The organism is Oceanobacillus jordanicus (assembly GCF_022095695.1).
In the GTDB taxonomy this organism is placed as follows: domain Bacteria; phylum Bacillota; class Bacilli; order Bacillales; family Amphibacillaceae; genus Oceanobacillus_B; species Oceanobacillus_B jordanicus.
Window position 1 is genome coordinate 115,344 of the sequence record NZ_JAIFZM010000004.1, and the last position, 57,671, is coordinate 173,014.

The 57,671-nt window shown below is 38.5% G+C and carries 63 protein-coding genes (2 of these 63 cut by a window edge); 55 read left to right on the forward strand and 8 right to left on the reverse strand.

Going from position 1 to position 57,671, the window contains the following annotated elements:
* The 8 genes from bcd to K3T81_RS06385 all read left to right on the forward strand — a co-directional run.
* Positions 1 to 375, forward strand: partial view of a branched-chain amino acid dehydrogenase gene (bcd, locus tag K3T81_RS06350; protein WP_106896889.1) — the 3' portion only. 720 nt of this gene lie to the left of the window's left edge; the window shows 375 of its 1,095 coding nt (coding positions 721-1,095); its start codon lies beyond the left edge, outside the window; its stop codon occupies positions 373 to 375.
* Positions 376 to 386: 11 nt separating this feature from the next.
* Entirely contained in the window at positions 387 to 1,520 is a 1,134-nt protein-coding gene (buk, locus tag K3T81_RS06355; protein WP_106898520.1) for a butyrate kinase, read from the forward strand.
* Positions 1,504 to 2,925 (forward strand): dihydrolipoyl dehydrogenase, encoded by a 1,422-nt coding sequence (gene lpdA, locus K3T81_RS06360; protein WP_238018918.1) that lies wholly within the window; start codon positions 1,504 to 1,506, stop codon positions 2,923 to 2,925. Before buk ends, lpdA begins: the two co-directional genes overlap by 17 nt.
* A 12-nt stretch (positions 2,926 to 2,937) precedes the next feature.
* Positions 2,938 to 3,951, forward strand: a complete 1,014-nt coding sequence (locus K3T81_RS06365) for a thiamine pyrophosphate-dependent dehydrogenase E1 component subunit alpha (protein WP_106896887.1) — start codon at positions 2,938 to 2,940, stop codon at positions 3,949 to 3,951.
* 15 nt (positions 3,952 to 3,966) lie between these two features.
* A complete protein-coding gene (locus K3T81_RS06370) occupies positions 3,967 to 4,950 on the forward strand; it encodes an alpha-ketoacid dehydrogenase subunit beta (RefSeq protein WP_106896886.1) in 984 nt (327 codons plus the stop codon).
* A 20-nt stretch (positions 4,951 to 4,970) separates the two neighbouring features.
* On the forward strand, positions 4,971 to 6,245 hold the full coding sequence (locus K3T81_RS06375; RefSeq protein WP_238018920.1) for a dihydrolipoamide acetyltransferase family protein: 1,275 nt from the start codon (positions 4,971 to 4,973) through the stop codon (positions 6,243 to 6,245).
* A 113-nt stretch (positions 6,246 to 6,358) separates the two neighbouring features.
* Positions 6,359 to 6,790 carry a BrxA/BrxB family bacilliredoxin gene (locus K3T81_RS06380; protein ID WP_036572699.1) on the forward strand — a complete coding sequence of 144 codons (432 nt, stop codon included), beginning with the start codon at positions 6,359 to 6,361 and terminating at the stop codon, positions 6,788 to 6,790.
* Positions 6,791 to 6,956: 166 nt separating this feature from the next.
* The gene (locus K3T81_RS06385; protein ID WP_238018922.1) at positions 6,957 to 7,943 is read left to right on the forward strand and encodes an aromatic acid exporter family protein; all 987 of its coding nucleotides are present in this window, start codon (positions 6,957 to 6,959) and stop codon (positions 7,941 to 7,943) included.
* Between the two features lie 84 nt (positions 7,944 to 8,027).
* On the opposite strand, the gene prli42 is transcribed toward K3T81_RS06385, so the two are convergent.
* Complete coding sequence (prli42, locus tag K3T81_RS06390) at positions 8,028 to 8,138, reverse strand: stressosome-associated protein Prli42 (RefSeq protein ID WP_106896882.1); 111 nt, start codon at positions 8,136 to 8,138, stop codon at positions 8,028 to 8,030.
* A gap of 190 nt (positions 8,139 to 8,328) precedes the next feature.
* On the opposite strand from prli42, the gene mce reads away from it, so the two are divergent.
* From mce to K3T81_RS06410, 4 genes are all read left to right on the forward strand, one after another.
* Positions 8,329 to 8,796, forward strand: a complete 468-nt coding sequence (gene mce, locus K3T81_RS06395) for a methylmalonyl-CoA epimerase (RefSeq protein WP_106896881.1) — start codon at positions 8,329 to 8,331, stop codon at positions 8,794 to 8,796.
* Positions 8,793 to 10,334 carry an acyl-CoA carboxylase subunit beta gene (locus tag K3T81_RS06400; RefSeq protein ID WP_238018924.1) on the forward strand — a complete coding sequence of 514 codons (1,542 nt, stop codon included), beginning with the start codon at positions 8,793 to 8,795 and terminating at the stop codon, positions 10,332 to 10,334. The genes mce and K3T81_RS06400 overlap by 4 nt, the downstream gene beginning before the upstream one ends.
* Positions 10,335 to 10,357: 23 nt before the next feature.
* Entirely contained in the window at positions 10,358 to 11,488 is a 1,131-nt protein-coding gene (locus K3T81_RS06405) for a M20/M25/M40 family metallo-hydrolase (RefSeq protein ID WP_238018925.1), read from the forward strand.
* Between the two features lie 232 nt (positions 11,489 to 11,720).
* Positions 11,721 to 12,971, forward strand: a complete 1,251-nt coding sequence (locus K3T81_RS06410; RefSeq protein ID WP_275949820.1) for a DNA polymerase IV — start codon at positions 11,721 to 11,723, stop codon at positions 12,969 to 12,971.
* Positions 12,972 to 13,011: 40 nt separating this feature from the next.
* Here K3T81_RS06410 and K3T81_RS06415 read toward each other — a convergent pair whose 3' ends face one another.
* Genes K3T81_RS06415 through K3T81_RS06430 form a run of 4 tightly spaced genes read right to left on the reverse strand, consistent with a single transcriptional unit; the run spans position 13,012 to position 17,111 of the window.
* Positions 13,012 to 14,382, reverse strand: a complete 1,371-nt coding sequence (locus K3T81_RS06415) for an aldehyde dehydrogenase (RefSeq protein WP_238019043.1) — start codon at positions 14,380 to 14,382, stop codon at positions 13,012 to 13,014.
* Positions 14,383 to 14,395: 13 nt separating this feature from the next.
* Positions 14,396 to 15,322, reverse strand: coding sequence for a ribonuclease Z (gene rnz, locus K3T81_RS06420; RefSeq protein ID WP_238018927.1), 927 nt, complete (start codon positions 15,320 to 15,322; stop codon positions 14,396 to 14,398).
* An 18-nt stretch (positions 15,323 to 15,340) separates the two neighbouring features.
* Positions 15,341 to 16,354: an NADPH dehydrogenase NamA gene (gene namA, locus K3T81_RS06425; protein WP_238018929.1), complete on the reverse strand. Its 1,014-nt coding sequence runs from the start codon at positions 16,352 to 16,354 to the stop codon at positions 15,341 to 15,343.
* A gap of 25 nt (positions 16,355 to 16,379) precedes the next feature.
* A complete protein-coding gene (locus tag K3T81_RS06430) occupies positions 16,380 to 17,111 on the reverse strand; it encodes a glycerophosphodiester phosphodiesterase (protein ID WP_238018930.1) in 732 nt (243 codons plus the stop codon).
* A gap of 69 nt (positions 17,112 to 17,180) precedes the next feature.
* Here K3T81_RS06430 and K3T81_RS06435 point away from each other — a divergent pair, with 69 nt between their 5' ends.
* The 4 genes from K3T81_RS06435 to K3T81_RS06450 all read left to right on the forward strand — a co-directional run bounded on the left by K3T81_RS06435 (position 17,181) and on the right by K3T81_RS06450 (position 21,013).
* A complete protein-coding gene (locus K3T81_RS06435) occupies positions 17,181 to 18,818 on the forward strand; it encodes a M20/M25/M40 family metallo-hydrolase (RefSeq protein WP_238018933.1) in 1,638 nt (545 codons plus the stop codon).
* Positions 18,819 to 18,917: 99 nt separating this feature from the next.
* Entirely contained in the window at positions 18,918 to 19,892 is a 975-nt protein-coding gene (locus K3T81_RS06440; RefSeq protein ID WP_106896872.1) for an MBL fold metallo-hydrolase, read from the forward strand.
* Positions 19,867 to 20,664 carry an SDR family NAD(P)-dependent oxidoreductase gene (locus K3T81_RS06445; protein WP_238018935.1) on the forward strand — a complete coding sequence of 266 codons (798 nt, stop codon included), beginning with the start codon at positions 19,867 to 19,869 and terminating at the stop codon, positions 20,662 to 20,664. The genes K3T81_RS06440 and K3T81_RS06445 overlap by 26 nt, the downstream gene beginning before the upstream one ends.
* Before the next feature lie 25 nt (positions 20,665 to 20,689).
* Positions 20,690 to 21,013 (forward strand): iron-sulfur cluster biosynthesis family protein, encoded by a 324-nt coding sequence (locus tag K3T81_RS06450; protein ID WP_238018937.1) that lies wholly within the window; start codon positions 20,690 to 20,692, stop codon positions 21,011 to 21,013.
* A 230-nt stretch (positions 21,014 to 21,243) separates the two neighbouring features.
* On the opposite strand, the gene K3T81_RS06455 is transcribed toward K3T81_RS06450, so the two are convergent.
* Complete coding sequence (locus tag K3T81_RS06455) at positions 21,244 to 22,158, reverse strand: aldo/keto reductase (RefSeq protein ID WP_106896869.1); 915 nt, start codon at positions 22,156 to 22,158, stop codon at positions 21,244 to 21,246.
* A 189-nt stretch (positions 22,159 to 22,347) separates the two neighbouring features.
* Between K3T81_RS06455 and K3T81_RS06460 the strand changes: the two genes are divergently transcribed.
* From K3T81_RS06460 to K3T81_RS06555, 20 genes are all read left to right on the forward strand, one after another.
* A complete protein-coding gene (locus K3T81_RS06460) occupies positions 22,348 to 22,890 on the forward strand; it encodes an NUDIX hydrolase (protein WP_238018939.1) in 543 nt (180 codons plus the stop codon).
* Positions 22,891 to 22,892: 2 nt separating this feature from the next.
* Positions 22,893 to 24,068 (forward strand): endonuclease Q family protein, encoded by a 1,176-nt coding sequence (locus K3T81_RS06465; RefSeq protein ID WP_106896868.1) that lies wholly within the window; start codon positions 22,893 to 22,895, stop codon positions 24,066 to 24,068.
* A gap of 93 nt (positions 24,069 to 24,161) precedes the next feature.
* The gene (gene spoIIM / locus K3T81_RS06470; protein ID WP_106896867.1) at positions 24,162 to 24,800 is read left to right on the forward strand and encodes a stage II sporulation protein M; all 639 of its coding nucleotides are present in this window, start codon (positions 24,162 to 24,164) and stop codon (positions 24,798 to 24,800) included.
* 111 nt (positions 24,801 to 24,911) lie between these two features.
* The gene (gene fur, locus K3T81_RS06475) at positions 24,912 to 25,370 is read left to right on the forward strand and encodes a ferric iron uptake transcriptional regulator (protein WP_238018941.1); all 459 of its coding nucleotides are present in this window, start codon (positions 24,912 to 24,914) and stop codon (positions 25,368 to 25,370) included.
* 192 nt (positions 25,371 to 25,562) lie between these two features.
* Positions 25,563 to 25,769: a YqzK family protein gene (locus tag K3T81_RS06480; RefSeq protein ID WP_036572728.1), complete on the forward strand. Its 207-nt coding sequence runs from the start codon at positions 25,563 to 25,565 to the stop codon at positions 25,767 to 25,769.
* 4 nt (positions 25,770 to 25,773) lie between these two features.
* Complete coding sequence (gene xerD / locus K3T81_RS06485; RefSeq protein WP_106896866.1) at positions 25,774 to 26,667, forward strand: site-specific tyrosine recombinase XerD; 894 nt, start codon at positions 25,774 to 25,776, stop codon at positions 26,665 to 26,667.
* A gap of 121 nt (positions 26,668 to 26,788) precedes the next feature.
* On the forward strand, positions 26,789 to 27,970 hold the full coding sequence (gene deoB, locus K3T81_RS06490; protein WP_238018943.1) for a phosphopentomutase: 1,182 nt from the start codon (positions 26,789 to 26,791) through the stop codon (positions 27,968 to 27,970).
* Between the two features lie 12 nt (positions 27,971 to 27,982).
* Positions 27,983 to 28,804, forward strand: coding sequence for a purine-nucleoside phosphorylase (locus K3T81_RS06495; protein WP_238018944.1), 822 nt, complete (start codon positions 27,983 to 27,985; stop codon positions 28,802 to 28,804).
* 18 nt (positions 28,805 to 28,822) lie between these two features.
* On the forward strand, positions 28,823 to 30,127 hold the full coding sequence (locus K3T81_RS06500) for a pyrimidine-nucleoside phosphorylase (RefSeq protein ID WP_106896863.1): 1,305 nt from the start codon (positions 28,823 to 28,825) through the stop codon (positions 30,125 to 30,127).
* Positions 30,128 to 30,314: 187 nt separating this feature from the next.
* A complete protein-coding gene (locus tag K3T81_RS06505; RefSeq protein ID WP_106896862.1) occupies positions 30,315 to 31,487 on the forward strand; it encodes a D-alanyl-D-alanine carboxypeptidase family protein in 1,173 nt (390 codons plus the stop codon).
* A 106-nt stretch (positions 31,488 to 31,593) separates the two neighbouring features.
* Positions 31,594 to 31,947 (forward strand): anti-sigma F factor antagonist, encoded by a 354-nt coding sequence (gene spoIIAA / locus K3T81_RS06510; RefSeq protein ID WP_036572737.1) that lies wholly within the window; start codon positions 31,594 to 31,596, stop codon positions 31,945 to 31,947.
* Positions 31,944 to 32,384, forward strand: coding sequence for an anti-sigma F factor (spoIIAB, locus tag K3T81_RS06515; protein WP_106896861.1), 441 nt, complete (start codon positions 31,944 to 31,946; stop codon positions 32,382 to 32,384). Before spoIIAA ends, spoIIAB begins: the two co-directional genes overlap by 4 nt.
* 13 nt (positions 32,385 to 32,397) lie before the next feature.
* Positions 32,398 to 33,159, forward strand: coding sequence for an RNA polymerase sporulation sigma factor SigF (gene sigF / locus K3T81_RS06520; RefSeq protein WP_106896860.1), 762 nt, complete (start codon positions 32,398 to 32,400; stop codon positions 33,157 to 33,159).
* A gap of 247 nt (positions 33,160 to 33,406) precedes the next feature.
* Positions 33,407 to 34,015, forward strand: coding sequence for a stage V sporulation protein AA (locus K3T81_RS06525; RefSeq protein WP_249226093.1), 609 nt, complete (start codon positions 33,407 to 33,409; stop codon positions 34,013 to 34,015).
* On the forward strand, positions 33,993 to 34,421 hold the full coding sequence (locus K3T81_RS06530; protein ID WP_106896858.1) for a stage V sporulation protein AB: 429 nt from the start codon (positions 33,993 to 33,995) through the stop codon (positions 34,419 to 34,421). Before K3T81_RS06525 ends, K3T81_RS06530 begins: the two co-directional genes overlap by 23 nt.
* Before the next feature lie 24 nt (positions 34,422 to 34,445).
* Entirely contained in the window at positions 34,446 to 35,924 is a 1,479-nt protein-coding gene (locus K3T81_RS06535; protein ID WP_036572743.1) for a spore germination protein, read from the forward strand.
* Positions 35,925 to 36,221: 297 nt separating this feature from the next.
* Positions 36,222 to 37,529 carry a diaminopimelate decarboxylase gene (gene lysA, locus K3T81_RS06540; protein ID WP_238018946.1) on the forward strand — a complete coding sequence of 436 codons (1,308 nt, stop codon included), beginning with the start codon at positions 36,222 to 36,224 and terminating at the stop codon, positions 37,527 to 37,529.
* A gap of 68 nt (positions 37,530 to 37,597) precedes the next feature.
* A complete protein-coding gene (locus K3T81_RS06545; RefSeq protein WP_036572746.1) occupies positions 37,598 to 38,035 on the forward strand; it encodes a peptidylprolyl isomerase in 438 nt (145 codons plus the stop codon).
* Between the two features lie 35 nt (positions 38,036 to 38,070).
* Positions 38,071 to 38,538: a M50 family metallopeptidase gene (locus K3T81_RS06550; RefSeq protein WP_238018948.1), complete on the forward strand. Its 468-nt coding sequence runs from the start codon at positions 38,071 to 38,073 to the stop codon at positions 38,536 to 38,538.
* Positions 38,539 to 38,754: 216 nt separating this feature from the next.
* The gene (locus K3T81_RS06555; protein ID WP_106896855.1) at positions 38,755 to 39,114 is read left to right on the forward strand and encodes a GNAT family N-acetyltransferase; all 360 of its coding nucleotides are present in this window, start codon (positions 38,755 to 38,757) and stop codon (positions 39,112 to 39,114) included.
* 98 nt (positions 39,115 to 39,212) lie between these two features.
* Here K3T81_RS06555 and K3T81_RS06560 read toward each other — a convergent pair whose 3' ends face one another.
* Positions 39,213 to 39,296: a YjcZ family sporulation protein gene (locus tag K3T81_RS06560; protein WP_036572750.1), complete on the reverse strand. Its 84-nt coding sequence runs from the start codon at positions 39,294 to 39,296 to the stop codon at positions 39,213 to 39,215.
* A gap of 148 nt (positions 39,297 to 39,444) precedes the next feature.
* Here K3T81_RS06560 and K3T81_RS06565 point away from each other — a divergent pair, with 148 nt between their 5' ends.
* From K3T81_RS06565 to K3T81_RS06640, 16 genes are all read left to right on the forward strand, one after another.
* Entirely contained in the window at positions 39,445 to 40,182 is a 738-nt protein-coding gene (locus K3T81_RS06565; RefSeq protein ID WP_106896854.1) for a segregation/condensation protein A, read from the forward strand.
* Positions 40,183 to 40,184: 2 nt separating this feature from the next.
* On the forward strand, positions 40,185 to 40,784 hold the full coding sequence (scpB, locus tag K3T81_RS06570) for an SMC-Scp complex subunit ScpB (protein WP_106896853.1): 600 nt from the start codon (positions 40,185 to 40,187) through the stop codon (positions 40,782 to 40,784).
* A 106-nt stretch (positions 40,785 to 40,890) separates the two neighbouring features.
* Positions 40,891 to 41,763: a superoxide dismutase gene (locus K3T81_RS06575; protein ID WP_238018950.1), complete on the forward strand. Its 873-nt coding sequence runs from the start codon at positions 40,891 to 40,893 to the stop codon at positions 41,761 to 41,763.
* 149 nt (positions 41,764 to 41,912) lie between these two features.
* The gene (locus tag K3T81_RS06580) at positions 41,913 to 43,013 is read left to right on the forward strand and encodes a D-alanyl-D-alanine carboxypeptidase family protein (RefSeq protein WP_238018952.1); all 1,101 of its coding nucleotides are present in this window, start codon (positions 41,913 to 41,915) and stop codon (positions 43,011 to 43,013) included.
* 1 nt (position 43,014) lies between these two features.
* Positions 43,015 to 43,602 carry a nucleoside recognition domain-containing protein gene (locus K3T81_RS06585; protein ID WP_106896850.1) on the forward strand — a complete coding sequence of 196 codons (588 nt, stop codon included), beginning with the start codon at positions 43,015 to 43,017 and terminating at the stop codon, positions 43,600 to 43,602.
* On the forward strand, positions 43,603 to 44,133 hold the full coding sequence (locus K3T81_RS06590; protein WP_106896849.1) for a spore maturation protein: 531 nt from the start codon (positions 43,603 to 43,605) through the stop codon (positions 44,131 to 44,133).
* A 341-nt stretch (positions 44,134 to 44,474) separates the two neighbouring features.
* Positions 44,475 to 45,209, forward strand: coding sequence for a pseudouridine synthase (locus K3T81_RS06595; RefSeq protein WP_106896848.1), 735 nt, complete (start codon positions 44,475 to 44,477; stop codon positions 45,207 to 45,209).
* A gap of 63 nt (positions 45,210 to 45,272) precedes the next feature.
* A complete protein-coding gene (gene resA / locus K3T81_RS06600) occupies positions 45,273 to 45,851 on the forward strand; it encodes a thiol-disulfide oxidoreductase ResA (RefSeq protein WP_238018954.1) in 579 nt (192 codons plus the stop codon).
* A 28-nt stretch (positions 45,852 to 45,879) separates the two neighbouring features.
* Complete coding sequence (resB, locus tag K3T81_RS06605; protein ID WP_238018956.1) at positions 45,880 to 47,523, forward strand: cytochrome c biogenesis protein ResB; 1,644 nt, start codon at positions 45,880 to 45,882, stop codon at positions 47,521 to 47,523.
* A 21-nt stretch (positions 47,524 to 47,544) separates the two neighbouring features.
* Positions 47,545 to 48,738, forward strand: a complete 1,194-nt coding sequence (ccsB, locus tag K3T81_RS06610; RefSeq protein WP_238018958.1) for a c-type cytochrome biogenesis protein CcsB — start codon at positions 47,545 to 47,547, stop codon at positions 48,736 to 48,738.
* A 141-nt stretch (positions 48,739 to 48,879) separates the two neighbouring features.
* Positions 48,880 to 49,593: a response regulator transcription factor gene (locus tag K3T81_RS06615; protein ID WP_106896844.1), complete on the forward strand. Its 714-nt coding sequence runs from the start codon at positions 48,880 to 48,882 to the stop codon at positions 49,591 to 49,593.
* On the forward strand, positions 49,593 to 51,359 hold the full coding sequence (locus K3T81_RS06620) for an ATP-binding protein (protein ID WP_238018959.1): 1,767 nt from the start codon (positions 49,593 to 49,595) through the stop codon (positions 51,357 to 51,359). Before K3T81_RS06615 ends, K3T81_RS06620 begins: the two co-directional genes overlap by 1 nt.
* A gap of 37 nt (positions 51,360 to 51,396) precedes the next feature.
* The gene (locus K3T81_RS06625) at positions 51,397 to 51,831 is read left to right on the forward strand and encodes a DUF4430 domain-containing protein (protein ID WP_238018961.1); all 435 of its coding nucleotides are present in this window, start codon (positions 51,397 to 51,399) and stop codon (positions 51,829 to 51,831) included.
* Positions 51,832 to 51,836: 5 nt separating this feature from the next.
* Positions 51,837 to 52,337 (forward strand): ECF transporter S component, encoded by a 501-nt coding sequence (locus K3T81_RS06630; RefSeq protein WP_238018962.1) that lies wholly within the window; start codon positions 51,837 to 51,839, stop codon positions 52,335 to 52,337.
* A 204-nt stretch (positions 52,338 to 52,541) separates the two neighbouring features.
* Positions 52,542 to 53,084 (forward strand): RNA polymerase sigma factor SigX, encoded by a 543-nt coding sequence (locus K3T81_RS06635; RefSeq protein ID WP_238018964.1) that lies wholly within the window; start codon positions 52,542 to 52,544, stop codon positions 53,082 to 53,084.
* Positions 53,074 to 54,225: a hypothetical protein gene (locus tag K3T81_RS06640; RefSeq protein ID WP_238018965.1), complete on the forward strand. Its 1,152-nt coding sequence runs from the start codon at positions 53,074 to 53,076 to the stop codon at positions 54,223 to 54,225. Before K3T81_RS06635 ends, K3T81_RS06640 begins: the two co-directional genes overlap by 11 nt.
* Before the next feature lie 136 nt (positions 54,226 to 54,361).
* Here K3T81_RS06640 and K3T81_RS06645 read toward each other — a convergent pair whose 3' ends face one another.
* Positions 54,362 to 54,616 (reverse strand): ferredoxin, encoded by a 255-nt coding sequence (locus tag K3T81_RS06645; RefSeq protein WP_106896838.1) that lies wholly within the window; start codon positions 54,614 to 54,616, stop codon positions 54,362 to 54,364.
* 156 nt (positions 54,617 to 54,772) lie between these two features.
* Between K3T81_RS06645 and K3T81_RS06650 the strand changes: the two genes are divergently transcribed.
* The 3 genes in view from K3T81_RS06650 to K3T81_RS06660 are tightly spaced (each overlapping or abutting the next) and all read left to right on the forward strand, a layout consistent with a single transcriptional unit that may run on beyond the window.
* The gene (locus K3T81_RS06650) at positions 54,773 to 55,852 is read left to right on the forward strand and encodes a YpbB family protein (RefSeq protein ID WP_159033250.1); all 1,080 of its coding nucleotides are present in this window, start codon (positions 54,773 to 54,775) and stop codon (positions 55,850 to 55,852) included.
* Positions 55,839 to 57,371, forward strand: coding sequence for a RecQ family ATP-dependent DNA helicase (locus K3T81_RS06655; protein WP_106896836.1), 1,533 nt, complete (start codon positions 55,839 to 55,841; stop codon positions 57,369 to 57,371). The genes K3T81_RS06650 and K3T81_RS06655 overlap by 14 nt, the downstream gene beginning before the upstream one ends.
* On the forward strand, positions 57,368 to 57,671 hold the 5' portion of the coding sequence (locus tag K3T81_RS06660) for a CPBP family intramembrane glutamic endopeptidase (protein WP_106896835.1). 284 nt of this gene lie beyond the right edge of the window; only the first 304 of its 588 coding nucleotides appear in the window; the start codon lies at positions 57,368 to 57,370; its stop codon lies off the right edge, out of view. The genes K3T81_RS06655 and K3T81_RS06660 overlap by 4 nt, the downstream gene beginning before the upstream one ends.

Sequence of the window (57,671 nt, forward strand, 5' to 3'; positions counted from 1 at the left end):
GCAACAGTTAATGATGATACAATAAATCGATTAAAAGCAAAAATTATTGCTGGATCAGCAAATAATCAGCTTAAGTCTTCTAAGCACGGGGACATCATTCATGAAAAAGGGATCGTTTATGCACCAGACTATGTTATAAATTCTGGTGGTGTTATTAATGTTGCGGACGAACTCGTTGGATATAATCAAAAACGTGCCATGAAAAAAGTTGAAACAATATATGATAGTTTAACAAGGGTATTTGAAATTTCCAGAACTGATAACATTCCAACATATGTAGCTGCTGATCGTATGGCAGAAGAGCGGATTGAAGCGAAAAGAAATTCAAGAAGCCAATTTTTACTAAATGACCACCATATCCTGAGCAGAAGGTAATCGTGTGTGCAATGGAGGGTAATACTTTGCAATTAAATTACAGAAACTTAGTCATTAATCCTGGCTCTACTTCTACTAAAATTGGGGTTTTTGAGAATGACATATGTATTTTCGAAAAGTCAATACGTCATAGTGGGGAAGATCTTAGCCAGTATTCCAACATAATGGATCAATATGATTTTAGAAAAAACGTTATTCTTGAACAATTAGACTATGAAGGCATTAACATTTCCAAATTGAGTGCTGTTTGCGGCAGGGGTGGTCTATTACAACCCATTGAAGGTGGAACTTATGAGGTGAACGACATCATGCTACATGACCTGCAAACCGGTTATAATGGCGAACATGCTTCAAACCTTGGAGGGATTATCGCTAATGAAATTGCCAGTGGGTTAAACATCCCTGCATTTATTGTCGACCCGGTGGTTGTGGATGAACTTGCTGATATAGCACGATACTCAGGAGTACCAGAAATACCAAGAAAGAGCATCTTCCATGCTTTAAACCAAAAAGCTGTAGCGAGAAAAGCAGCCCGCGATGCTGAAAAAGCATATGAAGAGATGAATATGATTGTCACACATATGGGCGGTGGAATAACCATAGGGGCCCATAAAGGTGGCAAAGTAATAGATGTAAACAACGGACTACATGGGGATGGCCCATTTTCTCCAGAACGTGCGGGAACGGTTCCAGCAGGTGATCTCGTTTCACTATGCTTTTCTGGAGAGTACTACGTTGGTGAAATTATGAAAAAAATAGTAGGGCAGGGTGGCCTAATGGCATACCTTGAAACAAACGATGCAGTAGAAGTAGAAAAGCGAATTGCAGCCGGAGATACATACGCGGAAGAAGTATATGAAGCGATGGCTTATCAAATTGCAAAGGAAATCGGATCCATGGCTTCCGTTCTTCAGGGGAGAGTAGATCTGATCGTGCTTACTGGTGGCTTGGCTTATGGGAAAACCTTTACTGAAATGATTATGAAACGGGTAAAGTGGATTGCTGATACGGTCGTATACCCAGGGGAAAATGAATTAGAGGCACTTAATGAGGGCGTTCTTCGAGTGCTTCGAGGGCAAGAAGAACCTAAAGTTTATCCTAATGATGATAAAGAGGAGCGATTCTTGTATGGCGAAAGAATATGATTTAGTCATTCTTGGTGGAGGAACGGGCGGCTATGTGGCTGCTATTCGTGCCTCCCAACTAGGAATGCAAGTAGCAGTAGTGGAAAAAGGAGAATTAGGTGGAACATGCCTGCATAGAGGCTGTATTCCATCAAAAGCTCTTTTAAGAAGTGCAGAGGTATTTAGACAGACAAAAGAAGCTGCCGAGTATGGTGTGGAAACGAAGGATCCGAGCATAAACTTTAATAAAGTACAAGAAAGAAAGAATAAAATTGTTGATACATTGCATAAAGGTGTACAAGGATTAATGAAAAAGGGGAAAATCGATGTTTTCCAGGGCTATGGCCGTATTTTAGGACCAAGTATTTTTTCTCCAATGCCTGGAACCATATCCATTGAATATGCTAACGGCGATGAAAATACAATGATCGTCCCTAAAAATGTTCTTATCGCAACAGGCTCTAAACCTAAATCACTTCCTGGATTGGAACTGGACGGGGAAATGGTCATGAGTTCTGATGATGCTTTAAAAATGCAAACTCTCCCTAAGTCTATTCTTATTGTTGGAGGCGGCGTTATTGGTGTTGAATGGGCTTCTATGCTGACTGACTTTGGGGTAAAGGTGACTGTCTTGGAATATGCGACACAAATCTTACCAACAGAGGATAAGGATGTTGCTTCAGAGGTTGAAAAGCAATTGAAAAAAAGAGGCGTAACGTTTGTTAAAGGTGCAAAGGTTCTTCCTGATAGTCTTGAACTTAGCAGCAATGTAACTATTTCAGCAGAAAAAGCGGATGCCGTGGAATCCTATACTGCTGATAAAATGCTTGTGTCTGTCGGACGTGAAGCAAATACAACCAACATTGGAATAGAAAACACGGACATTGTATTAGAAAATGGCTTTATCAAAACAAATGCATTCTTCCAAACGAAAGAATCACATATATACGCAATTGGAGATGTTATTGGTGGGATGCAACTTGCTCATGTGGCATCACACGAAGGTATTGTAGCTGTCGAGCATATGGCAGACGAAAAACCTCTTGCATTAGAATATGATAATATTCCTTCTTGCATCTATTCAAGCCCTGAGGCGGCAAGCGTAGGTTTAACTGAGAAACAGGCTACTGAAAAAGGCTATGAAGTAAAGGTTGGAAAGTTTCCTTTTAAAGCAATTGGAAAAGCATTGGTTCACGGGGAATCAGAAGGCTTTGTAAAAATAGTTGCAGACAAGAAAACCGATGACTTGCTTGGTATTCATATGGTTGGTCCACATGTAACGGATCTTATCTCAGAAGCTGGACTTGCCAAAGTGTTGGATGCTACACCATGGGAGTTAGCTCATACAGTACACCCACATCCGACACTTTCCGAAATAGTTGGAGAAGCTGCTTTAGCAGTAGAAGGAAAGCAGATACATGGGTAAAAGATAGTTTTAATGAAAAAGGAGGCTATTAAATTGGGAAAAGAACGTCATGAAGCGTTAGGATTGACTGATGATCAGGTTATTGAAATGTTTAGAACCATGCTGCTTGCCAGAAAATTGGATGAGCGCATGTGGCTTTTAAATCGTGCTGGTAAAATTCCGTTTGTTATTTCCTGTCAGGGACAGGAGGCCGCTCAGGTAGGGGCTTCCTTTGCACTAGATCGGGAGAAAGATTACACGGCACCATATTATCGAGATATGGGTGTGGTTCTAGCATTTGGTATGACCGCAAAAGAGTTGATGTTATCAGGTTTCGCAAAAGCAGAAGACCCTAACTCAGGTGGAAGACAGATGCCTGGGCATTTTGGCCAGAAAAAGAACAGAATTTTAAGTGGTTCTTCCCCAGTAACTACACAAGTACCACATGCAGTGGGCGTGGCACTAGCTGGTAAAATGGAAAAGAAGGATTTTGTTTCTTTTGTAACTCTTGGAGAAGGTTCATCTAATCAAGGGGACTTTCATGAAGGATTGAACTTTGCAGGGGTACATAAGCTCCCTGTTATTACAATGGTAGAAAACAATAAATATGCGATATCTGTTCCAATAGAGAAACAAATTGCGAGCAAAAATGTTTCTGACCGTGCGATTGGTTATGGGATGCCTGGAGTAACGGTTGACGGAAATGACCCGTTAGCTGTATATAAAGCTGTTAAAGAAGCAAGAGAAAGGGCGATCAACGGAGAAGGCCCGACCCTAATTGAAGCAGTTTCATACAGACTTACTGCACATTCTAGTGATGATGATGATCGTCAGTATCGCGAAAGTGATGAAGTGGAAGAAGCCAGGAAGAAGGATTCTATCATTACTTTTGCTGCGTACTTAAAGGAAAATGGTGTGTTAAGTGATGAATCGGAAAAAGAAATGATAGACGAAATTAACTCCATTGTAAATGAAGCAACTGACTATGCTGAGAACGCAGCATACGCTGAAGCGGAACATGCATTAAAATATGTTTATGAAGAGTAGGGAGGGAATAGAAACATGCCAGTAATGTCGTATATTCAAGCAGTTACAGCTGCACTAAAAGAAGAAATGCAACGAGATGAAAAAGTATTTATTTTGGGAGAAGATGTAGGGAAAAAAGGCGGCGTATTCCGCGCAACAGATGGACTTTATGATGAATTTGGAGAAGCGCGCGTGCTTGACACACCGCTTGCTGAGTCTGCAATAGCAGGTGTAGGGATTGGGGCAGCGATGTACGGAATGCGTCCAGTTGCGGAAATGCAATTCGCTGACTTTATTATGCCTGCCGTCAACCAAATTATCTCAGAAGCTGCGAAAATGCGCTATCGTTCAAATAATGATTGGAATGTTCCGATGACTATTCGTGCCCCATATGGCGGAGGAGTTCACGGAGCGCTTTATCATTCCCAGTCGATTGAAGCGGTTTTTGCTAATCAGCCTGGTTTAAAGATTGTTATGCCCTCTACACCTTATGATGTAAAAGGACTGTTAAAAGCATCTATTAGGGACAATGATCCTGTCCTTTTCTTAGAGCATAAAAGAGCGTACCGGTTACTTAAAGGCGAGGTTCCTGAAGATGACTATGTACTCCCGATCGGCAAGGCAGATGTGAAGCGAGAAGGCTCTGATATCACTGTTATTACGTATGGTTTGTGTGTCCATTTCGCTCTACAAGCTGCTGAAAAACTTGCAGAGGAAGGAATCGACGCTCATATTCTAGATTTACGAACCGTTTATCCATTAGATAAAGAAGCCATAATAGAGGCAGCTCAAAAAACGGGTAAAGTACTTCTTGTAACGGAAGACAATAAAGAAGGAAGTATTATTGGGGAAGTAGCAGCAATTGTTGCAGAAAACTGTCTATTCGATCTTGATGCACCAATTAAGCGTCTTGCTGGCCCAGATGTGCCATCCATGCCTTATGCCCCAACTATGGAGAAGTATTTTATGATGAACCCGGATAAAGTAGAAAAAGCGATGCGAGAACTTGCGGAATTTTAAACTTGAAGGAGGATTGAATAATGGCTTCGGAAAAAATAAACATGCCCCAGTTAGGGGAAAGTGTAACAGAGGGAACAATAAGCTCTTGGCTTGTTCAAGTAGGCGACAAAGTAAATAAATATGATCCAATTGCAGAAGTACTCACAGATAAAGTGAATGCAGAAGTACCTTCTTCTTTCACTGGTACCATTAAAGAGCTCGTTGCCGAAGAAGGGCAAACCATTGCTGTCGGTGATTTAATGTGCTACATCGATACTGAAGACAGTGCAGGCGATGCAACACAGCCTACGAATAAAGAAACGGTTGAGGCTTCAAAAGAAACTACAGAGCAACCGAATCAAGATCAATCTATGAAAAAACGTTATTCTCCTGCAGTGCTCCGCCTAGCACAAGAGAATGATATTGATCTTGACCAAGTTACTGGTTCTGGTCAAAAAGGTAGAATAACACGGAAAGATATTGAAAACTACTTGTCAAATGGAAAACCAAAAACGACAAGCAGTAATCAAGAAGTGTCTTCTAAGCCATCTCAAGCTCAGGCAGAGCCAGTTGTAGAAAAAGCTACTTCTTCCGCACCTGTTTCAGATATGCAACAAGGAGATATCGAAATCCCAGTAACAGGGGTACGAAAAGCTATTGCGCAAAACATGGTTCGATCTAAACAGGAGATTCCTCATGCATGGATGACTGTGGAGGTAGATGTTACAGATTTGGTCACATATCGTAACCAAATTAAAGATGATTTTAAGAAAAAAGAAGGATTCAGCCTTACGTTCTTTGCTTTCTTTGTAAAAGCAGTTGCTCAGGCATTGAAAGAATATCCTCAATTAAACAGTATGTGGGCTGGAGATAAAATCATACAGAAAAAGGCAATCAACCTATCCATTGCCGTAGCAAAAGATGAGGAATTATTTGTCCCTGTAATAAAGAATGCTGACGAAAAGAGTATTAAAGGAATTGCCAAAGATATTACTGAACTGGCAGGTAAAGCGAGGAAAGGTAAATTAACAGGGGACGACATGAAAGGTGGTACATTTACGGTCAATAATACTGGTTCTTTTGGGTCAATTAGTTCAATGGGTGTCATTAACCACCCACAGGCTGCCATTTTACAAGTAGAATCGATCGTGAAGCGTCCAGTTATTGTCGACAATATGTTTGCAGCTAGAGATATGGTTAATCTATCTTTATCCCTTGACCATAGAGTATTAGATGGTTTAGTTTGTGGGAATTTCCTCTCCTATCTGAAGAAAACGTTAGAAAATATGAATGAAAAGACGATGAGTATTTACTAAATCAGCGAGCATAGTATTTTGTTAATCTTAATAAATTGATAAATCAAGTGAAACTTGGTATGCTGTTTACAAGATTTGATAGAACTAATTTAACGTAAGGGGTTGGATTTCGTATGGATTTCAACATTTTTATGAATGATGTTGTCAATGCAGCACGTGAAGATATAACGGAAGCAGGATACGAAGAACTGAAAACACCAGAAGATGTAGATCAAGCAGTTGCTCGTAAAGGGACGACCCTTGTGATGGTGAATTCTGTTTGTGGATGTGCTGGAGGAGTAGCTCGCCCAGCTGCAGCTAATTCTGTTCATTATGACAAACGACCAGATCATTTAGTTACTGTTTTTGCCGGTCAGGACAAGGAAGCTACAGAAAAAGCACGAAGCTATTTTGAAGGATATCCTCCTTCATCACCTTCCTTCGCATTTTTGAAAGATGGGGAGATTGTAACCATGTTAGAAAGACATGATATAGAAGGCCATAGCGCGATGGATGTTGTTGGCAGATTGCAATCCATATTTGATGAACACTGTGAAGAAATTTAACGCATTTTTTGCTTGTTTTAATAAGCAAAAAGTGTATATTAGAAAGAGGCTGTCGCTATTTATTTAGGTCAGCCTCTTTTTTCACGTTTCAAGCATAAGAGAAACGTGAACATTCGTTACAAAACGAATATGCTGTAAAGCATTGCGAGTTAAAGGAGTTATAAAAGTGAAGATCGGCTATAGAACGATAAAAACGGCAATAGGTACACCTCTTGCCATATCTATTGCTCAATTTCTTGGTTTATCAAATTTTGTTTCAGCAGGAATTTTAACTATTCTTTGTATCCAGCCCTCAAGGAAACAATCTTTTCTAAGTGCCTGGAACCGTTTTTTGGCTTGTGTACTAGCAAGTGTTTTTTCTTTAGTATTCTTCGAGATCATTGGCTACCATCCTGTTTCAGTGGGTTTGATGCTAGCGGTATTTATACCGACGACTGTTTATTTAAAAATCACGCAGGGAATTGCTACAAGCTCTGTAATTATTTTAAATTTATATAGTGCCTCTGGGATAGATTTGAATTTTTTAACAGATCAGTTTGTCCTGATCATTGTGGGAATCGGTACAGGGCTATTGTTAAATTTATATATGCCGAGCTTGGATAAAAAGTTAAAAAATAAGCAGAACAAGGTGGAAAGTAATTTCCAGACTATTTTGTATGAGGTAGCTTTATATATCCGTAATAAAGAGATACATTGGGATGGCAAGGAAATATCCGAAACAGAACAGATCCTTGAGGAAGCTTTTGACCTAGTTGAGCGGGACAAAGAGAATCATCTATTGCGTAGCAAGCACCCATATAAGGATTATTTTTATATGCGACAGCGACAATTTGAATTATTGAAAAGGATGTTACCACTCGTAACAAAACTACCAAATAAAATATCCATTTCTGAAAAAGTTGCTGTTTTCTTTGAAAGCTTATCAAAGGCTGTTCATCCAGGTAATACAGCAATATTGTACTTAGAGGAACTAACTAAATTACAAAAAGAGTTTGATGAGGAAGAACTACCTGAAACACGTGAGGAATTCGAAACCCGTGCTAATCTGTTTCGCCTTCTCCATGAAATAGAAGACTACTTATTATTGAAACAGAAATTTAAAAAGAGTGACATCCAACATAAAAAAGAAGCAAAATCTAAAGCAAAAGCGTAGGGCGAAGTTATAAAACGTTTGCTTGTTATTTTTTTCATTAAAAAAGACTGAAATCAATTTTGATTTCAGTCTTTTGCCGATTAATTATATAAACAGTGCCAGTCCAGCAGTTAATGTTGAGAGTACCATTGCAATAATCATAATGTACACGATGACTGTAGTCCTTCTTTGACGCTTTGATTTTTTTGCAGCCATTTTCTTTCCCCCTTTGAACCCTTCTGTTACTTGTATTTTATCGTGAAAACCGGATTTGGACAAGTAAAAGTTGAAAAGAACTAAATGTTGCAAAAGATAAAGTTATCCTCCAAGAATTTGAAGCATATTAATCTTCTTATGGTAGAGAAAATTTTTAGGAAGAAGCAGAAATAGGAGGGAGAACATTTTTATGGACTTTTGTGCGAGAACAAAAGCTACAGCTGACGACAGAACTATGTCTCTTCCACCAAAGATTTCTCATATTGCAATTGCAGTAAGAGATCTGGATAGAGCATTGCCCTTTTATACAGAAGTCTTAGGATTACAAGTTGTGAGCAAAGAAGAACTACTCTCTGAAGGGGTTAGAATTGTTCACTTAAAAGCAGAAAATATTTTGATAGAATTATTGGAGCCAAGCCATACAAATTCTCCTGTGCACTCATACTTAAACAAATATGGTGAAGGCCTTCACCATATTGCCTTTGAAACAAACGACATAGAAAAAGTATTTATGGACTTAAAAGCAAAAGATCTGCCAATAGTCAATGAGGGTGTGAAAAAAGGGGCTAGGAACAGTGAAATCTTATTTATCCATCCGAGTGCTACGAATGGAACATTAGTCGAATTCTGCGAGTATAAAGGGCGTAGAGAACAATGAGTCCATCCAAGTACATAAAAGAGCTAGCTAACAAACGGGAACTTGTGGAAACAGGTGGTGGAGAAAAGCGAACTTCTAAGCAACATTCTAAAGGAAAGTGGACGGCCAGAGAACGTCTCACCTATTTACTTGATCCGGGTAGTTTTATAGAAATCCAGCCTTTTTTAACAGAAAGAAAGCCAAGCAATTATCTAGAATCTTTAAATGGCGATGGGGTTGTTGGAGGATTTGGTAAGATATCTGGAAAGGCCGTATATGTTTATGCTCAAGATTTTACAGTGTTTGGTGGGTCACTAGGTGAAATGCATGGGAAAAAGATAGCAACAATTCTTGACCTTGCTGGTAAAAATCGTTTTCCCGTTATTGGGTTAATTGATTCTGGTGGGGCACGTATTCAAGAAGGGGTTTCCTCATTAGATGGATATGGTCAGATTTTTTACCGAAACGTACTTTATTCTGGTGTTATACCCCAGATTTCTGTCATAATGGGACCAAGTGCGGGTGGGGCAGTATATTCTCCCGCTTTGACAGACTTTGTCATCATGGTAGAAAAAACCTCTCAGATGTTTGTGACAGGACCTAAGGTGATGCAAGAGGTAACAGGAGAGCAAATTACGGCCGAGGAACTGGGTGGCTCTTTTATTCACAGCCAAAAAAGTGGAAATGCCCATCTCACAAAAGCAACAGAAGGGGAAGCATTGGATGCGGTTAAGGAGCTTTTACTGTTTCTACCTGAGCAAAACCAGCAAAAAACGAAGCCATTACCAATTAATGAAGAAAATCATGAGCGACCAAGATTACTCGAATTGGTCCCGTCTGATAGCAAGACAGCTTATGACGTAAGGAGAATAGTTGAACAAATAGTAGATGCAGATTCCTTTATGGAGATTCATGACAAATTTGCAAAGAATATTGTAGTAGGTTTTGCTAGGGTGCACGGAATAGCTATTGGATTGGTTTGTAACCAGCCGAAGTATAAAGCCGGTGGACTGGACATCGATGCTAGTGATAAAGCAGCGCGATTTATACGTTTTTGTGATTGCTTTCATATCCCACTCATTACGTTAGAGGATGTAACTGGTTTCTTACCAGGAGTAAAGCAAGAGCATGAGGGAATTATTCGGCATGGAGCAAAAATTGCCTATGCCTATGCAGAAGCAACCGTTCCTAAAATCACGGTTATTTTACGTAAGGCATATGGTGGTGCATTTGTCGCTCTTAATAGTAAATCACTCGGGGCTGATGTAGTCTACGCTTGGCCGCAGGCTGAAATTGCTGTTATGGGGCCAGAAGGTGCTGTGAGTGTTTTAAACAGTGATGAAATAAAGAAAGCCCAAAACCGAGAAAAAGCTAGAGAAGAGAAGATAGCCGCCTATCGAGAAAAGCACGCTAATCCTTATACGGCTGCTGCCTTAGGGATGATCGATGATGTGATTTTCCCAGAGAAAACGCGCATTAAACTTATTCAAGCTTTGGAAATGATGTATAATAAACAAGTGGAGCGACCAGAAAAAAAACATGGTAACATGCCATTATAGTAACTATTGGAGGACTAAAATTTATGACTACAGTAAACCAAGAAAGATTGATCAACGAATTTTTTGAACTTGTCCAAATTGACTCAGAAACAAAATATGAAACAGAAATTGCAGCAGTACTGAAGCAAAAATTTACAGACCTTGGCGTAGAGGTAATGGAAGATGATGCATCAAAAGTGACTGGCCATGGAGCTGGAAATCTTATTTGCACCTTAAAGGGAACGAAGTCAGGTGTAGAGCCAATTTACTTCACTTCTCATATGGATACAGTAGTACCAGGTAAGGGAATTAAGCCTTCCATTGAAGGTGACTATATTGTTTCGGATGGAACAACAATCCTTGGAGCTGACGATAAAGCAGGCTTAGCGGCAATGCTAGAGGCAATCCGTGTACTTAAAGAGAACAATACAGAACATGGAGATATTCAATTTATTATTACAGTTGGTGAAGAATCAGGACTAGTGGGTGCAAAAGCATTGAACCCAGAACACATTATTGCGAAGTATGGCTATGCACTTGATAGTAATGGAGATGTAGGAGATATCATCGTCGCAGCCCCAACCCAAGCGAAGGTTTTCGCCGTTATAAAAGGAAAAACAGCTCATGCAGGTGTAGCGCCTGAAAAAGGAATTTCGGCTATCACATTAGCAGCAAAGGCTATTGCTAAAATGCCTTTAGGACGAATTGATGAGGAGACTACAGCTAATATTGGTCGCTTTGAAGGTGGCAAGCAGACTAATATTGTCGTAGATCATGTGGAAATCCTTGCTGAGGCGAGATCTCTTGTACCAGAGAAAATGGAAGCACAAGTTGCCAAGATGAAAGAAGCATTCGAAAAAACAGCACAGGAACTTGGTGGTTCAGCTGATGTTCAGATTAACGTTATGTATCCAGGGTTTAAACAAAAGGTAGGAGACCAGGTCGTTGAGGTAGCTCGCCGTGCAGCAAAGGCATTAGGACGTGAAAGTAAGCTATTACAAAGCGGTGGTGGAAGTGATGCCAACGTAATAGCTGGACATGGTATCCCTACGGTTAACCTTGCTGTGGGGTATGAAGAAATTCATACGACTAACGAACGTATCCCAGTAGCAGAACTTGTGAAGATTACAGAGCTTGTCGGTTCTATTATAGCGGAGGCAGCTAAAGAAGCGTAAAGGTAGATTGAACAGCATTTTACGTTCGGTAATTGGGTTTAATACCCATTGTGAGAAACCCTTTTGAGGTAAAACCTTAAGAGGGTTTCTCTTTCTATGGTTCATTCGAAGGGACGGTTTATTCCGGTGTTGACCCAGGACGGGTCGTTTTTAGCCGGCGTTCTTTTGACTCGGCGCTCTTCGCTTTTCTTGTGTTATAATTGTTAAAGATAATAATAAAGGGTGTATGAAATTGACAGCAAACAATCCTCACAAAGGACGGGTTATTTTCCATATAGATATGAACTGTTTTTATGCCTCTGTGGAAGCTGCTTACAACCCTGATTTAAAAGGTAAAGCCTTGGCTATTGCGGGTAATCCGGAGGAACGGAAAGGGATTGTTGTGACAAGCAGTTATGAGGCCCGTGCAAAAGGTGTTAAAACGACCATGACAATTTGGCAGGCAAAAAGGAATTGCCCTGAACTCATTGTGATGCGTCCAAACTTTGAACGGTACCGTGCGGCATCAAAAGCGCTATTCCGTATTCTATCAGAGATCACGCCAGATGTTCAGCCTGTTTCCATTGATGAAGGGTATATGGATATAACCCATGTAACCAGTGATCTTACGCCATTACAAATAGCCGATTCATTACAAAAAAGAGTACTTGATGAATTAGACTTACCCTGTAGTATTGGGATTGCACCTAATAAATTTCTAGCCAAAATGGCCTCCGATATGAAAAAACCATTAGGCATAACGGTTTTAAGAAAAAGGGAGCTGGCTTCAACACTTTGGCCACTTCCCATAGGGGAAATGTATGGTGTCGGGGAGAAGACAGCAACGAAATTGATAGAAAAAGGAATAAAAACTATTGGTGATCTGGCAAAATATAATACGTATGAATTAAAGCAATTACTCGGTATAAATGGGGAACGACTTAAAAACAGAGCAAATGGAATAGATAACAGACCAGTTGACCCAGATGCCATTTTTGAATTTAAAAGCATTGGAAGCTCACAAACCTTACCCTATGATACAGTTGATGAACAGGAAGTAAGAAGGCTACTTGCGATTCTATCAGAGAACGTGGAGCGAAGAATGAAAAGAAAGAATGCAGCAGGGCAGAGTATACAATTAATGATAAGATACCAAGATCGTAAAACGATTACACGGAGCAAAAAGCTTTATCGGTATATTGATGCAAAAGATGAAATTATGTATGAAGCAGAAGAACTTTTCCATAAACATTGGAATCAAGAGCCTGTTAGATTGCTCGGCATAACGCTTCAAGATGTGGAAGTAAAAAAGAATATTGCAAAGCAATTAGACCTGTTTACGTATGAAAAAGAGGCAGGAAAAGAAAAGCTTTATGAAGCAATAGATGGATTATCAGAGAAGTATGGTAAGGATGTATTTAAAAAACTAGAAGCGGTTAAAGAGGAAAATCAACCAAGAACTAGTTTTCAAAAGAATTTTCTTGATGATTATAAAAAAGAATAGCTCCCATTTTTCGCTAGGTGAAAAATGGGAGCTATTTTTGTTACTTCATAATTCGTTTGATTACAGCCTTGCCCAGTTTGCTTCCAGGATAACGGAAAGGCACATCAAATTTAGTTGATTGCTTTAGAATACTTTTTTGGTGGGAGAATGTCTTAAAGCTAGATTGACCATGATACTGACCCATTCCACTATTGCCAACACCACCGAATGGAAGATGAGGGTTTGCTAAATGAAAGATTGTATCATTTATGCTTCCACCACCAAAAGAAAGATATTGAATGACCTGCTCTTGCGTCTTAATATTTTCTCCAAAATAATAAAGTGCTAGTGGCTTTTCCTGCTTACTAATCATTTCTACAGCTTCTTCTACGTTTGTAAAAGATAGAACTGGCAAAACAGGTCCGAATATTTCCTCCTGCATAACACTGTCGTCCCATGAAATTTTATCAAGAATCGTTGGTTCGATCATGAGTGATTGTTTATCTGCATTGCCCCCATGAAGCAGGGTACCATCTGTTAGATAGCCTAAAATTCGATCGAAATGGCTTTCATTAATGATTTTAGTATAATCAGGATTATTTAAAGGTTCTTTTCCATAAAAAGACTTAATATATTTTTTCATTGCCTTCAAAAGCTTAAATTTCACTTTTTCGTGCACATAGACATAATCTGGAGCTACACAAGTTTGGCCAGCATTTGTAAATTTACCCCATACTATACGTTTGGCAGCCAAGTTGATATTAGCATCCTTATCTACTATTGCAGGACTCTTACCACCTAGTTCGAGTGTGACCGGGGTAAGATGTGTGCTGGCTTGCTTCATCACAATTCTTCCAACTTCTGTGCTACCAGTAAAGAAAATATAGTCAAAACGCTGGCGTAGCAGTTCTTGGTTCGTTTCTTTTTCACCTTCAATAACCGTAATATAGGAAGGGTCAAATGTACGTTTTATCATACTTGCCAATAAGGAGGAAGTTGCTTTAGCGTGCTCCGACGGTTTTATTACCACACAATTTCCAGCAGCAATAGCACCAATTGCTGGAGCGAGAGCTAGTTGGAGTGGGTAGTTCCATGGCGAAATAATCAAGCTAACGCCATAAGGCTCGTGCACAATGTAGTTTTTTGTTCCTTTATGTGTAATAGGAGCAGTGACCTTCGTTGGCTCCATCCAATTCATTAAGTTTTTTAAAGTAAAGTCGATTTCCGAGTAAAGAAAACCAATCTCAGTAGTATAGGCTTCGTGTTCAGATTTGTTTAGATCTGATCGCAAGGCATGATATATCTCTTTTTCATGCTTCTTAAGCATCCTTTTCAAGCTTTCTAATGATGCTCTACGAGTCTGATAGTCTCTTGTATTTCCATTTTGATAAAAAGCCCGCTGTTCTTCTACGATTTGATTGATTGTAGTGATGTTGATCTCCCCCTTATGAATGTGCAGTGATGTCTAGTTTAAAGAAGTCCGTAGCAAGCTCTGTATTGAAAAATATTTGCTTTGCTTCTTGGAGCAAGCGATGGTTATCTTCTCCTTGGTAACGAGAAGAAATATGTGTAAGCACCAATTTCTTAACATTCGCTTGTTTTGCGGCTTCGGCTGCTTGTGTAGTAGTAGAATGAAAATAATCCCATGCCATCTGTTCCTTTTCCCTATCAAAGGTAGCTTCATGCACAAGGACATTAGCTCCTTTTATAAATTCATGGTGTGTTGCCAGGGCACGAGTATCTCCAAGTATAGCTAAAACTCTTCCAGGTTTGTTTGGCCCAATAAAATCTTCACTTACAAGCCGCCGTCCGTCAGCGATATCCACAAAGGGGTTCTCTTTTATTTGGCTATAGATGGGACCAGGGTGAACGCCATGTGCTTTTAGCCGATCAACAAGAAGTTCTCCTGGTCGGTCCTTTTCTACAATACGATAACCATAACTGCTTATACCGTGATCGAGCTGTTTGGCAAACACGGTGAACTGATCGTCTTCATAGATTTTACCTTCAGCAATTTCCTGAATTTCGATAGGGTAACGTAAATGGGTTCCACTGACCTTTAAAGAAGTAGTAACAAAATCCTTTAACCCCTCTGGTCCGTATAAAGTGACTTTTTCTTCGCCTCCTTGAAAAGATCTACTGCTTAAAAATCCTGGTAAACCAAATACGTGGTCGCCATGTAGATGGGTAATAAAAATTTTATTAATCTTTCTAGGCTTAATCGAGGTGTTTAGTATTTGATGTTGGGTTGCTTCACCGCAATCAAATAGCCAAACACTGTTTTGCTCTTGTAAGAGAGTTAAGGCTATGGACGTTACATTCCGTTCCTTTGAGGGAACACCTGCGCCAGTCCCAAGAAAAACGAGTTTCATAAGTTATTCCTCCATGATTTACCAGCCACGCTCATATTGTTTAGGGGCAGATAGTTTTTCGTTTAATTCAGTAGCAGCCGTTCTTGGCCAATACGGATCTCTCAACAATGCTCTTGCCAGGAAGATTAGATCGGCGCGTTCATTCTGTATAATTTCCTCAGCCTGCACGCCTGTAGTAATGAGGCCTACAGCACCTGTGGAAATGTTTGCTTCTTTTCTGATCGTCTCACAGCGTGGAAGCTGATAGCCTGGATAGACAGAGATAGAAGCTGGCACAACACCACCAGAGCTACAATCAATCAACTCAATTCCTTGTTCACGCATTCTACGAGAAAAATAGACAAAATCCTCCAGACTGTTTCCGCCCTCTGCGTATTCATCGGTAGATATTCGTACAAACAACGGACCATCCCACGCCTGTTTTACTGCTGAAATAATTTCCTCGAGTAAACGGTAGCGATTTTCTCTACTACCTCCATAGGAATCTCCACGGATATTTGTTAATGGAGAAAGAAATTGATTAATTAAATAACCATGAGCTGCGTGTAGTTCTATAATGTCAAAGTTTGCCTGTTTTGCTCTTTTGCTTGCAGCTTTAAACGCTTCGATCGTTTCCTTGATATCTTCTACAGTCATTTGTTGAGGTGTTTTATAGGAATCGTTGAAGGCTAGGGCAGAGGGAGCAAAGATGTTGGAATCTAATTGTGCTTTTCTACCAGCATGCGCCAACTGTATAGCTGTTTTGGAACCATAATGATGAATCTGACGGTTTAAATCTGTAAGGCCTTCTACATGATCATCATCCCAAATACCTAGGTCCTGAGAAGAAATGCGACCTTCCGGTTGAACAGCTGTTGCTTCAAGCATGATTAATCCAACCTGGCCAACAGCCCGTGAAGTATAATGTGTTACATGGAAAGGAGTAACCTTGCCATCTTCTTGGTTACAGGAGTACATACACATTGGTGCCATTACAATTCTGTTTTTTAAGGTTACGTTTTTAAAGTTAATTGGTGAAAATAGTTTAGCCATGTTTTCTTCCTCCCGTTATAAAAGATCAGGTGAATAATCTACGATAATCCTTAGCGATATCTGGCACATCAGTAAAAATCGCATCGCATTCCTGGTTGAAACAGCGTATTAAGTGTGACGGTTTGTTCACGGTATAAACACGAACATTCAGGTGATGCTGTCTGCTTTTCTCCATTAATTGAGAATTTAGCAAGCGATACTTGATATGGATAGAGGAAGCGCCGAGATTTTTGGCATACTTAGTAAAATATTTCATTCGCTTTGAATTTAAAAAAGCAATATCGACCTTATTAGTAAGCTCATACAACCTCTTTACGCTCTTTGGATTAAAGGTAGATAATGTGGTACGATTTAATAACTGATAGTTGGTTAATAAATCTAGTACAATCTTTTCTAAGTCCTTATAATCTATTTTATTATTTTTTAGTTCAATATTTAAATGTAACGGTTTGTCTTGGACCCATTGTAGGAAATTTTCTAATGAAACAATCTTTGTTCCAATGAATTTAGTGGAGAACCAAGAACCCATATCGAGATTGGTTAATTGTTCATAGGTTAAGTCCTTAACGTAGCCTTTTCCATCGGAGGTCCGCTTTACGTTTTCATCATGAATTAATACTGGTACTTTATCCTTTGTTAACTGAACATCTGTTTCGATCCCATCAGCGCCAAACTCAAGCGCTAGTTCAAAGGCTGGCATCGTGTTTTCCGGTGCGTATTTACTTGCACCACGATGCGCAATAATTTTTGTTTGCAATAGTTTCACCTCTATATTTAATTGTGTTTTATTTTAGGGCAAAAGTCAATTTAGACAGGGGGATTTAAATTGAAAAAGTGGCAAACGAAAGAAGAGTTAACGGATCTACTTTGCTCCATAGTACAATATCAAAGTATAACTGGTTCAACTGCTGAGATTGCAATTGCGGAATACCTTTATCACATCCTATCCCAAAAGGAATACTTTCAAAAGAACGCGTCTTCTTTGAATCTCCATCCATTAGAAGATGGAAGGAGACTGTTAACAGCACTAGTGAAAGGAAAGCAAAAGAAAAAAGACACAGTTATCCTGCTGAGCCACTTTGACGTGGTTGGTGTTGAAGATTATGGCTCACTCAGAAATTTAGCCTTTCATCCAAAGGAACTGACAAAGGAACTCTTCCAATCAAAGGATCAACTCCCTGAGAATGTTAGAAAGGATTTAGAAGCGGGGGATTGGTTGTTTGGGAGAGGCACAATGGATATGAAGGCAGGATTAACACTTCAACTAGCAATGCTAGAACGAGCTATTGAAGGGGAGTTTGATGGGAACGTGTTGCTACTTTCTGTACCCGATGAGGAAGTGAATTCTAGTGGTATGCTTACAGCTCTTCCCGTGTTAAATCACTTAAAAGAAACCGAAGAAATAGAATATATTGCTTGTTTAAATAGTGAGCCGATGTTTAGCAAATACCCTGGAGATCCTGCTCATTATGTATACACTGGATCAATTGGAAAAGTGCTTCCTGGATTTTATTGTTATGGGAAAGAATCACATGTTGGGGAGCCATTTGCAGGGATTAACCCCAATCTAATGATTAGTTTTCTATCACAGCAGATGGAATTAAACGAGGCATTTATTGAGCAGATAGAAGATGAGATCACGCCACCGCCTGTGAGTTTAATGCATCGGGATTTAAAAGCGGAATATTCTGTACAGACCCCTCAAGCTGCTATCGTAATGTATAACGTTCTTTATTTAAAACAAAGCTTTGAAGAATTAAACAGAAAGCTTCTGGTTAGTGCGAATCAAGCTGTAAAGCAAATTGAAGCATATGTAAAAAAGAAAGCTGAGCATTTTGCAACAGTAGCAAAGGATTTTACCATGCCCGCTTCAAAAGTAAGTGTATATATGTATGAGGAGTTATATAAAGAGGCGGTTAATAGGTATGGCCAAGAAGAAATAAATCGCCGGCAAAACCTGTTAGGAAGCCAACGGGAACAGGGAGACCGTGACTTTTCCACGTTATTAGTTCAGGAGTTAGCAGCCATGTGTAATGACTTAGCTCCCATGATCGTGTTGTTCTACAGTCCGCCATTTTATCCTGCTGTATCTTCACACCATGACCCGTATATACAAGATGTTATGGAAGATATAAAAAAGTTTACAAAAGAAAATTATAGTATTGATTTAGTTAATTCTGAATTTTTCACTGGTTTATCCGACTTAAGCTTTATAGGTCCTGTTACCTCTAATAGCAAAATAAAACAGCTTACAGAAAACATGCCACTTCAGCATAATGGTTTTGTCTTTCCCGAGGAAATGATGGAGCAATTAAAAATGCCAATTCTGAATATTGGACCATTGGGAAAAGACCCCCACCAATGGACTGAAAGACTAGAGCTGAATTATAGCTTTAATTCTTTACCTACTATTATGTCTAGAGCCATCCAACAGTTGCTGGCAAACTCCCCGAAAAGACAGTAAGCTAAAAATAGTGTAAAATAGCAATAATGAATGGTTATTCATTATTGCTGAGTACGAGAGCGATACAGCACACTATGCTTATCTTAAAGGGTGAAAATCATGAAGATTATTGACAATACATTATATCAAATCACTGTTCCAACTCCTTTTGCAGTTGGGGATGCCCATGTTTATTTATTAAAAGGAGATGTGTTGTCTCTTATTGATGCAGGTGTAAAGACAAAAGAAGCTTATGAAGCACTACTAATACAATTAAAGCAAATTGGCTATCATCCAAGGGATATTGAACAGATTATATTGACGCATCATCATCCAGATCACACTGGATTGATTGAGGCATTTCCACGTGCTAGGGAAATAATGGCTAATCATCTTGTTGACCTTTGGTTAAGAAAAGACGAGCAATATTTTAATAGATATGAGGATTTCTTCAAAGAATATTTTAAGCAATGTGATATTCCTGAACGTTTTCAGAGTATAGGGAAAAAGTTACGGTCCTTATTAAGCTATGCTGGAGAGGGCCATTTAACCAGAACTCTTGAAGAGGGAGATAGGCTGCCAGGACATCCTGATTGGCAGGTCCTAAACACGAAGGGCCATGCACAGAGCCATGTTTCTTTTTATAGAGAGTCTGATGGAATATTCATCGGCGGAGATCATTTATTGAAAAACATTTCTTCCAATCCTGTAGTCGAACCCCCCATACATGAAGGGGAACGAAGAGCATCTCCTATGCTACAGTACAGAAGTAGCCTTCTAAAGTGTCTATCTATCGAAATCAGTCAGGTTTTACCAGGTCATGGAGAGATCTTTTCTAATGTATCGGAGATCGTCCAGTCTCGTTTTAATAAACAGGAAAAACGTGCTGCTAATGTTTTAGCTTTCCTTCAAACAGGTAAACAAACTGCTTTTCAACTATGTCAAAAAATATTTCCGGTTCGTTATGAGAGCCAGATTGATTTGACTATGTCAGATATTATCGGCCAGCTCGACTATCTTGAAGCGAGTGGGCTTGTTAGCAAAAGTACAGAGGGGACGACAGAGTTTTATGAAGCAACGACGGCTGCAAAATAAAAAAGTAATTGTTACTGGCGCTTCAAGTGGAATTGGAGAAAGCATCGTATGGCAGATCGCTGCAAGTGGAGGGATACCACTTCTAATAGCACGTTCCACTGCTAAAATGAAGGAGCAGTGTGATAAAATAAAACAAACTTTTAACACCGATTGTTATTACTATACTTGTGATTTATCGAATAAAAAAGAAATGATGCGGACAGCAGACTTACTCTTACAGGACCATCCTATTATAGATGGACTAATCAATAATGCTGGTTTTGGTAAATTTCAGCTTGTTGAAGAAATATCTATGCAGGACGTTGAAAGCATGTTTCAAGTTAATGTTATCTCTTTAATACACTTTACAAAAATGCTCCTCCCACATTTTCAGCAAAAGCAAGAAGGGCATATCGTAAACATTGCCTCGCAGGCAGGAAAAATATCTACTCCTAAATCGGCTGTCTATGCTGCAACGAAACATGCCGTTATTGGTTTTACTAATAGTTTGCGTATGGAAACTGCAAAAGATCACATTTTGGTTACAGCAGTAAATTTAGGACCGGTAGATACAAACTTTTTTACCCAGGCAGATCCTAAAGGGTCGTATAAGAAAAATGTTAGCCGTTATATGCTAGACCCTAATCGTGTTGCAAACAGAGTTACGCGAAATTTGTTCAAGCAGAAAAGGGAAATTAATATGCCTGGTTGGATGGAAGTAGGGAGCAGGCTGTACCATGTTTTTCCTGGTATAATGGAGAAACTCCTTGAAACGCAATTTAATAAAAAGTAAACAAAGATCAATTGGAGGGAATAGTATGGAACTTCATATCACCCCAGCAGCAAAAGAAGAATTGGAAAAAAGAAACATAAATCAAAATCGTTATGTTGTTCTCTGGTATGACACAGAGGGATGTGGTTGTGGTGTAAATGGCGTACCTACAATAAGATTTACTAACGGCTATACAAATGACTATTTTGAGATAGAAAGTGACAGCTTCCCTGTTTTAATACAGAAGCACCAAAAAGTATTTTTTGCTGAATCAATGAAGCTTGATGTAATAAATGGCATGCTTCGTTTATCGAGTCCTGAAGGCATCCTAAATCCATTTATCGCACCACAAAGCATATGTGAAATATAAAGTGAAACTTCAATCAGTGGGGGTTTTGGTTCTTCCCCCACTGATTGTTAGTTGAACGAATCGGGGGTGTTAGCGCCCGTTTACTCCCACTTAAACATCACGGTTTCACTTCATATTTCGAAGTGGGAGTTTTACGGACGCTTACACCGGGATAAAACCCAGGGGATGACGTATTATCCATCCCCTGGGTTGATTTATACTATAGAAAGATAAAAACTGTGTGCTTATAGTTACCGATGGTTTTCATATTGAATTGGTTTAACAAGTTGTTGAATTTCCAAATAAGTTTCATTTGGAAGTTCTCCTAAGGAGAATCCAGTGTTAGCCTTTAGTTGTTCGATAGAACTTGAGCCAAATACTGCACTGGCAACAGCTGGGTGTTTGAGTACATACTGTAGAGCAAGTTCTTGCAGGCCACCTTTAAACGTGGTCTTCGATAATGTCTCATAGTATTTCTGTAAGTCATCATAGGAGTGGGTGAGGTACCCTTCACTCCCTTTTGCCTCGATCTTTTGTTTAGCTTGATTACTCAACATTCCTTTGGCTAGTGGACCTCTTGCAAGTACACTGATTCCATTTGCGTGAAGTATATCAAGTAGTTCCTCCTCGGGCCGGCGATCAAAAATACTATATTGCATCATAACAGCATCAATCGTTGAGCGCTTTACATATTCACGAATAACATTAGGACGTATAGAGGAAATTCCATAACTTCGTATATAACCTTCTTCTTTCAAACGTTCAAATGCTTCAATTGATTCATCTATTGGATCATCGAGCGTACCACCATGCAACATATAGAAGTCAATATAATCTGTCTGTAGACGACGTAAACTGTCTTTTACCCCTTCCGTTATATGTTTAGCTGATGGGTCCCAGTGCCAGTCTTTTGTTTCCTTATTAAAATGATTTCCTACTTTTGTAGTGAGAACAACCTTATCTCGTTTTCCTTTAATTGCTTTTCCTACGATTTCTTCATTTGTACCAAAATCATATAGATCTGCCGTATCAAGATGTGTTATTCCTCTCTCCAGTGCCATATCGATTATATTTTTTGCCTTTTTTTCATCTATGCCAAGTGACATACAACCTAATGTGAGGGCAGAAATCATAATTCCCGATTTACCCAATTGATTTTCTTTCAAACGAATCATCCTCCCAATTTCATACTATTCCCATTGTAAAAAGTGCGTAAACACAATACAACTATTTTGCGGTGGGCTTTATAATATCTTATACTAACAGAAGAAACTTAACTAGATGCTTGTGCTGAGGGAATCATTTTAACGAAATAGTCGTGACTGAACGAACAACTTAAGAAAGAAGGATTATATATGAAGAAGTTTGAAGAAAAAACAATAAACACAACTTCCATTTATGAAGGGAAAGTCGTTGATTTGCGGGTGGATGAAGTAAGTCTTCCAAATGGGAGAACAGCGAAAAGAGAATTAATTAAGCACCCAGGAGCAGTTGCAGTAATTCCAATCACAAAAGATAATAAAATTGTGTTAGTGGAACAATTTCGCAAGCCACTTGAAAAGTCACTGGTTGAAATCCCAGCTGGAAAAGTGGAAATTGGTGAAGCGCCCGAAGTTACTGCCAGACGTGAATTAGAGGAAGAAACAGGTTATACAACTAACGAGTTTTCATTCGTTACATCTTTTTACACATCACCCGGTTTTGCAGATGAATTAATGCATATCTATATAACGGATGAGCTTGAGAAGATGGATACGCCACCCGCAAGTGACGAAGACGAGTTTGTCGAAGTTCTTGAACTGACATTAGATGAGGCAAAAGAGCTTGTTGAGCAAGAAAGAATTCATGATGCAAAAACAAATTACGCAATTCTTTACTTGCATGCATTGGGGAGATAATCATGCTATCAAATTATTTTGTTGACATGCATATTCATATTGGTAGAGATATGGATAATAGGCCAGTGAAAATAACTGGTGCAAAGTCGCTAACGTTAACGAACATTCTTATAGAAGCAAGCAGGAATAAGGGGATGGGCATGATTGGTGTGATTGATTGCCATGCCCCAGCGGTTCAAAGAGAAATCAACATGCTGATTAAATCTGGGGAAGCACGGGAATTAGAAGACGGTGGGATACAATTTGAAGGGGTTACTTTATTACTTGGATCGGAAATTGAAATATATGATGCTTCCAGTCAGGGACCGATTCATGTATTATGTTTTCTTCCTAATCTTAAAAGCATGTCCAAGTTTACCGAATGGCTCGCACAGAGAATGACAAATATTAATCTAAGCTCACAACGCTACTATGGAACTGGAAAAGAACTACAATACAAGATTAAAGAGCTAGAAGGTATTTTCATTCCCGCGCACGTCTTTACCCCGTTTAAAAGCTTGTTCGGAAAAGGAGTAAAAAAATCGTTGACCGAGGTATTTGATTCAGATCTAGTAGACGGGATTGAACTGGGACTTAGTTCTGACACCGAAATGGCGGATCAGCTTGCTGAACTACATGCCTATACTTTTTTAACAAACTCTGATGCACACTCACTGGCTAAAATCGCGCGTGAATATCAAGTAGTGCGAATGGAAAGCCCATCGTTTAAAGAGTTTCTATGGGCATTACACAATGTGAAAGGACGGGCTATCTCTGCTAATTATGGTATGAACCCAGCACTGGGCAAGTACCATCTTACAGTGTGTAATGAGTGTAACCAACATACTCCCTCAAAATCGACACATTGTATTCACTGTGGTTCCAACAAAATAACAAAGGGTGTGGCAGATCGAATCAATGAACTAAGTAACGGTATAGCGAATAAGCTGAACCGACCACCTTACTTTTATCAAGTACCGCTTGAATATATTCCTTACCTTGGAAAGAAAACGTATGAGAAGTTACTGAAGAGATTTGACAACGAAATGAATGTGATTCATCGCGCTCCATTAGAAGAAATGGAAGAGATCGTACAAGGGAAGATTGCCAAATCTATCATCCAAATGCGAGAGGGAAAATTAGGGATAAAAGCTGGTGGCGGTGGGAAGTATGGAAAGATAATTTCTGATGAGACATGAGAATAAGTAAGTAATAATAGTAAAGTTGGTATTTTTAACAGGAATTCTTCATAGTTTTTAGTATAGCAGTATCTCTTGAATGGAGGATTCCGAATGTATAAAAATAGAGCTATCATTACAGACCACCTAAAAGATCATGCCACCATCTACTTGTTTATGATTATCCTGTTTATGACAGGGATCGTATTCGGTGCCATTCTAGTTAATAGTATGAGTGTCGTTCAAAAACAGGACCTCATTTTTTATTTGGAACGTTTTTTCGGTCAGCTTCACAATCAGCAACTAACTGAAAATACAACCATCTTAAAAAATAGTTTCTTTTATCATGTGAAATATCTACTCTTACTATTTATACTTGGGCTGTCCGTAATCGGGCTTCCGATTGTATGGATCTTATTATTTATTAAAGGCCTTGTTGTAGGATTTTCAGTTGGGTTTATCGTAAATCAACTAGGAATGGATGGCTTTTTACTAGCTACTTTCTCCATAGCGCCACAGAATATTCTGATTATACCTATATATATTGTTGCGGGTAGTTTAGCCATGATCTTTTCTCTAAAATTGCTGGGCAAATTATTTACTCGTAAAGTATCGCAACCAGTCTTCCAGCCTTTTGGGAGATATGCTATGATATTTGGTTTTCTCTTGATTCTTTCATTCGCAGCTGCATTATTAGAGACCTATGTATCGAATGAGGCGATGACATATATAGTCAAATCATTTTACCAATAATAAAACTTAAACTATAATGATTATAAATATAAAATAATAATCAAATTATATTTTGACACGTTCTAATTCGATGCCTATAATAAAGATGGGATACGAGGGAGGGAACCTGCCATGGAACATCGCATAGACCAAATAAAAAAACAGCTCCATGCACAGAGCTATAAGCTTACTCCACAACGGGAAGCCACGGTTAGGGTTTTACTTGAAAGAGAAGAAGACCATCTTAGTGCAGAAGATATCTATCTACTGGTAAAGGAAAAAGCACCTGAAATCGGTTTGGCAACAGTTTATCGTACATTAGAGTTATTATCAGAACTAAAGATTGTAGATAAGATTAATTTTGGCGACGGTGTGTCACGTTATGATCTAAGAAAAGAAGGCGCAGAGCACTTCCATCACCATCTTGTTTGTATAGAATGCGGTTCAGTTGAAGAAATTGAAAATGACTTATTGGGTGATGTAGAGAAAATCGTGGAGCGAGACTGGGGATTTCAAGTAAAAGATCATCGATTGACTTTCCACGGTATATGTAGGAAGTGTCATGATGGAACCACTACACTAAAAAAATAATCCGGGTGCCTTTTTTCAGCTGAAGAAAGGCATTTTTGATTTGCTAACTATAAGTAAGCATTTACAAAAGCTATTAAAAAGGGTAAATTGTAGGCAGTGTTCTTTTTAAAACTTCTATGTTTCTATGTATAATGTTAATCTTTTTTGGCATATCTTCTAATAATAGAAGATAACAGAAGGGGAGTTATACATTTGAAACGATTAGTATGGGACACGTTAAAGGTTTTCATTATCTTTACTGCCTGCACCTGTTTATTTTATTTCGGGCTTAAAGCTATGCATACGGAGTATGAAGAATTCCATCGTTATGATCAACCGGATGGCCCTGCAGTAAAAGTGTTTCAACAAGAATCAAGTCTGCTAGACAGATTAAATCTATTTTTTCGCTTGGGGGAGTAATCGGATGCTGAAAGATGCTTTAGAAGATTATTATCATTTTTTGCGCATAGAAAAAGGACTTTCAGATAATACATTGCAGTCGTATAATCGAGATCTTTCTCATTATCTATACTATACGGAAAAAGTGCTAGAAAAAACGGATTGGAATCAAATAAGGCGCTCCGATATTGTTGGCTTCTTACATATTTTAAAGGATGATAATAAATCCTCCGCAACGATTGCCAGACATGTATCATCCATTAGATCCTTCCATCAATTCCTTGTTAGAGAACAATTGGTTAACCAGGATGCTAGTCTTAATATTGAAACGCCTAAGAAAGACCAGAAGCTTCCTGACATTTTGTCATTAAAGGATATTGAAGCACTTCTACAAATTCCTGCTGCTTCCCCGTTGCATATTCGGAACAGAGCGATGTTTGAACTGCTTTATGCTACAGGGTTAAGGGTGAGTGAACTTCTTTCACTAAAAATTGGTGACTTGCATCTAACAATGGGTTTCGTCCAGTGTTTTGGCAAGGGATCGAAAGAACGGATTGTCCCACTAGGCAATGTGGCAATTAAAGCAATCGAGACCTATTTACAACAGGCAAGACCAACTCTAGTTAAAAATAAAAAGGACGACCAGTCTGTTTTTGTAAACCAGCATGGTCGGCCAATGAGCAGACAGGGCTTCTGGAAAGTACTAAAAGCGTCTGCACAAACTGCAGGGATTAAGAAAAGTATTACACCACATACATTGCGCCATTCTTTTGCAACCCATTTATTAGAGAATGGGGCAGATTTGCGTGTAGTGCAGGAAATGCTGGGACATGCTGACATTTCTACTACCCAAATTTACACACATGTTACAAAAGCTAGATTAAAAGATATTTATGATTCTTATCATCCAAGAGCCTAATTACATTTTTAGTTGTCTGACATCCTACAAGTGGGTCGATTCACATATAAGTATACATAGCTAACGAAAATAAACATATAACAGCAGAAATATGGGAAGATAATGTACAGGAGGTATCAATATGGGAAAATTTAAACGTGTATTTTTAATCGTAATGGATTCAGTTGGGATTGGTGAAGCGCCAGACGCTGAAAAATTTAATGACAAGGGTGCCGACACGCTCGGACATATCGCCGAGCGTATGAATGGGCTTAAGATGCCGAATATGGGATCGCTTGGATTAAGTAATATTAGACAAATTAAAGGAATTAATAAGGCAGAAAAGCCGAAAGCTCATTATACAAAAATGCAGGAAGCGTCTAATGGAAAAGACACGATGACAGGGCACTGGGAGATTATGGGTCTACACATCGAGCAACCTTTCCGTACTTTCCCTGAAGGTTTTCCTGATGAACTAATTAATGAATTAGAAGAGAAATCCGGCCGTAAAATAATCGGTAACAAACCTGCATCAGGAACAGAAATCCTCGATGAACTTGGGAAGGAACATATGGACACTGGAGCTCTTATAGTCTATACATCTGCAGACTCGGTACTACAGATAGCTGCACATGAAGAGATTATCCCAATCGAAGAACAGTACCGTATATGTGAAATAGCCAGAGCTTTAACACTGGATGAAAAATATATGGTTGGCCGTGTGATAGCTAGACCGTTCATTGGTTCACCTGGCGCGTTTGAAAGAACCTCTAATCGCCATGATTATGCACTAAAACCATTTGGCCACACAGTGATGAATGAGTTGCAAGATCAGAAGTATGACGTAATTGCGATAGGGAAAATTTCAGATATTTATGATGGTGAAGGTGTCACTGAAGCGATTAGGACGACAGACAATGAAGATGGCATGACTAAAATAGTGGAAAGCATGGACAAAGATTTTACTGGTATCAGTTTTTTAAATTTAGTGGATTTTGATGCCAAGTTCGGCCACCGCCGTGACCCTAAAGGGTATGGAAAAGCACTAGAAGCGTTTGATGCCAGATTACCAGAAGTGTTAGAGAAAATGAAAGAAGATGACTTGCTATTGATAACAGCTGACCATGGGAACGATCCAGTCCATCATGGAACTGACCACACACGGGAATACGTACCATTACTGGCTTATCACACCGGAATAACAAAAGCCACAGAACTCCCGGTAAGAAAGACATTCGCTGATATTGGTGCAACGATTGCAGCTAATTTTGAAGTAGCTACACCGGAACATGGTGAAAGCTTTTTAAAAGATATAAAAAATTAAGGGGATGACATGATGAATCAAATGGAATTAAAAGAAGCTACAGCATTTATTCAAGATAAATTGAAAGCAAAACCAACTCTAGGGTTAATCCTTGGATCTGGTTTAGGTGTGCTGGGTGAAGAGATAGAAAACCCAGTGAATATACCCTATGAAGAGATTCCGCATTTCCCTGTGTCCACTGTTTCTGGTCATAAAGGCCAGCTTGTAGTTGGTACCTTAGAAGGAAAGCAAGTTATTGCAATGCAAGGGAGATTTCATTATTACGAAGGCTACAGCATGACACAAGTAACCTTTCCTGTTCGTGTCATGAAACAACTTGGAATAGAGGCTGTTATTGTGACAAATGCTGCCGGAGGAGTTAATGAAACGTATAACCCTGGAGATCTGATGATTATCTCAGATCATCTTAATAATATGGGTGATAATCCACTAATCGGAAAGAATGATGATAGTTTAGGGGTACGTTTTCCAGATATGTCACAAGTTTATGATAGGGAATTTATTAAGTGTGCCCTAGCATGTGCTAACGAATTAGGGCTTTCAGTACGCCAAGGTGTATATGCTGGAAACACTGGTCCTTCCTATGAAACACCTGCTGAAGTTAAGATGCTACGTACGATAGGGGCAGATGCTGTGGGCATGTCTACAGTACCCGAAGTGATTGTTGCTGGTCATGCAGGGCTTCGTGTTTTAGGAATCTCATGTATCTCAAACATGGCAGCTGGTATTTTGGATCAACCTTTGACCCATACAGAGGTAATCGAAACAACTGAAAAAGTAAGAGAAGACTTTTTACGGTTTGTGAAACAGATTGTTCAGACATTACCACTATAATAAATTGAGGTGATCCAAATGAGAATGTATGACATTATTGAAAAAAAACGAGATGGTCATGAACTTACAAAAGAAGAAATCTATTTCTTTATTGACGGGTATACCAATGGAGATATACCAGATTATCAAGCAAGTGCGTTGTTAATGGCGATATACTTTGAGGATATGACTGTTGAGGAACGTGCAAATCTAACTTCCGCTATGGTGGAATCAGGAGATCAAATCGATTTATCTGAGATTTCAGGCGTAAAGGTAGATAAGCATTCCACTGGAGGCGTTGGCGATACGACTACGCTTATCCTTGCACCATTGGTAGCTTCTGTAGGTGTACCAGTAGCAAAAATGAGCGGAAGAGGTCTCGGCCATACAGGAGGAACGATAGATAAGCTTGAAGCGGTGCCCGGTTTTCATGTGGAGATAAGCAATGAGAAGTTTATTGAACTTGTAAATCAAAATAAAGTTGCTGTAATCGGCCAGTCAGGGAATCTAACACCAGCTGATAAAAAGCTATATGGTTTACGCGATGTTACGGCAACCGTCAATTCCATCCCTCTGATTGCAAGTTCTATTATGAGTAAAAAAATAGCATCAGGAGCAGATGCAATTGTGCTTGACGTTAAAACAGGTGCCGGAGCATTTATGAAAAACTTAGAGGATGCCAAAAAGCTTGCTGAAGCAATGGTTACAATAGGGAATCGAGTAGGCAGACAAACGATGGCAGTAATTTCTGATATGAGCCAACCGCTTGGGTATGCAATTGGAAACGCGCTTGAAATTAATGAAGCAATTGATACATTAAAGGGTCAAGGTCCCGAAGATTTAACCGAACTTTGTCTTACTTTAGGAAGTCAGATGGTTGTTTTAGCTAATAAGGCTGATAATATGGAGGAAGCAAGAGCGAAATTAAAGGAAAGCATTGCAAATGGGGAAGCCTTTGAGCAATTTAAAACTTTTCTTGCTTCACAAGGTGGAGATGCATCTGTCGCAGATCATCCTGAAAACATGCCACAAGCAGAGTACAAGATAGAATTACCTAGTTTATCAGCCGGTACGGTTTCGAAAATCATTGCCGATGATATTGGCACTGCTGCAATGATGTTAGGAGCAGGTAGAGCAACTAAGGATTCGGAAATAGACCTTGCTGTTGGGATAGTACTTCATAAAAAAATCGGTGATAGCGTAAAAGAGGGCGAAGCGTTACTAACAATTCATGCTAATCAGGAAAATGTTGAGGAAGTCCGCGCTAAACTATATGATAGCATTGTAATAGCTACTGAAAATGTACCTGCGCCAACGTTAGTATATGATACTATAACAAAATAACTTGTTTTATAAACAACATAGAAAGTATTTCTCAAGAGCATGGCCTTATACATAAGGCCATGCTCTTTTGTGTTTTAAATAGCTATCAACAACAGTAGTTTGTATAGCAGTCAGGGAAATGTTAATGAGTATAAATAAACTTATGATTGTCAATCCTAACTATATATTGATTGTTGGAGGGATAGCTATGAAAAAAATTGTACTACTAAGCATCGTGCTTTTATGTGTTTTTGCAATGACTATACCAGTAGCAGCAGAAGAAAAAAGTAGTGACAATAAAGCAAACCTTGCTAAAGGTGCTGATTCAGCCATTTTACTAGAACGTGATACAGGAAAGCTTTTATTTGACAAAAACGCCCATGAAAAGCTTCCTCCTGCGAGCATGACTAAAATTATGACATTACTTTTAATCATGGAGCAGTTAGAGAAGGGAAGCTTGAAATTAGATGAAACGGTTCGAGTAAGTGAGCGCGCTGCCTCCATGGGTGGATCACAAATCTTCCTAGAAGCGGGAGAGGAAATGACTGTAAATGATCTGCTGAAAGGAATTGCAATAGCCTCTGGAAACGATGCTAGTGTAGCTATGGCTGAAAGAGTTGCTGGCAGTGAAGAAGAATTTGTCAGCTTGATGAATAAAAAGGTGAAAGAATTAAAGCTCAAGGATACAAAATTTCAAAATACCACTGGTCTCCCTGCTGATGATCATTATAGTACAGCGTACGATATGGCGATAATCGCAAAAGAATTACTAAAATACGAATCTATAACAAACTACACTTCTGTATATGAAGACTACTTAAGAAAAGGGCAGGAAAATGAATTTTGGCTGGTTAATACAAATAAACTAGTTCGTTTTTACCCAGGTGTAGATGGACTTAAAACGGGCTTTACCAATGAGGCAAAATACTGCTTAACTGCGACTGCTGAGAAAGACGGAATGCGGGTTATCGCAGTAGTGATGGGAGCAAAAACAACGAAAGAACGGAACGCATCGGTATCCGAAATGCTTGATTATGCTTTCAATAAATTTCAGACGAACAAGCTTTTCCAAAAAGGAGATGTAATTACAACACTCCGACTAACTAAAGCTGAGAAAAAGGTGAATGATGTGGTTGCTTCTGAATCCATTAGTACTCTGCATGCAAAAGGAGATTCAGTTGATAACATTACAACTGAGGTGAAAATGAAGCAAGACCTAGTCTTGCCTATAAAAAAAGGTGATGATGTTGGAACATTAATCGTAAAAGATGGAGACAACGTGTTATCTGAATCACAACTAACCGTAAAAGAAACAATTGAAAAAGCAAGTTACTATACATTAATGAAAAGATCGTTGCAGAAATTGGTGAAGTTTGACTGATATCCACTGATTTAGTACCTTTCCTTCTTCTTTTGTCATCATGCAGGAATTATTGCAAGTAATGGAGAAAAAGAAGTACATGAAGGATAAATAAGGAGGAATACAGATGGGTCTTCAGGCAAACTTTGCAGTGAAAGAAGAAGTACTAATTGTTCGATTGTCCGGAGAGCTGGATCACCATGAGGCAGAAGGACTGCGTGATCAGTGGAAGGATACAATGTATACGAATCCAGTGAAGCACGTCATTCTAAATCTTGAAGATGTAAGCTTCATGGATAGTTCTGGACTTGGAGTTGTATTAGGTAGATATAAAGAGGTGTTACAGTTAGGCGGAGAAATGGTTGTCTGCTCTGTATCGCCACCTATTAAACGCCTATTTGAGATGTCTGGTTTGTTTAAAATCGTTCGATTAGAGGAGAACGAATCATTTGCCTTAATGACTTTGGGGGTGGCTTCATGAGAAATGAAATGTCTTTGGAATTTTCTAGCATTAGTGAGAACGAGGCTTTTGCGCGTGTTACGGTGGGCTCTTTTATAACACAAATTGATCCTACGATGGACGAATTAACTGAAATAAAGACAGTCGTTTCTGAGGCTGTCACAAATTCCATAATTCACGGGTACAATAATGATCCGAATCAAAAGATCTTTATTTCCTGTACTATCACAGAAGATGGAATAGAGTTGACGATAAAGGATGATGGCATTGGAATAGGCGATGTTGAGGAAGCGAGACAGCCACTGTATACATCCAAACCAGATATGGAACGTTCTGGAATGGGATTTACCATTATCGAGAATTTTATGGACTCAGTGGAAGTTATCTCCTTACCCGACAAAGGAACTACAGTTCATATGACAAAGCAGCTCGCCAAAACAAAGTCTGTTTGTAAATAGAGGTGGGGTGCCTATGAATGTAAATGTTGAGCGCCAGAAGCGGAAAGAAACACTAACAGATGATCAGGTTAAAGAATATATTAAACGTAGCCAGCAGGGCGATAAACTGGCTAGGGATATATTAGTTGAAAAGAATGTACGCTTAGTGTGGTCAGTTGTACAGCGTTTTATTAATCGTGGTTATGATCCAGATGATTTGTTTCAGATTGGTAGTATAGGTTTAATTAAATCAATTGATAAGTTTGACCTGTCCTATGATGTTCGCTTTTCTACCTATGCTGTCCCCATGATTATTGGAGAAATTCAACGTTTTATTCGAGATGATGGCAGTGTCAAAGTAAGCAGGTCTTTAAAGGAAACGGGTAATAAAATTCGAAGGAAAAAAGACGAGCTAACAAAAAAATTCGGTCGTTCACCTACTGTTAAAGAATTAGCAGAGGCTATGGAGCTCTCACCGGAAGAAATTGTTCATGCACAGGAAGCGGCAAAGTCACCCCATTCTATTCACGAAACCGTATTTGAAAATGATGGGGACCCAATTACATTGCTTGATCAAATTGCTGATCAGGATACAAGATGGTTTGACAGGATTAGCTTGCAAGAAGCTATTCGTTGTCTGAATGAGAGGGAGCGTCTAATTGTATACCTGCGTTACTACAAAGACCAAACGCAGTCTGAAGTGGCTGAGCGGCTAGGAATCTCACAAGTACAAGTCTCGAGATTAGAGAAGAAAATCTTACATGATATGAAAGTAAACTTAGACTTTACTTCATGATAAATTTTTAAAAAGGTTGCACAATAAGTAGAGCTAAAGCAAATTCCGAATAACCATTCGTTTCTTACGGGGGTATTGACGCCCGGTAAGTAAGATTCGAGAGGTTGTTCGGTTTTTTGTGTCCATATTATACGCCTTGATTTATATACATCAATATGCTTTTTAAAATTACCAATCATAAAAACCATTGTTCTGTAAATAATACATTATAAACGATTCTGGTAGAGGGTGATTAGCTGTGAGTGAGATGATTTACCTGAGAATGAAGAAGCACTTAGAAATTACAACACTAAAGGAATTAAAGCTAAAAGATATCGCTCATATTTCTGCACAACCAGTTTGGAAGAAAAAGCTAGAATCCGTACCAATCTATCGTCTGTCCAAAAAGGACCAATCGATCGTAATAATTGATGGTTTTGTTATTATTGACCATATAAGTCAACTGTTTGAAGATATGGAATTTCAGTTAATTGGCCCGGAGCAAACGATCATTCGCATTCTCAAAAAAAGTAAGTCGCCTAATATTTTATTTGCAACGGCAGTATGGCTCATACTGTTTATTGGAACTGCAATGACGCTAATGAATTTTCATTATGATGTAAGCATGCAGGAGGTACAACAGAAATTACATTTTCTATTAACAGGAAAGGAAAATGAATATCCTTTATGGATACAAATTCCATATTCTTTAGGATTAGGGTTAGGGATGCTACTGTTTTTTAATCATTGGTTTAACAGACGGTTTAACGAGGAACCAAGTCCGCTTGAAGTTGAAATTTACAAATATCAGCAAGATCTTGATAATTACGTCATTCAATATGAGAGCGAATTAAATGATCGTAAGCCTTTTGACTAATCTAATACAAATCGTTATCGGACTATCAAGCGGAATGGCAGTGGGAGGAGGTTTTGTTGCCTTTCTTACTGTTTTAGGCGTTATACCAAGATTAATCCAATTGAGTAAAACTGGAAGAATGTTAAAAGTATATATTGGTTGTGTTATCGCAGGTAGTTTGTTTGGCACCTATTTATCCTTTACTTCGATAAACTGGGAACAGCCACTTTTATTCTTAGTCATTTGGGGTCTGTTTCATGGAATATTTAATGGAATGCTAGCTGCTGCCCTAACTGAAGTCTTGAATGTATTCCCGATATTATCTAAGAGGATTGGTATGGATGGCTATCTCTTGTGGATGCTAATGGCTATTTTATTTGGAAAAGTCGCAGGCTCACTTTTTCAATGGATTTATTTTGTAAAGTAATTTTCAGGTGGAAGGTGTGAAAGCATGCGTCAAAAAGATGATAAAATAGAAATTGCAGCAAATATAAAAGAAAACAAGGCTTATATGGAAAAGCGTCTTGGAATGGACGTTTCATTTGACCTTGGTTTTAGAGAAGTTATTATATTAAAAAGAAAAGTGCATGTTTATTATCTAACAGGGTTGTGTGACTCCATTATAATTCAGGACCTATTGAAGGAACTGGTTAACTTAAATGATCACGAATCCAACAGTAAGAAGCTACCTGAAATAATTGAAAATCGTCTCTTGCATCAACAAGTTGAATCGGTTAAAACGATGGATGAATCAGTAGATCAGGTTTTGTCTGGACTTATAGTTGTATTTATTGATGGGGAAAGGTTTGCCTATGTTGTAGATGTTCGTCATTACCCAGGACGGACCCCAGAAGAACCAGATACAGAGCGCGTTATCCGTGGTTCGAGAGATGGCTATACTGAAAATATTATTGAAAATACCGCCCTTACCAGAAGAAGGTTACGTGATGCAAGGCTTAGACACGAAATGCTTAAGGTAGGGGAAAGGTCCAAGACAGATGTCTGCGTAAGCTATGTAAAGGATATCGCAGATGAAGGGCTAGTACATTTAATAAAGAAAAAAATACAGGACATCGAAATTGACGGAATTAGTATGGCAGATAAAACTATTGAAGAGTTTATCATTGATCGAAAGTGGAATCCATATCCTCTTGTCAGATATACGGAAAGACCAGATGTTGCTGCAAATCATTTACTAGAAGGGCATGTCCTCATTTTGGTTGATACTTCCCCGAGTGCGATAATATTGCCAACTACTTTTTTTCATCATTTACAGCATGCTGAAGAGTATAGACAGGCACCAGCGATTGGAACATTTGTAAGATGGATCCGTTTCTTAGCAATCCTTGCTTCCATGTATCTCTTGCCACTTTGGTTACTTTTTGTACTCGATCCTACGATCCTTCCGAAGGCACTTGCTTTTATCGGGCCGAATGAGGAAGGAAATATTCCGATTACGATCCAAATTGTAATGGCTGTTATTGGGATCGAATTTCTGAGAATGGCTGCCATCCACACACCGACTCCCTTATCCACTTCAATGGGTTTAATTGCGGCCGTGTTAATAGGACAAATAGCAATTGATGTGGGGATGTTTAGTCCAGAGGTCATTCTCTATGTATCGATCAGTGCGATAGGATCATACGTTACTCCAAGTTACGAATTAAGTGTTGCAAATAAAGTAGTCAATATTATGATGGTGATTTTCACCGGTTTATTTGGCGCAATTGGGTTTGTGATCGGGATAACACTTCATATTATGTACCTTGTAAATCTAAAATCAATTAAGACTCCTTATTTATGGCCTTTTTTGCCATTCAATCCAAAAGCTATGCTACAAATTATCTTCCGTATTCCTGTACCATACTCGAACAGCAGACCAAGTATAGTACATCCGAAAAACAACTACCGTCAGCCAACAAAAAAATAATCCACCTTTCCATTTTAGAAGGTGGGATGAAGACAATTGAATACTGTTACGAAAATGCCGAACGATCATTCGATACTTTTAGGTGAAGTAGGAATATTGCTCGGCAATTTTTTAGCCATTTTCTTTAAACTTCCAAATAGCAGATAAATATGTAGCTTTGTTAACAATTACCAAACAACTTTTTTAATTTTTTTGCGTTACATGCCACTAATGCGATAAGTCTTGGTCTTGTCCTCTTTTCAATTCAGCTTTATTATGATAAAGTTTTAAATTATATTTAGTAACGGAGGACGCTTTATGATCATCGATAGACACCCATTCACTGTTAATAGTCATGGCCATCTAGAAATTGGAGGGGTAGATGCCCTAAGCTTGGCACACGACTTCGGTACACCATTATATGTATATGATGTTTCCCTCATAAGAAGGAATGCCCGTTCATTTGTTGACACTTTCAAAGAATTGGGTGTTAATGCAAAAGTAGCGTATGCGAGTAAAGCATTTTCATCCATTGCAATGCTCCAGGTAATACAACAGGAAGGACTTTGCCTTGATGTTGTATCAGAAGGTGAACTTTATACCGCGGTTGAAGCAGGTTTTCCATCCGAAAGAATCCATATGCATGGAAATAATAAAAGCAGACAAGAACTCCAAATGGCAATAGAACAAAATATCGGATGTATCGTCTTGGATAATTTTTATGAGATTGAACTTCTAGGAGACCTCTTAGATCAGCAAAATAAAGAAATGGATGTTCTAATGCGCGTTACTCCGGGGGTCAATTCAAAAACCCACCAGTATATTATGACGGGGAACGAGGACTCAAAGTTTGGCTTTAATTTAAAAAACGGTCAGGCCGATAAAGCTTTCCAACTCCTTAAAAAGTATCCATCTATTCGCTTTAAAGGATTACATTGTCACATTGGGTCACAAATATTTGAAACAGACCGCTTTCTAAGTGCTACAGAAATATTATTTGCAGAACTAGCCAAATGGAAGCGAAACGACAACTATATCCCAGAAGTACTGAACCTGGGAGGAGGATTTGGAATCCGCTATACTTCCGAGGATGAGCCTATTCCTTATGAACAATATGTTTATGCACTAGTGGAAGAGGTTAGAAAACAATCAGAAGAAATGGATATCCCTCTGCCGGAAATTTGGATGGAACCTGGACGAGCTATAGTCGGAAATACCGGTGTAACTTTGTATACGATTGGCTCAATGAAGTCGATTCCTGGTATAAGAGAGTATATATCTGTAGATGGCGGTATGACAGATAATCTACGACCTGCTTTATATGGAGCTAAGTATGAAGCAGTGATTGCGAATAAAGCGGATCAAACACCTGTAAAAGAAGTTTCCGTTGCTGGAAAATGCTGTGAATCTGGTGATATGCTTATTTGGGATTTGCCGGTACCAGAAGTACAAACTAATGATGTATTAGCAGTTTTCTCTACTGGTGCTTATGGTTATTCCATGGCAAGCCACTACAACCGGTTTGCTAAACCTGCTGTAGTCTTTGTGGAAAACAAGGAAGCAAAGCTTGTCGTGAAAAGAGAAAGCTACCAAGACGTAGTTAAGAACGATTTGTCTTACTTGTAATTGCTTTTCAATTCATAGATTAAATGATAAACTTGTCGTGGTTTATTAAATATAAAGGAGATGCAAACATGACTAAAAAAGGATATTTCCTAATGGAAAATGGCAATAAAATAGAATTTGAATTATACCCGAACGAGGCTCCAAATACAGTAGCTAACTTTGAAAAGCTTGCTAATGAAGAGTTTTATAACGGTTTAACTTTCCACCGTGTAATTGATGGCTTTGTTAGTCAAGGTGGTTGCCCGACTGGAAACGGTACTGGTTCTGCAGGTTATACAATCGATTGTGAAACGGAAGGAAACCCTCATAAGCATGTCGAAGGCAGTCTATCTATGGCACATGCGGGGAAAAACACGGGAAGCTGTCAATTCTTTATTGTTCATGAGCCACAACCACATTTAAATGGCGTACATACCGTGTTTGGACAAGTTACGTCTGGAATAGAACATGCAAAAGCAATGAAAAATGGGGATGTAATGAAAGAGGTTAAAGTATTTTCTGAATAACCGTGTAAGCCCACGCTTACCTTAGGGAGTTCGAAATGGTGGATATTTATCTCATAACCTTTCTCCTGTTTGTTGCAGCACCAATTAGTATTTTCTTGCATGAACTTGGACATGCATTAGCAGGAGTTATTTTCAAGGCTGAACTTGTTTATCTAACTATTGGCCGGGGGAAGCGAGTGATCGAATACTCCTCCGGCAAACTTCATTTCATTATTCATGCTGGATATTTTATGGGGGGATATGCAAATAGTGAACGAGTCACACCTTTTAATCGTTTTGAAAGATTCATAATTAGTATATTTGGGCCGTTTGTCAATATTGTTGTATTCCTTTCTATTTGGGAGTTACAGAGCCATTTTAGGAGCGATTATTTACAATTGTTCGCTTTATTTAATCTCTGGTTGGTCATCATTAATTTAGTACCATTTAAATTGAAAAATCAGAAGTCTGACGGATACAATATACTTGAAACGATTGTGCGCAAAGATAAATTGAATAGCTAATGTATGCATTTTCTGTTAATTGTTCATGATGATACATAATAGATGAAAAGAACTAGCTGATTTGACAATTGCTGTCATATCGTGCATAAATATATATAAACACCATTTGGGTAACCGAAACCTAGGATACAAATCAGCCGTAATCGGTCATAAAAATAACAGCAAAATAGCGAACTGAGAGACATTTGGGAGCTTTTTTGTTAATGAGGGGTATCTATGTTAATTCGTTACAAAAAAAGTCTGGAGAAGATTGCAATGGGTCTTTTATCTTTTATGCCTGAAGAAAAAGACGTAAAAAAACTCCAGAGCACAATAAAAGAATACGAGACGAATTCTGATTGGCATCTCTTCTTATGGAAAGAAGCTGATGATGTACTGGGAGCTATTGGAGTAAGACTGGAAGAGGATATTAATGCTGTCATTCAGCATATTTCTGTTAATCCTTCCCACAGAAATCAGGGAATTGGCAAGAAAATGGTAAATGAAGTGTCGAAGCTTTATGAGGAAAAATACGCAGTTTGTGCTGCGGATGAGATTCAACAGTTTTACACAAAGTGTGACGATGATATAGAATAAATCATACCATCAAAAAAAGCCAGCCTCTAAGGCTGGCCTTTTTCTTCTTTCCACCAAGGAAATATTTTAGCGATGCAATTTTGGGTTTCGCTAGAATCTTAGAACCAAGAAGCACCAACAATAATTAAAAGAATAAACAATACTACGATTAACGCGAAACCTCCGCCATAACTATTACTCATAATGAAATTCCTCCTTTTTCTTCTTAACATAAATGTTTTATGGTAACATTTATCTTACGTTAATAACGTATGATGGAATGCTTCAAGTTGTTTGGGCGGATGTTACATTGCTTTTTTATTTTCATTATTCATGAGAGGAAGTTTGCTTATGAGCGAAGCTTATCAGGTTAAGCTGGAGGCATTTGAAGGACCGCTTGATTTGCTGTTGCATCTAATAAATAAATATGAAATTGATATAAATGATATCCCTGTAGCACAGATTACAGAACAGTATATGCACTACATACACACTATGCAGAAGCTGGATTTAAATATCGCCAGTGAGTATTTAGTAATGGCAGCAACTTTAGTAGCTATTAAAAGTCAAATGCTCTTACCGAAACAGGAAATAGATGAAGAGATGGATGAATATGTAGAAGATCCAAGAGAGGAACTGATGCATCGATTAATTGAATATCGTAAATATAAAGATGCAGCGGAAAAGCTAAAACAGAAAGAAGAGGAATCAAGTCATTTGTTTACAAGATCTCCTGTTATATTTGAGGAACTTACACAAAGTCCTCAAAAAGTAGTTAAAGGGGAATTAACTATCTATGACATGCTCGGGGCTTTAGGGAAAATGATGGAACGAAAAAAATGGAAAGAACCGCTTGAGACAAAGGTTCAGAGGGCTGAGATACCGATTGAACAGCGTATGGATGAGGTCATAGAGCTTGTTCGTGACAGACGTGAAGGCGTCTATTTTGATGAACTTTTCACCTACCAGTCGCGAACTCATATTGTCATAACGTTTATGGCATTATTAGAATTAATGAAGTCTAGGAAAGTGTTTTGTGAACAAGAAAGGCATTTTGATGCTTTACTCGTTCACTATATGGAGGAATAGCAGTGGAAATTCAGCAAATGAAAGCAATATTGGAGGGCCTATTGTTTGCAAGTGGAGATGAAGGAATAACGGTTAAACAGCTATCGAATATTCTTGAAATCACTGAGGCCTCTGTGCATACCATACTAGAAGAGTTGAAGTATGATTATGAGAATAGGGAACGTGGCATTATGTTGATGCACTCCCACGGAGCCTACCACCTTACGACAAAACCGGAACATAGTAAGTTTTATCAAAAGTTTATTGAAACACCCCATCCGACTCGTATGTCACAGGCGGCGTTGGAAACATTAGCCATAATCGCTTATCAGCAACCTATTACTCGAACAGAAATCGAAGAAATTCGTGGGGTGAAGAGTGATCGCCCTGTGCAAACTCTTGTAGCAAGAATGCTAATCGAAGAAGTTGGCAGGAAGGACAGTATAGGTAGACCCATTTTATTCGGAACAAGCAAGGAATTTTTAACATTTTTTGGGTTAACATCTCTTGAGGACCTTCCTCCATTACCGGAAGGGCAATCGAATAGTGAATTAGAAGAAGAGGCTGATCTATTCTTTGAGAGGTTTAATGAACAATTTAAAGATGATGAACCATCTAATTAAAAAAGCTGGCATAATGGCCAGCTTTTTTAATTTTAACAAACTCCATACTAGTTAATTTGTTTCACCAATATTAAAAACTGGGCATAAGCTACAGTGAGGTGATGGAATGAGTACAATTCAAAATTACTTACAAGAATTACTGGTGTGGGGAGAAGAAGTGCAACGGAAAATCGATAGTCTAGAGATCAGCGCTGAAGAAAAGAGTAGCTTAAAAACACAGTTAAAATCATGGATAGAAGATGTTAAGGTCAATACAAGTCGTGAGCTTGCTCCTGATGATGAGATTATTAACGTGTTGCAAGGGGAGGCCCAACGGATCGTTCTGTCAATGAAACATAACAATAATAGTAATACCGAACAGATCGGGTATGGAAAACACAAGCTTCCCCAGCTTCCCTATAATTATAATGCACTGGAGCCTTATATAAGTGAAGCAATTATGCGATTGCATCATGATGTGCACCATCAAGCATATGTGGATGGGCTTAATAAAGCAGAAAACGAACTTTATGTAAAACAGCCTGATAAGAATCTCGTAAAGCACTGGCTAAGAGAACAAGCCTTTCATGGTTCTGGCCATAATCTCCACACTATTTTTTGGTTTAATATGACTCCTAATTCAGATAAGAAACCTTCTGGAGAACTATTAAAACAAATTGAAAAAGATTTTGGTACATGGAAGAAATTCGAAAATCTTTTTAGTAATACAGCTTCCTCTGTTGAAGGTGATGGGTGGGCTGTTCTGTATTGGAATCCAAGAAATGGAAGGCTTGGTGTACAATCCTTTGAAAAACATCAACTGTTTCAAATAGCAGATATTATTCCATTACTTGTTCTAGATATGTGGGAGCATGCCTATTATTTGCAATATAAAACGGATAAAGAAACTTATATTGAAAATTGGTGGAATGTTGTTAACTGGCAAAATGTGAATGAGAGATTTGCTAAAGCTAAAAAGCTAAAGTGGGCACTTTATTAATCTTTAAGTTGTATAGATTAATTCTGTTATTTTATAAGCAGGATCCTCTTATAGTTGGTTTTTGTTGAATACTTACATGTTTACATGTCATAACTGATGTAGACATGCATAGACTATACAGACACCTAATCTGTGGGAGGAAGCCTGCTATGAGATTTATATCTATACTTCTTATCTTTTTTATAATTGTTTTTTTATACCCAATTGCTGGACAAGCAGCACCAGGAGTTTCAGCAAATAATGCCATCTTAATCGAACAGTCTACTGGTAGGGTTTTATTTGAAAAGAAAGCGCATGAAAAACAATCTATCGCTAGTATTACGAAAATCATGACGGCGATCGTAGCGATAGAGTCTGGGAAAATGGGAGAAATGGCAAAGACAAGCAGAAAGGCAATACATACAGAAGGATCATCTATATACCTAGAGCAAGGTGAAAAAATGCTTGTAGAAGACCTGGTTTATGGTTTGATGTTACGTTCAGGCAATGATGCCGCTGTTGTGATAGGAGAACATATTGGTGGAAGTGAAGAGGGATTTGTTCATCTTATGAACGAGAAGGCAAAATGGCTTGGGATGACGAACACACACTTTGATAACCCGCATGGTCTTGATTCGGATACCCACTATTCCACAGCTTATGATATGGCAATTCTTATGCAATATGCAATGGATAATGAGAAGTTTCAAGAGATTACAGGAGCAACATCATACCTTTCCAAGAGTAGGACGTACAGCTGGCAAAACAAGAATAAACTCCTAACCCAATTATATGAATACTGTATTGGCGGAAAAACTGGCTATACAAAAAAGACAGGAAGAACACTAGTAAGTTCTGCTGAAAAGGATGGGATGAAGCTAATTGCCGTAACATTAAATGCCCCTAATGATTGGCAAGATCATATAGGAATGTTTGAATGGGGGTTTGAAAATTATTCCCTTGAGACGATTGATGATAAAGGAAAAGCTGCCTATACATTGCCTGATTTTGAGGAGCCTATTGTTGGTCATATCGCATCAGAAATACATTTTCCTTTAGCAAAATCAGAACGATCGCTCATTACGCAGCAAAATTACATTCTAAAAGACGAAACAAAGTCAGAGGATAATATTATCGGCAAGAAGGTCTACTATTTTAATGAAGATCAAATTGGCGAAGTATTTATTTATAAAGAAGACGAAGGAAAACAAAGAGACAATTTTTTCACCAGTACCCTAGATATTTTTCAAGACATTGTGGGATGGCCATAATATGGTTAACCTAATATGGGCAGGTATGGCTATTATCGGGATTGTTTATGCCATGCTTGCGGGGACAATGGATAAAGTAAATGAAGCTATTTTTAAAAGCTCTGGTGAAGCAGTAACCCTATCAATTGGTCTTATTAGTGTGCTAGTGTTTTGGTTGGGAATCATGCGAGTTGCAGAAGAAGCAGGGATTTTACGGATTCTTGCCAAAGGGTTTCGCCCGTTGGTGAGTAGGCTCTTTCCTGAAATACCAAAGGATCACCCAGCAATGGGATATATCCTATCCAATTTAACAGCTAATCTGTTTGGGTTAGGTAATGCAGCTACTCCAATGGGAATAAAGGCGATGGAACAAATGAAGCAACTAAGTGGTACGGATACAGCCTCTCGTTCTATGATTACTTTTTTAGCCTTAAACACCTCCAGCCTTACGATTATTCCTACTACGGTAATAGCAATTCGCATGCAATATAACTCTGTATCACCGACCGAAATAGTTGGTACTACTATAATAGCTACCATTATCTCGACTACAAGTGCGATTTTAATTGATAGATTTTATTTTTATAGAAGTAATCGGAGGGGAAAATAAATGGGAATTGTAACCTCTGTCAGCGTTTGGCTCATTCCGTCCTTTATTTTAATTGTACTACTAGTAGCGTCGTGGAAAAAAGTGCCTGCATATGAAACGTTTGTAGAGGGAGGGAAAGAGGGTGTTAAGATGGCCTTTTCTTTACTTCCTTTTTTAGTTGGAATGATTGTCTCAATTTCTATTCTCCGAGCATCAGGGGCCATGGAAGCCTTTATTGGGCTTATAGCTCCCCTTTTAAGCCTAATAGGTATCCCGCCCGATATTATACCACTGGCTCTTGTTAGGCCAATTTCCGGAACAGCAGCGTTAGGCATGACTACGGAGTTAATTCAGACACACGGACCCGACTCTTTCATTGGTAGACTTGCTTCAACCATGCAGGGGAGCACAGATACAACACTCTATATATTAACTGTCTATTTTGGTGCAGTCGGAATACGGAAAATGCGTTATGCCTTAAAGGTTGGCCTGTTGGCAGATGTTATTGGGATAGTTGCCTCTATCATCGTGGTAAGGTTCGTATTTGGTTAAAGACATGTAGCATGTTTCATATAAGCGTTCTTTCATTTTTTACTTTAGAAAATTGCATAGCGTAATAAAGCCGAGTGAATTCGACTAGTAATTTTAAAGGTCGATGGTCATTCGGTTTTTTACTTACCTACTTTGGAATCCGAGTATTGTACTATAAATGTTATTCTCTTTATGTGTTTAAGAATTATTTTTAGTTTATAATATATGGTACAATTACTTGGGAACGTTTTAACTCACATCTATAGAAACCTGGCAATAGTCAAAAAAGTTCTGGACAAGTAAGTTAGCGTAAGTCTCACGCCATGTTAAATGGTTCGATACAAAAGGAAATGGTGATATAAATGTCAAACATGAATGAACGTCTTCAAAAGGTTATTGCCCAAAGTGGTCTTACCTCAAGAAGAAAAGCAGAAGGATTTATAACGGAAGGAAAAGTAAAGGTGAATGGCCGGGTTGTAACGGAACTTGGTACAAAGGTAACACCAAGTGATAGCATTGAAGTGGATGGGGTTCCATTGGTGAAGGAAGAGTTGGTTTACTACTTACTCTATAAGCCACGGGGCGTTATCTCCAGTGTTAAAGACGATAAAGATAGAAAAGTTGTAACAGATCTACTTATAGGCATCCCTGAACGTGTCTACCCTGTTGGTAGACTGGACTACGATTCTTCCGGCGTCTTGCTTTTAACAAATGATGGCGAATTTGCTAACCTTCTAATGCATCCAAAATATGAGGTCGATAAAGTTTATGTTGCCAAGCTCAAAGGCATTCCAACTAAGATAGAATTAGGCCAGCTAAAAAAAGGAGTAAAATCCGATAATGACCTATTAAAAGCAGTTCAGTATAATGTTCTTTCCGTGGATAAGAAAAAGGACTCTATGCTGCTTGAATTAACTCTACGCGAAGGAAAGAACCGCCATGTAAGAAGAATGATGGAGAGCTTAGGCTACCCTGTTGAGAAGCTAAAACGGGAATCATATGGCCTTTTAAATCTTGATGGGCTACAGCCAGGGAAATATCGCGCATTGACGCCAAAAGAAGTTAAACAGATGCGGAATTTGGCGTTAAAATTGTAAGATAATAGTCAAAATTAGCTTCCAGGTCTAATGGTATAATAATTACTTGGAGGAGTGATCTGTTTGAGTCGGGACCAAGCAAAGAAAACGAAAAAGAACAAAAAGAGAAACCGCTTTATTTTCAGAATTAGCATCCTTGCCATTCTGGTTATTGCGCTTACCTTCGCATTAGTTTCTAATTTGCAAAAAGATAATACAATTTATAATGTGGGAGATCAAGCACCAGATTTTATGCTTAATCAAATTAGCCATAATAATGATTTGGAAACTTTTAGACTTAGCGACTACAAAGGCAAGGGCGTTATGTTGAATTTCTGGGGAACTTGGTGTAAACCATGTAAGAAGGAAATGCCATATATGGAGCAACTCTATCCTGAATACAAAGAAAAAGGAGTCGAGATCATCGCCGTTAGCTTGGACGCAACCGAGCTAGTTGTAAATAGGTTTATTGATGATTACAATTTGACATTTCCTATTCCATACGATGCTAAAGGCGAAGTGAAAGACCTTTATAAGATTGGTCCTATACCAAGTACTTTCTTTATAAACCCAGACGGCACAATAGAACACATTGTGGAAGGAGCATTATCACTGGAATCCTTAGAAAAACATTTACAGGATATACAACCAAACGCATCGTGATAATGATTACAAATTGTGAGGGATTTTTATGAAAAAAATGAAGTGTGACTGCGGGCATATAAACCCGGAAGGCACGATCCTGTGTGAAGCATGCGGGAAGCCTATTGAGGGGAACCAGCATATTGAAGGAAATGATGAAAAAAATCTACTTAATATGCGTTATGACGGGACAGCTAGACGATCACAAACCTATAATAAATCTATAGTGGATAAAATTTGGAGCTTTTTTTCTTCCGTGAAAGTAGGCGTATGGCTTATTTTTATAGCTTTGGTCTCTTCGGCCATTGGCTCAATATTCCCGCAAGAAATATACATACCAGCAGACGCGCCGAATAGAGCTCCGGAGTTTTTCTATGAAGACAGATATGGAATTTTAGGCCTTATATATTACCAATTGGGCTTTCACCACTTATACAGCTCTTGGTGGTATATGATCCTTATCGGGCTAATAGGTGTCTCACTTGTCATTGCGAGTCTTGACAGGTTTGTTCCTTTATTCAAAGCGCTTAGACATCAAAAGGCAAAACGACATGAGTCCTTTTTGAGTCGACAACGTTTGTTCAGTAAATCGGACAATGTGTCGAGCGAGGATTTGAAAACGTTAAAAGAGAATTTAAAAAAACAGCGTTATAAAGTAAGGGACGAAGATGGGTATATACTTGCAGAGAAAGGCCGCTTTTCAAGATGGGGCCCATATGTTAACCATATCGGATTAATCATCATATTAATTGCTGCTATCCTACGGTCAACACCTTTTTTCTATACGAATGAGTATGTATGGGTAAGAGAAGGTGAACAATTAGTCATCCCGGGAACCGATGGAGAATACTACATTGAGAATCAGGACTTTATCTTGGAAACATATGACGAAAATGATGAACGTTTTCGTGATGCCATCTCGTTAGAAGGAGCAGATGTACCTAGTAATTACCAAACAGACGTCACGATTTATAAGGCTGAAGACAATCCGTTACCAGGAGCTGAAGCAGAGTTGAATCAAATCGCAGAAGGTTCGATACGAATGAATCATCCTGTGAAATTTGATGGCTACTCTGTTTACCAATCTGGATACCAAGCTAACGAATTTGAAAAAATGTCGTTTAAAATTCATAAAAACGACGACCCAGAGGAAGAGGCCCTCGATACGTTCACAATAAACCTGACTGATCCAGAATCAGACTACCAATTAGAAAATGGTTTTAGAGTTGAATTGAGAAATTATTATCCGGATTATTATTTACAGGATGATGGGACACCTGCTTCCGAGACAAATTATCCGAGAAATCCGGCGTTTGTTATGTTTGTATACCCGCCTGACAGTGATACACCTGAGATTAGCTTTCTAGGCATTGGAAAGAATATTGATGCATCTGGTGAAAACCAATATAATGTTGGAATTACAGATTTTGAGATGCGTGATGCAAGTGGGTTAACTGTTCGAAAAGATTACTCTCTACCATTTTTCGGATTGGGCGCTGCAATCTTTATGATCGGTGTTATCCAGGGAATGTACTGGCAGCATAGAAGAATTTGGGTAAACCCGAAAGATGGCGGATTATTATTAGCCGCGCATACGAATAAGAATTGGTATGGGGTTAAGAAGGATATTGAAAAAGTAATTTCAGGGACAACCATTAAAAATGTAGCAGATCAGCAGGAAATAAATGACTAATAGTTGAACAGGAGGTTTGTCATGAGTGATTTAATACAGTGGAGTAGTGCACTACTTTACTCTGCTTTTATTCTATATTTGATCGCAACAATCTTTTTCTCCGCAACAATCCGAGATAAACGAGGAAAAAGCAAAAAAGGGAAAGCTGGAGGCATTGGGATCACGTTAACTATCATTGGCTTGATAGCACAAATAGGTTATTTTATCACCAGATGGATTGTTAGTGGACATGCACCAGTAAGTAATTTATTTGAGTTTATGACATTTTTCGGAATGACGATCGTATTCGCGTTCATTGTCATTTACTTTATATACAAGATCTCGGTACTAGGGCTTTTCGCATTGCCTGTGGCTTTAATTATTATTGCATATGCGAGCATGTTCCCTACAGAAGTATCGCCATTAATACCTTCATTACAAAGTCATTGGCTATACATCCATGTGACTACTGTCTCTCTTGGACAAGGTATTTTGACAATCAGCTTTGTTGCAGGGTTAATTTATCTTATTAAAAAGATTGATCAGACCGTTAAAAGCAAGAATACAACTTGGCTAGAAGTTGTATTGTATTCTCTTATATTGTTCGTTGGCTTTATTATCATCACGGTAGTATTTAACTTTATGAATTATAGCGCGCAGTTTGATTATCCTGCTACTGGTGGCAACACCGTAACAACAGAATATCATCTACCTGCTATCGCAGGGCCGACAGATGGTACACTGCTGACCAAAGATGTAATGGAACCACTGTTTGAGTCACCAGCCTGGATGCATGGAGCAGATGCAGGTAGAAAATTGAATACCTTAATTTGGTCTATTCTAACTGGCTCTATTGTTTACCTATTACTAAGGCTCGTTCTCCGTAAGAGACTTGGTGCAGCAATACAGCCACTATTAAAGAATGCAAAGCTTGATCTCTTGGATGAAGTTGCATATCGTGCTGTTGCAATTGGCTTTCCTGTCTTCACACTCGGAGGCTTGATCTTTGCTGCCATTTGGGCGGAAGAAGCCTGGGGAAGGTTTTGGGGTTGGGATCCTAAAGAAGTATGGGCGCTAATCACCTGGTTCTTTTACGCAGCGTTTCTTCATCTTCGCCTCTCAAGAGGTTGGCATGGTGAGAAATCAGCATGGCTTGCTGCAGTAGGTTTTGCAATTATTATGTTCAACTTAATTGTGGTGAACCTTGTACTAGCAGGCCTGCATTCTTATGCTTAACAGTACGGATTCACAACTTAACAAGGTATTCATCGTGGAATACCTTGTTTTACTGTTAACATATATGTTTACAGCCTATATGAGATACGTGCAAACTATGTTTATACTTAAAGTTAATAATTTGATAGGGGGACTGACCAAATGCCACTTGGAAAGGTATTAATAGTAGATGATGAAGAACGTATTCGCAGATTAATCAGGATGTATTTGGAACGTGAAGAGTATGAAGTAGAAGAAGCTGACAATGGTAAAGACGCACTTGAATTATCTCTTTCCAATGAATATGATGTCATTTTGCTCGACATTATGATGCCAGAAATGGATGGAATAGAAGTATGTCAGGAATTAAGAAAAGAAAAATCCACCCCAGTCATTATGCTTACCGCTAAAGGGGAAGAAGCGAATCGAGTCCAAGGCTTTGAAATTGGTGCCGACGACTATATCGTCAAGCCATTCAGCCCAAGAGAAGTAGTGCTCAGAGTAAAGGCATTACTACGCAGAGTATCACCTTCATCTGTTAATCAAGGAAACGGAGCTGCAAAAAATGTATTGGTATTCCCACATCTAGAAATTGATGATGATGCACACCGTGTCATGGCTGAGGGACAGGAAGTCAATTTGACACCGAAAGAGTATGAGTTATTATGCTTCCTAGCGAAATCACCGGACAAAGTGTTTAATAGAGAGCAACTTTTAAAGGAAGTATGGCAATATGAATTTTTCGGTGATCTACGGACTGTTGATACACATGTTAAGCGGTTAAGGGAAAAGCTCAATACGGTTTCCTCTGACGCAGCTAAAATGATCGTAACAGTATGGGGAGTAGGCTATAAGTTCGAGGTAGAAGAAAGCTAATGTTTTGGAAAAGTGTCGTTGGTAAACTTGCGATAACTATACTATTACTTGTTTCCTTTGTTCTATTTATTTTAACAATCTTGCTGTTGCAGTTTTTTGAAAACTTTCACATTGAATCTGCAGAAAGTGACATGTTACAAACAGCTACAAAGGTTTCGGTACTACTTGAACAGCATGAGAGTAGAGACTTGATTGCGGAAACGACGGAAAGGGTTAAAGACCCCGCTAGTCGTGTAGCCATTTTATACGAAGATAGTGATGTATGGGTATCCAAAGGTGGAGATGATAATTTATCAAGACTTGAGGAGACATGGCTGCAAAAAGAGAAGTTATTAGAGGAACTTGAAAATAATAATGAAATTCGCAAGCAAATGCTGTTGCCTGATGGTAATACAGAAGCAATGATTGTTGGTATCCCCACTCCAGATAACCAAGGTGCTATCTTTGTATACCAGTCACTTGACGTTATTGATCAAACGAAAGCAGAAACGACGAAGATTATCTTTCTTGCAGCAGGAATTGCGATTATCCTGACTGTTATTTTTGCTTTCTTCCTCTCTACAAGAATTACTTCACCGCTCATTAAAATGCGAGAGGCTGCTTTTGATTTGACAAGAGGGGAGTTTGACACGAAAGTTCCTATTCTAACCCATGATGAAATAGGGGAGCTCGCGTTGGCCTTTAACCGTATGGGAAGACAATTGAAATTCCATATTAATGCATTAAGACAAGAGAAAGAACAGCTCTCAAGTATTGTAAGCTCGATGGCAGATGGTGTCATCACTTTAAATCGAAATGGAGATATGATCGTAACCAATAGACCAGCCGAAAGATTTATTGAAAGCTTGTATTACGAGAATAACCGCGCAGTTAGTAGTGAAGATCGAAAGCTACCGGATGAGCTAAACCAAATTTTGTTGCAAGTTATTGAAGGAGAAACAGAGGTCCTTCATGAAATTAGTCTTCAGGGACGGAACTGGGTAATGTTAATGACGCCTTTATATGATCAAACATTTGTTAGAGGTGCTGTCGCGGTAATTCGGGATATGACTGAAGAGAGGCGACTGGATAAACTGCGTAAAGATTTTATTGCAAATGTATCGCATGAATTAAGAACCCCAATATCGATGCTCCAAGGTTATAGTGAAGCAATTGTCGATGATATAGCTGAAACGAAGGAACAAAAAAATGAGCTTGGCCAAATTATTCATGAGGAATCATTACGAATGGGGAGGCTGGTAAACGAATTGCTTGACCTTGCAAGGATGGAAGCAGGACACCAGCAGCTTCAAGTGGAAGAGATTGAGGTAGAGCCATACCTTAAACGGATAGTGAAGAAGTTTAGTGGATTGGCAACGGAAGGGAAAATACGTATTGAATTAAAACACAACATAGTAAAGCAAACCGCACGCTTTGATCCTGATCGAATGGAACAAGTATTGATCAATCTGATAGATAATGCAATTAGGCATACCTGTGAAGAGGGACATGTTACCGTATATGCCAATAATGATAATAGTGAGCTTTCTATCGAGATTAAAGATAGTGGAAGTGGTATTCCCGAAGATGATCTACCATTTATCTTTGAAAGGTTTTATAAAGCAGATAAATCCAGAGCTCGTAATGACAAGAAGAAAGGTACTGGTTTAGGGCTTGCTATAGCGAAAAATATCATTGATTCTCACCATGGGATTATTACAGTTAAAAGCAAGATAAACGAAGGAACTTCATTTACCATCCGATTGCCACATAAACGGAGCAGTTAATCTAAATAGATATCAGATAAGAAGTGGAGGAGATAAGATGCATAAAATACTATGGAAAACAGGAGCTTTCTTACTTTTCTTTGTACTACTTACAGGTTGTAGTTCAGGAACAAATCAAGAGACCGCACCAGAGTCAAACTCTGACCAAGCAGAGAGCAATCAGTCCTCTGAACAAAACGAAGACACGGTAAGAATTACCTTAACGAAAGATCAGGGTGAGGAATATATCCATGAAAAGGAAATACCAGTGGAAGAAGGGGATCTTCTTTTAGATGTACTGGAGGAGAATTTCTATGTAGAAACGGATGATACTGGCAAATTTATAACGTCAATTGAACGCGTTTCTTCAGACAATGATGAAGAAAGAGCCTGGATCTATACCGTAAATGGTGAATCTCCTAATGTAGGTGCAGCCGAGTATGAATTACAAGCTGGTGATGAAGTCGTTTTTGATTTTCAAAAATGGAAATAAAGTAAGTGAACAGTTATAAGCTTACTTTATTGGCGTTGCTAGCTTCTTTGGCAGTATTAGGCAGGTATGTATTCGCATTCCTGCCTAATGTTCAACCTGTTACTGCACTTATCATTATATGTGGCATAATGCTCGGACCAGCTTCTGCGCTGATCCTAACAATGTTGGTGACCTTTCTTTCTAACATGCTTCTTGGGATGGGGATCTGGGCCATTTGGCAGTTGTTATCTTGGGGACTCATCGGCCTCGTTAGCGGGCTTTTTAGAAAGCAACTAAGAAAAGCACCACTTTTCATTATCGCCATTTACGCTGCATTCTGTGGATTTCTATATGGATTCATTATTTCATTGACTAATTATCAAATTAGTGGACATTTTTGGCCTTATTACATGGCGGGATTACCTTTTGACACTCAGCATGCTATCGGAAATGCTTTGTTTATCATGTTGTTTTACCCAATCTTTTACTACCTATTTAAACAATACAAAAATAAACTTATCACTTAAAATGGTAAACTTTATTAATTGAATTTTAATCTACTATCGAAAATGGTCCCTATTAAAGCGGATCATTTTTTTATGTTTTAAGCTACCCCAATTAATTCAAATTCCAGATGGACTTGCTAAAATCCAGCATACTGACATATAGTGTACCTAGACTGTAACTTTTTAAAGAGACAAACGACTATCTATTAGAACGGGGGATCTTGCATGAAGGTCGCTTTTGATGAAATCTATGATCAATACCATCAAGATTTGTATCAATTTATATTTTATATGGTAAAAGATAAGCAGATAACAGAAGACTTAGTGCAGGAGGTCTACTTGAAGGTACTTAAATCTTCTGAACGGTTTAGGGGAGATAGCAGTATTAAGACATGGCTTTTTTCCATTGCAAGACATGTAAGTCTCGATCATTTTCGTAGGAAGAAACGTACCCGAGATCGAATTGCTGAGTATTTTGATTGGGGTGAGAAAAGCCATATTATAAAGGATGAGCGTCCACTCCCTGAAGAAATGGCAATTAAAAGTGAAGAAATTAAAAATTTATATACATACCTTGATTCTTGCACAGTTGATCAAAAAAGTGTTCTCATCCTTAGATATATCCAGTCATTTTCTATCCAGGAGACTGCAGCTATTTTAAATTTCACTGTTAGCAAGGTGAAAACAACTCAACACAGAGGGCTTAAGTTATTGAAAAAGCACATCATCGAAGAGCAGGAGAAAGGAGGGGGATCTAATGGATTCTAACCAGCAGAAGTATGACGAAATTACAGAACAGCTTTCCCAATTTCCAACATTTACAGATAGACGTGATAAAGAAACTATTAGACAACAGATCTTTGCGCAAATGAAGCAGGATGAACCTACAAAACAATATAAGCATAGAAAGAGATGGATACCTCTCGCCAGTACCCTGCTTGCGACAACCGTTTTAGTTTTTATTTCTTTCCTTTACTATTCGAATACCGATGTTCTAAAAGAGAACAGTACGCAACAGGATGCGATGGTTACAGAAGAAGAAACGTTAATAGAGAAAAGCGCAGACCAAGAAAATGGCGCCCAGTCTAATGGAAATTTGGAACCTTCTAATCAGATGGGAATGTTTGTGCAACAGACAAACGAGCAATCTATAGTCATCCATGGTGCAACAAGTGACCCCCAATTGCAGTTTGTCATCCCAGTTTCTTTTATTGCTCCAAATGACAAATCAAAAGAAATGTATTATAACCAGCTAGAGACCTATATACAGGAACATGTTCCGCTAAGGTCAAATTATTTATTCAAAGGGATATCGTTTAAATTAGATGAGGGAAATAAAAAAGTGATTTTAGAGCTCCCAAAAGACTTTAGTATTAGTGAAGGTTCTACTGTTCCCAATATGTTCGAAGACCAGTTACGTTCTATGTTCTCGCCATACGGTATTGAAAAAGCCGTTTTTAATAATAATGAGGGGATAGACTTCGGTCAATTTGGTACCATACATGAATTGGCTTTAAATAAAACAAAAACTGCCTATAAACTATATAGCGACGAACAAAATAATTTGCTTGTCGAGGTACCGCTCGATGAATATACAACAATAGAGGAAGCACTTGCAGAGATGCAAATTGGGGAGGAAGACTATAATGTTTTTCCGACTGTTCCAGGCGAAATGGAATTCTCAGTCGTCACACAAGGTGAGCAGCTCGATATATCCTTAGATAACGAGGTCACCATAGAGGATAGTCGTACTGGTACCATCATGGTAGAGGCAATCTTAATGACTGCAAAGAGCTTTGGATATAATTTTGTTAAGATAAATAATATCTCAGGTGACAGAGTAGGTTATTATGATGTATCAGAACCACTGCGAGTTCCCGATGCTGTGAACCCGATTATGCTTCATTAATGTTCCAGGAAAATATGAGCCGAGCGAATCTGATATTAACTATTGGCTCGGCTCAAAAAATGGTATGGTGGGTATGAGCTAACATTATGATAGCCTCTTCTGATATGGAAATAAGATTATTTTGGTGTAAGAAAGTTTAATCCTCTTCATATTTTAAGGGGTCGCCGTTGAAAGGCTGTGAAGATACTTTTACTGAATCCGTTGGACAACCTTCAAATGCATCAAGCATGTCTTCTTCTAATTCAGAATTCACCTCGATCATTCCCTTGTTATCGTCCAGTCTTACATATGCAATTCCTTCGTCATCGTAATCATATATTTCTGGTGCAGCCGCACCGCACGCACCACAAGCAATACACGTTTCAATATCCACAATGGTATACTTTGGCACTACTCCACCCCCAAATTGCTCTTATACTCAATCATTAATCCATTATAAACGGATTCCTTCTAATTTCAATAACAACAGCTTATCTTTCTTTTCATGTTACCATTCTTTATAATAGAATTATATATTCTATACAGGTAGAAGAGAGGAGGAGAAATGATGCTGCTTAAAGGAATCGTGCTATTATGCTGTAAAACGTTATCTGTGGAAAGAACAGAATCAGCAACCTTCCACATCCTTACAGGAAAAAAGTCTGTGCAAACAGTACAAGATATTCATCTGTATCAGCTAACAAAATATTACGGTGTCCACAGAAAATTAGAACGAACTGTTTACGATCGAATACTTAAAGAATTACATGAGGAAGGGTTTATAATACGGGATCATACTTCACTTACGCTTGAATTAACCAACCAAGGGGAGGCATGGCTACAAGAAATTAAAGAGCAACTACCACTACATTATTTTAACGGCTTAAAGTTCAAAAGCAGTGCAGTGTTATTTCTTGAACGATTAATCCTGCTTGTCCAAACGTTTTCTAATGTAGGGATGAATCATTTCTCTTTTATCCCGGTACTTGACAATCCCTTGGTTGAAAACTGGGTGAAGGAACAGTATAGGTTAAATAAAGAACGAATTTCCATTTACCTGAACGACTTACATAGCGAACTTTTACCATTACTCCAGAGTATTAAAGGAAAGGAAGCCAGCATTTTTGTTGACAGGTTAAGTGGACACCAGTACTATGGCATGAGCTGGGAGCAATTAGCTAAAAATTATGATATGACTATAGAAGATGTACAGATACTCCTAACTGGTATTTCTCATAAAATGGTACACCAAATCTTAGAAAATAAAGCATCTTTCCCGTTGCTTTATCAGGTGATAGAAGAAGGAAACAATAAACGTCTTATGACAGAATCTGCTTATAAGACATACCAGTTACTTGAGAAAGACTACTCCATTGAAAATATTGCATTGGTACGCAATTTGCGTATTAATACAATTCAGGATCACCTTGTGGAGATTGCGCTTTATCAAATGGACTTTCCTATTGAGCGTTATGTTCCTTCCGATATTCAGAAGGACATTTTAGCAGCGATTGAAAAAGCATCTTCCAATAAATTAAAGGAAATTAAAGGACTAACAGAATTAGATACTACATATTTTCAAATACGGCTATTTATGGCAGGAATCGATTATGTAGAGCAAACGGGTGATATTAATGTCTACAATTAACTTAGAAAAGGAGCTTGATACGTATTTTGGCTATCAAGCTTTTCGTCCAGGTCAACGGGAAATTATTGAGGATGCCATGTCAGGAAACGATGTATTAGGAGTACTTCCAACCGGATCTGGTAAGTCTATCTGTTATCAATTGCCGGCAATGCTTTTGAAAGGTGTAACAATAGTTGTCTCACCGTTAATTTCCCTTATGATGGATCAAGTAAAACAATTAAAGGCGATAAATATAAAAGGTGTTGTTGCCATCAATAGTTTCATGGACACGAAGGAACGAAGGGAAATATGGAATAAATTACATCGGTATAAATTAATATATATATCTCCAGAATTGCTTCAGCGACCAGATGTTCAGCGAAAATTAAAGCTGGTAGGAGTAGATCTTTTCGTTGTCGACGAAGCCCATTGTATCTCGCAATGGGGGCATGAATTTAGACCGGACTATTTGAAACTAAAAAAAATCATTACATTCTTGGACAACCCAACTGTACTTGCATTAAGTGCTACTGCCACGACAAATGTCCAGCAGGATATTTTATCATATCTGAATAAACCGAATATGATAAAACATATCTATCCAATTGACAAACCGAACATTACGTTTAATGTTGAACACTTATCTGGTGAAAAGGAAAAACAGGAGAAAATTGTTTCGTTGTTAAAAGCTTATTATGTTCCGACTATTATTTACTTTTCCAGCCGGTTAGAGGCAGAAAACATATCGGCCCTACTTAGCTTAAAAACAGATCGTCGCGTTGCATTTTATCATGGTGGAATGGAGTCACAAGACCGAATTATCATCCAACAACAATTTATGAACGGTCAGTTAGATGTCATTTGTTGCACGAGCGCCTTTGGAATGGGGATAAATAAAAAAGACGTTCGGTTGGTCATACATTACCATTTAACGCCACAGCTGGAAGCCTATATTCAGGAGGTTGGCAGAGCAGGACGTGATAATAAATCGAGTGTAGGACTATTATTATTTTCCGAAGGCGATATTTTTTTACCAAAGAATATAATAAAAGGTGAACTGCCAACCAAAAATGAAATAACTACCGTGTTTCGCCAATTAAAAGCGATGTATGATCAAGGTCAGACGCTTCCCACTACAGATCAAGAGAATTTAGCGGTGTTTCAAGTTTCTGAATCGAAGTGGCGTTTTTTACAGTACCAATTTGAAAAACATGATATCCTTAAAGAAACCGTTATAAAGTATGACCAACAATTATGGAAAGAAGCTTTTCTTGCTATTAGCAATAGGTGTGAGGAGCGATTAATTAAGAAGGACAAGCAACTACAGTCCGTCATTAAGTGGATTTATCATACGGGTTGTCTCCGGAAAAAGCTGTATCAAGATTTCCAGCCGTCGTATACGGAACCAGTTGATCAGTGTTGCAGTAATTGTGGTTTTTCTTGGAAAGATTGGCAACCTGAACAGCTAACACACCAACGAGAGAAGGCATACTCTTGGGAGGAAAAACTTAAAAAACTCCTTTTGGTGGATGTGCAATGAGTCAAAGAGAAATTATATTAGGAATGACTGATCGAGCACTAAGAAAGCAAGTTATATTATCACAAGGTCTTCTCCTTGCTGCTAGTATTATTTTAAGTTTGTTATTATTTGATTCAATAGAGGATTGGTTCCAATACTTTAACTGGAACCCAAAAGAGATTTTTTATTTTGGACTATTGCCTGGTATTATAATTGTCTTAATTGATGTTATTTTGATGCGCTTCTTACCGAAATCTACCTTCGATGACGGTGGGGTTAATGAAAAACTATTTACGGGGCAGCCAGTCTCATCTATTTTTT

What these genes read in the sequence shown, in the direction of transcription:
- K3T81_RS06620 (WP_238018959.1), top strand. Translation starts at nt 49,593, where the DNA reads ATGTTTTGGAAAAGTGTCGTTGGTAAACTTGCGATAACTATACTATTA.
- K3T81_RS06575 (WP_238018950.1), top strand. Translation starts at nt 40,891, where the DNA reads ATGAGTACAATTCAAAATTACTTACAAGAATTACTGGTGTGGGGAGAA.
- spoIIM (WP_106896867.1), top strand. Translation starts at nt 24,162, where the DNA reads ATGTATAAAAATAGAGCTATCATTACAGACCACCTAAAAGATCATGCC.
- sigF (WP_106896860.1), top strand. Translation starts at nt 32,398, where the DNA reads ATGAATGTAAATGTTGAGCGCCAGAAGCGGAAAGAAACACTAACAGAT.
- lysA (WP_238018946.1), top strand. Translation starts at nt 36,222, where the DNA reads ATGATCATCGATAGACACCCATTCACTGTTAATAGTCATGGCCATCTA.
- namA (WP_238018929.1), bottom strand. Translation starts at nt 16,354, where the DNA reads ATGGCTAAACTATTTTCACCAATTAACTTTAAAAACGTAACCTTAAAA.
- xerD (WP_106896866.1), top strand. Translation starts at nt 25,774, where the DNA reads ATGCTGAAAGATGCTTTAGAAGATTATTATCATTTTTTGCGCATAGAA.
- K3T81_RS06525 (WP_249226093.1), top strand. Translation starts at nt 33,407, where the DNA reads ATGATTTACCTGAGAATGAAGAAGCACTTAGAAATTACAACACTAAAG.
- K3T81_RS06530 (WP_106896858.1), top strand. Translation starts at nt 33,993, where the DNA reads ATGATCGTAAGCCTTTTGACTAATCTAATACAAATCGTTATCGGACTA.
- rnz (WP_238018927.1), bottom strand. Translation starts at nt 15,322, where the DNA reads ATGAAACTCGTTTTTCTTGGGACTGGCGCAGGTGTTCCCTCAAAGGAA.
- K3T81_RS06405 (WP_238018925.1), top strand. Translation starts at nt 10,358, where the DNA reads ATGACTACAGTAAACCAAGAAAGATTGATCAACGAATTTTTTGAACTT.
- resB (WP_238018956.1), top strand. Translation starts at nt 45,880, where the DNA reads ATGAAAAAAATGAAGTGTGACTGCGGGCATATAAACCCGGAAGGCACG.
- K3T81_RS06450 (WP_238018937.1), top strand. Translation starts at nt 20,690, where the DNA reads ATGGAACTTCATATCACCCCAGCAGCAAAAGAAGAATTGGAAAAAAGA.
- ccsB (WP_238018958.1), top strand. Translation starts at nt 47,545, where the DNA reads ATGAGTGATTTAATACAGTGGAGTAGTGCACTACTTTACTCTGCTTTT.
- buk (WP_106898520.1), top strand. Translation starts at nt 387, where the DNA reads ATGGAGGGTAATACTTTGCAATTAAATTACAGAAACTTAGTCATTAAT.
- K3T81_RS06440 (WP_106896872.1), top strand. Translation starts at nt 18,918, where the DNA reads ATGAAGATTATTGACAATACATTATATCAAATCACTGTTCCAACTCCT.
- spoIIAB (WP_106896861.1), top strand. Translation starts at nt 31,944, where the DNA reads ATGAGAAATGAAATGTCTTTGGAATTTTCTAGCATTAGTGAGAACGAG.
- K3T81_RS06535 (WP_036572743.1), top strand. Translation starts at nt 34,446, where the DNA reads ATGCGTCAAAAAGATGATAAAATAGAAATTGCAGCAAATATAAAAGAA.
- K3T81_RS06625 (WP_238018961.1), top strand. Translation starts at nt 51,397, where the DNA reads ATGCATAAAATACTATGGAAAACAGGAGCTTTCTTACTTTTCTTTGTA.
- K3T81_RS06560 (WP_036572750.1), bottom strand. Translation starts at nt 39,296, where the DNA reads ATGAGTAATAGTTATGGCGGAGGTTTCGCGTTAATCGTAGTATTGTTT.
- K3T81_RS06465 (WP_106896868.1), top strand. Translation starts at nt 22,893, where the DNA reads ATGCTATCAAATTATTTTGTTGACATGCATATTCATATTGGTAGAGAT.
- K3T81_RS06380 (WP_036572699.1), top strand. Translation starts at nt 6,359, where the DNA reads ATGGATTTCAACATTTTTATGAATGATGTTGTCAATGCAGCACGTGAA.
- K3T81_RS06365 (WP_106896887.1), top strand. Translation starts at nt 2,938, where the DNA reads ATGAAAAAGGAGGCTATTAAATTGGGAAAAGAACGTCATGAAGCGTTA.
- deoB (WP_238018943.1), top strand. Translation starts at nt 26,789, where the DNA reads ATGGGAAAATTTAAACGTGTATTTTTAATCGTAATGGATTCAGTTGGG.
- K3T81_RS06495 (WP_238018944.1), top strand. Translation starts at nt 27,983, where the DNA reads ATGAATCAAATGGAATTAAAAGAAGCTACAGCATTTATTCAAGATAAA.
- K3T81_RS06565 (WP_106896854.1), top strand. Translation starts at nt 39,445, where the DNA reads ATGAGCGAAGCTTATCAGGTTAAGCTGGAGGCATTTGAAGGACCGCTT.
- prli42 (WP_106896882.1), bottom strand. Translation starts at nt 8,138, where the DNA reads ATGGCTGCAAAAAAATCAAAGCGTCAAAGAAGGACTACAGTCATCGTG.
- K3T81_RS06640 (WP_238018965.1), top strand. Translation starts at nt 53,074, where the DNA reads ATGGATTCTAACCAGCAGAAGTATGACGAAATTACAGAACAGCTTTCC.
- K3T81_RS06580 (WP_238018952.1), top strand. Translation starts at nt 41,913, where the DNA reads ATGAGATTTATATCTATACTTCTTATCTTTTTTATAATTGTTTTTTTA.
- spoIIAA (WP_036572737.1), top strand. Translation starts at nt 31,594, where the DNA reads ATGGGTCTTCAGGCAAACTTTGCAGTGAAAGAAGAAGTACTAATTGTT.
- K3T81_RS06585 (WP_106896850.1), top strand. Translation starts at nt 43,015, where the DNA reads ATGGTTAACCTAATATGGGCAGGTATGGCTATTATCGGGATTGTTTAT.
- K3T81_RS06505 (WP_106896862.1), top strand. Translation starts at nt 30,315, where the DNA reads ATGAAAAAAATTGTACTACTAAGCATCGTGCTTTTATGTGTTTTTGCA.
- K3T81_RS06655 (WP_106896836.1), top strand. Translation starts at nt 55,839, where the DNA reads ATGTCTACAATTAACTTAGAAAAGGAGCTTGATACGTATTTTGGCTAT.
- K3T81_RS06460 (WP_238018939.1), top strand. Translation starts at nt 22,348, where the DNA reads ATGAAGAAGTTTGAAGAAAAAACAATAAACACAACTTCCATTTATGAA.
- K3T81_RS06595 (WP_106896848.1), top strand. Translation starts at nt 44,475, where the DNA reads ATGTCAAACATGAATGAACGTCTTCAAAAGGTTATTGCCCAAAGTGGT.
- mce (WP_106896881.1), top strand. Translation starts at nt 8,329, where the DNA reads ATGGACTTTTGTGCGAGAACAAAAGCTACAGCTGACGACAGAACTATG.
- K3T81_RS06635 (WP_238018964.1), top strand. Translation starts at nt 52,542, where the DNA reads ATGAAGGTCGCTTTTGATGAAATCTATGATCAATACCATCAAGATTTG.
- fur (WP_238018941.1), top strand. Translation starts at nt 24,912, where the DNA reads ATGGAACATCGCATAGACCAAATAAAAAAACAGCTCCATGCACAGAGC.
- K3T81_RS06650 (WP_159033250.1), top strand. Translation starts at nt 54,773, where the DNA reads ATGCTGCTTAAAGGAATCGTGCTATTATGCTGTAAAACGTTATCTGTG.
- lpdA (WP_238018918.1), top strand. Translation starts at nt 1,504, where the DNA reads ATGGCGAAAGAATATGATTTAGTCATTCTTGGTGGAGGAACGGGCGGC.
- K3T81_RS06545 (WP_036572746.1), top strand. Translation starts at nt 37,598, where the DNA reads ATGACTAAAAAAGGATATTTCCTAATGGAAAATGGCAATAAAATAGAA.
- K3T81_RS06615 (WP_106896844.1), top strand. Translation starts at nt 48,880, where the DNA reads ATGCCACTTGGAAAGGTATTAATAGTAGATGATGAAGAACGTATTCGC.
- K3T81_RS06375 (WP_238018920.1), top strand. Translation starts at nt 4,971, where the DNA reads ATGGCTTCGGAAAAAATAAACATGCCCCAGTTAGGGGAAAGTGTAACA.
- K3T81_RS06445 (WP_238018935.1), top strand. Translation starts at nt 19,867, where the DNA reads ATGAAGCAACGACGGCTGCAAAATAAAAAAGTAATTGTTACTGGCGCT.
- K3T81_RS06400 (WP_238018924.1), top strand. Translation starts at nt 8,793, where the DNA reads ATGAGTCCATCCAAGTACATAAAAGAGCTAGCTAACAAACGGGAACTT.
- K3T81_RS06590 (WP_106896849.1), top strand. Translation starts at nt 43,603, where the DNA reads ATGGGAATTGTAACCTCTGTCAGCGTTTGGCTCATTCCGTCCTTTATT.
- K3T81_RS06370 (WP_106896886.1), top strand. Translation starts at nt 3,967, where the DNA reads ATGCCAGTAATGTCGTATATTCAAGCAGTTACAGCTGCACTAAAAGAA.
- K3T81_RS06550 (WP_238018948.1), top strand. Translation starts at nt 38,071, where the DNA reads ATGGTGGATATTTATCTCATAACCTTTCTCCTGTTTGTTGCAGCACCA.
- K3T81_RS06500 (WP_106896863.1), top strand. Translation starts at nt 28,823, where the DNA reads ATGAGAATGTATGACATTATTGAAAAAAAACGAGATGGTCATGAACTT.
- K3T81_RS06555 (WP_106896855.1), top strand. Translation starts at nt 38,755, where the DNA reads ATGTTAATTCGTTACAAAAAAAGTCTGGAGAAGATTGCAATGGGTCTT.